Genomic DNA, 57671 nt, shown 5'->3' with positions numbered 1-57671 from the left:
TGACTATGAAAATATTCATAGTCGATATGGAATTGAGCAGTCCCTTCGTTGACATAAATAATCTCAATATCAGTGTGCCAATGAAATAAAATATCCGGTTGGCCATTTTGGGTGCGAATCTGTTTGATTGAAAAAGGGAAATCGCTATTGGTAAAGGATGTTTGGCGGTATAAGGTCTTTGTGTTCATGCCTACCTCTTAGATCTTTTTCGGGAGTAGCAGACGCTTTGGCTAGGTGTGAGAGAGGGTCTGCTAGTTACTTCATACAGGGAAAATCTATTATCTATATTATAATAAAATTGGACCGAAAATTAAAGAGGATTCGGTGGAATTTCTAAAATTTTAAGGATGGGGAGAAGGGAGCGTTTGTGGCAAAGAAGGCCCAAAATGACTAGGAAATGGTGTATAATAGGGACAAGATAGAAAGAGGTGGCTGGTATGATACAAATGATTGCGACAGACATGGACGGTACTCTGATGGATGCGCAAGGAGAGGTTGACCGTGAGCGTCTGAGCCGCATCTTGGATCAGCTAGACCAAAGAGGGATTCCCTTTGTTATTGCGACGGGGAATGGCTATAGCCGTATGGCTCATGTCTTGGGAGAGCTGAAAGATCGTGTCACCTTGGTTCTAGCCAATGGTGCACGGATATTAGAGAAGGGAAAGCTCATCCGAGAGTGTAGCTGGCCTGAAGAGCTGGTGCAGGAGGTCTTGCGTTATCTAGAAGGTCGAGAAGAAGAACTTCATCTGGTCGTCAGTAGCCTATCTGGAGCCTATGCCAAGAAAGGAACAGAGTTTCCTCTTTTAGAGCAATTGATGACGCCTGAGTTAGCTACAGCTTTTTACAGACGGATGCGCTTTGTGGATGATTTGGTCCAAGAGCATGGTGAGCAGGTTCTGAAGATAAGTGTCGTCACTGACACTGAAAAAGTCGAAGTCTTTGTGCAAGAGTTGCGAGAAGAGTTTGGGGAGCGACTGCTTCCAGCAGCTAGTGGCTATGGAGCCATCGATATTCTGCAACCGGAGGTCAATAAGGCTACAGCCATTCAATTCTTGGAAGAACACTGGGGCGTTGATGGTGGGCATTTAATGGCATTTGGCGATAGCCAAAACGATGTGGAAATGCTGGAGTTAGCGACCTATTCCTATGCGATGGAAAATGCGGACGTCCATGCTCGACAAGCAGCCCGCTACACAGCGTCATCTCACCAAGAAGGTGGGGTTTATGAAATGATTGAAGCCTATTTGGATGGAAGACTAAGTTTCGACTAGGCGAATATTCTACCGCACATAGTTTCTACCATACGAATCGAAAGGAGTCTTTATGGCTGTACAATTATTGGAGACCTGGCTCTTGAAAGAACAGGCAAAAATACAACAGAACTACCGAGAGCTGAATCAAAAACCTTTGAAGGAACCCGATATACTTTTTATAGGAGACTCTATCATCGAATACTATCCTCTTCAGGAGTTACTTTTGACGGATCAGTATATGGTGAATCGGGGAATCAGAGGCTACAAGACAGACCTCTTAAGAGAGAATCTAGATGCCCATATTTTTGGTCAAGCAGTGGATAAGATTTTCCTACTAATCGGAACCAATGACATTGGCAAGGAAATGCCCCTGTCAGAAACCATCGATAACATGTCCATAATCTTACAGGAGATGGTACGACTCTTGCCCTTGGCGCAAATCAAACTTGTTTCGGTTCTCCCTGTGAATGAGGGAGAAACCTACAAGGGGACAGTCTATATCCGGACCAATCAAAAGATTCAGACCCTGAATCAGGCTTATCATGAGCTGGCTCAAGGAATGATGAATGTCGAATTTATCAATGTTTTTGAGAGCTTGCTCGGTGAAGATGGTCAGCTCAAACCAGCTTATACAACAGATGGTCTTCATTTAACAATTGAAGGATACAGGGTCTTAAGTAAGGCTCTTCAAAAGGAAATTTAACCAATCCTAGCAGGGAAAAACTATTTTCCGCTAGGATTTTTTGATACCTTCTGTGAAACAGTTTGGGAACATGCTCTATTTTGTACTAATTTTATACGATCTAAAAACCTTGCTGTCATGCGGTTTATCCCTTCTGTTATAAAATAGTTAGCGGAAACAGAACAGTTTTCTCTATTGTGTTATGTAATAGTTCCAGGTGTTCAGTGAGCATATTCTTATACAAGGACAATAAAACGTGATAAATTGATATAGTAAAGTTGTTTGAAACGTTTTCACTCTTTGTCGAATTCAGTTCAAAGACTGACAATTATTTTTATTGAAGGAGAGTTATCATTATGACTCAAGGGAAAATTACTGCATCTGCAGCAATGCTCAACGTATTGAAAACATGGGGCGTAGACACTATCTACGGTATCCCATCAGGAACACTTAGCTCACTTATGGACGCTTTGGCTGAAGACAAAGATATCCGTTTCTTGCAAGTTCGCCACGAAGAAACAGGTGCTCTTGCAGCGGTTATGCAAGCTAAATTTGGCGGATCTATCGGTGTTGCAGTTGGTTCAGGTGGACCTGGTGCCACTCACTTGATCAACGGTGTTTACGATGCAGCGATGGATAACACTCCATTCCTTGCGATCCTTGGATCACGTCCAAACAACGAGCTCAACATGGATGCCTTCCAAGAATTGAACCAAAACCCAATGTACAACGGTATCGCTGTTTACAACAAACGTGTCGCTTACGCAGAGCAATTGCCAAAAGTCATTGACGAAGCTTGCCGTGCTGCCGTTTCTAAAAAAGGTCCAGCTGTCGTTGAAATTCCAGTAAACTTTGGTTTCCAAGAAATCGACGAAAACTCATACTACGGTTCAGGTTCTTACGAGCGTTCATTCATCGCTCCTGCTTTGAACGAAGTTGAAATCGACAAAGCTGTTGAAATCTTGAACAACGCTGAACGTCCAGTTATCTATGCTGGTTACGGTGGTGTTAAAGCTGGTGAAGTGATTACTGAATTGTCACGTAAAATCAAAGCACCAATCATCACAACTGGTAAAAACTTTGAAGCTTTCGAATGGAACTATGAAGGTTTGACAGGTTCTGCTTACCGTGTTGGTTGGAAACCAGCCAACGAAGTTGTCTTTGAAGCAGACACAGTTCTTTTCCTTGGTTCAAACTTCCCATTTGCTGAAGTTTACGAAGCATTCAAGAACACTGAAAAATTCATCCAAGTTGATATTGACCCTTACAAACTTGGTAAACGTCACGCCCTTGACGCTTCAATCCTTGGAGATGCAGGTCAAGCAGCTAAAGCGATCCTTGACAAAGTAAACCCAGTTGAGTCTACTCCATGGTGGCGTGCAAACGTGAAGAACAACCAAAACTGGCGTGATTACATGAACAAACTCGAAGGTAAAACTGAGGGTGAATTGCAATTGTACCAAGTCTACAATGCCATCAACAAATACGCTGATGAAGATGCGATCTACTCAATCGACGTCGGTAACTCAACTCAAACATCTACTCGTCACCTTCACATGACACCTAAGAATATGTGGCGTACATCTCCACTCTTTGCAACAATGGGTATCGCTATCCCTGGTGGTATCGCTGCTAAGAAAGACAATCCAGACCGCCAAGTATGGAATATCATGGGTGACGGAGCCTTCAACATGGTTTACCCAGACGTGATCACGAACGTTCAATACAACCTTCCAGTTATCAACGTTGTCTTCACAAACGATGAGTATGCCTTCATCAAGAACAAATACGAAGATACAAACAAACACTTGTTTGGTGTAGACTTTACAAATGCTGACTACGCGAAAATTGCTGAAGCACAAGGTGCAGTTGGATTTACCGTTAACCGTATTGAAGATATCGATGCTGTGGTTGCTGAAGCTGTTAAACTCAACAAAGAAGGTAAAACTGTTGTTATTGATGCCCGCATCACACAACACCGTCCACTTCCAGTAGAGGTACTTGAGTTGGATCCAAAACTTCACTCAGAAGAAGCGATCAAAGCCTTCAAGGAAAAATACGAAGCAGAAGAACTCGTACCATTCCGCCTCTTCTTGGAAGAAGAAGGGTTGCAATCACGCGCAATCAAATAATTCCTCTCGTCGAATTTATTCTTTGATTTTCATAGAGTGGGACTTAAAAAGATCGGAGTCATCCGGTCTTTTTATGGAGAATAGTAAATGAATTTAAATCAATTAGATATTATCGTTTCAAATGTTCCCAAAGTCTGTTCTGACTTGGAGCGTCTTTTGGATAAAAAGGCTGATTATGTTGATGACGGTTTTGCTCAGTTTACAATTGGCAGTCATTGTCTCATGTTATCACAAAATCACCTGATTCCTTTGGAAGATTTTCAGTCAGGAATCATTCTTCACATTGAGGTTGAGGATGTAGACCAGAACTACAAACGGTTGAAAGAGCTTGGCGCTGAAATATTACATGGCCCATCTGCAACTGATTGGGGAACAGAATCTTTGCTAGTTAAAGGCCCTGCTGGTCTAGTCATTGATTTTTATCGTATGAAATAGGACGCTTAGTCATTTGAAGTCAACCTTAATTATTCTTAAAACAGAATGTGAAAATATGAACTATTGAAAGATCGGAGTCATCCGGTCTTTTTATGTTGCGCTTGAATAGAAACAATCTTAGAATAGTATCAGTTTTTCCTAGGATGCTGTAAGACTTTCGGATTAGACAGGGATATAATAGATTTAAGGATGAAAGCGAGGTAGGAATATGACTGACAAACTACAATTTCCAGATGGTTTCCTTTGGGGTGGGGCGACGGCTGCCAACCAATGTGAAGGAGCTTATAATGAAGATGGCCGCGGCTTGGCCAATGTGGATGTGGTACCGATTGGGCCTGATCGTCACGCGATTATTACGGGTCAGAAAAAGATGTTCGACTTTGAAGAGGGCTATTTTTACCCGGCTAAAGATGGTATTGATATGTACCATCGCTACAAGGAAGACATTGCCCTCTTTGGGGAAATGGGCTTTAAAACTTATCGACTTTCTATTGCTTGGTCACGGATCTTCCCACAAGGGGATGAACTGGAGCCAAACGAAGCGGGACTACAGTTCTATGAAGACCTCTTTAAGGAATGTCACAAGTATGGCATTGAGCCCTTGGTGACCATTACTCACTTTGACTGTCCCATGCATTTGATTACCGAGTACGGTGGTTGGCGCAACCGCAAGATGTTGGGCTTTTATGAACGTCTCTGTCGGACCCTCTTTACTCGTTACAAGGGCTTGGTCAACTACTGGCTGACCTTTAATGAAATCAATATGATCCTCCATGCGCCATTTATGGGAGCGGGTCTCTGCTTCGAGGAAGGAGAGAATGAGGAGCAGGTCAAATACCAGGCAGCCCACCATGAGTTGGTCGCTTCAGCCATTGCCACTAAGCTTGCCCATGAGATTGATCCGAACAACAAGGTCGGCTGTATGCTGGCAGCAGGGCAAAATTACCCGCATACTTGTGCTCCGCGTGATGTTTGGGCGGGTCTAGAAGAAGACCGCAAGAACTACTTCTTCATCGATGTGCAGGCGCGTGGGGAATACCCTAACTATGCTAAGAAAGAGTGGGAACGTCAGGGCATCACGGTTGAGATGACCGAGCAGGACCTTCAATTGTTGAAAGACTATACGGTGGACTTTATTTCCTTCTCCTACTATGCCAGTCGGGTCGCTTCAGGTGATCCAGCTGAAAGGGAGAAAACAGCGGGCAATATCTTTGCCTCTTTGAAGAATCCCTACCTAGAAAGTTCAGAATGGGGTTGGCAGATTGACCCTCTTGGTCTCCGCATTACCCTCAATACCATCTGGGATCGTTATCAAAAGCCTATGTTTATCGTGGAAAATGGATTAGGGGCAGTGGATACACCTAATGAAGCGGGGGAAATCGAGGATGATTATCGGATTGACTACCTGGCTGCCCACATCAAGGCTATGCGAGATGCCATCCATGAAGACGGCGTCGTCCTCTGGGGCTATACGACTTGGGGTTGTATTGACCTGGTCTCTGCTGGGACAGGAGAAATGAAGAAGCGCTACGGTTTTATCTATGTTGACCGGGACAACGAAGGCAAGGGAACCTTAGCCCGTTCGCGTAAGAAATCCTTCTATTGGTACAAAGAGGTCATTGCGACCAATGGAGCTTTTGTTAAATAAAAGTCTCCTTTAGAGCTTCACCATCTTCTGGATGACTCTGTGACAGCAAACTAAAAAGCTTAGAATCCCAACCAAAGCTGGGGTTCTAAGCTTTTTGTATGTCGTTAAGGCAAGTCCTTATTGATTTACTGGTCGTAGTCTAAGACATTGTTTTCGATGACAAACTTAGATTCAGCGGAAATGCTAGCTTCTCCTAGTTGCAACTGTGAACTTCCGTCTGGTTTCATGATGTGCCACTGACCGTCCTTGTGAGCAAAGATAGCCTGAAATGTTACGTTATCACTCTTGTCTCGAATCGGCAGAACAAATGCTTGATCTGTATTCTCTAAGAGAATCTCTTCTTTTTTTTCAAAGTTATAGATATAAAATTGCCCAGTTCTTTGTCCCAAACCATGAAGATCATCGACTTTTTGCCAATTTTCAAAATTTTTCTGAACTAGGGATTCATTAAAAATCTTGTTGAAGGTTTCGTTCCGTTTCTTGGTTTCTTCCTCGTCTAGTGTCTTCTGAAACTCTGCAACCTTTTTAGTCGTTTGGACGGTTTGTCTGTTTTGCTCCCTGATTTGCTGGCGGTGGATGACTCGCATCATTCTTGCACCAACGCCCAGGATGACGAGAATGGATACAAGGCTGATTTGAGTTTTGGCATTTTTTTTCATAGATGATTCTCCCTATTGTGTCATTGGTCCTATTATACCCTTTGAAAGAAAGGATAGTCAAGTTCATCTTGTGATGACCTACCATGCAGCTCTACCTGGGGACTATAGGATTTTATCAGATTTTCATTGACGAAGGTCCCTTTATTTGATAGGCTAGGGGAATAGAAATGATTTCGTAAGCATAGAAAAGAGGAGTGAGGCAAGTGGCACGCATCTTATTAATTGAAGATAATAATGATATCCAAGAAATTTTGTATAGTCTCTTAAGCGAAGACCATGAGGTGCTTCAGGCTTTTTCAGGTACAGAAGGGCTACGACTCTTCCAGCAAGAAAGCATTGATTTGGTCCTTCTCGATATCATGCTTCCTGGGAAAAATGGGGATCAGGTCCTTGAGGAAATCCGTTTGCAGAGTCAGGTACCGGTCATCATGATGACAGCTCTTGGTGACAAACACCTCATTAGCCAGTATCTCCTTGCAGGTGCCAATGATTATATCGTCAAGCCCTTTAATCTGGATGAGGTGGCTGCTCGGGTGACAGTGCAACTGAGAAATAACCTCACTCCGGCACAGGAAGCTCCATCATCGAAAAAGCTGACTGTTAAAAATCTGGTCCTGAACCCAGAAAGCTTTGAACTGGAGTCTGGAGAAAAAACGCTTCGCTTAGGTAAAAAGGAATTTCAAATTTTTGAAACTTTATTGGCGCATCCAAAGAAGATTTTCACCAAAGAAGAATTGTATGAGGCAGTCTGGGAAGAGGTCTATCTGCCTGGAGACAATACGCTCAATGCCCAATTGAGCAATCTCCGAAAGAAAATTGCCCAACTCGATCCTAATGAGGATTACATTGAAACCGTCTGGGGCTTGGGTGTTCGCTTGAAAGGAGACAAGTAATGTGGGGATTGGTTCTAGTTCTAGTCTTCCTTGTCCTTCTCTTGGGACTGGGCTATGTTCGCTTGCTTTCAGCTTTAAAGGATTTGCAGGAGCAGATTCAAAAGAAGCTCCAAAATGGGAGTGGGGTACGGTTGACGTCACGTGTTTCAAATAAAGAATTGGTCGCCTTGACCAAACAGGTCAGTGAGCTCTTTGACCAGATCGAGCGGACCAATCGGATTGCCTTCCAAGAGAAGAAAACCTTGGATATGGCCATCAGTAATATTGCTCACGATATTCGGACGCCTTTGACCATTGCGTCTGGTTATACCCAACAAATCATCAAGAGTGGGACGCAAGAAGAGGAAAAACTGAAAAAAATTTCTTCCAATCTTCAAGTCGTCTCAAAACGCTTGGAATCACTCTTGGAATACAGACGCTTGATGGAGGGTGCCATTCAGCCTCGGCTTTCAGACGTTAATCTCAGCCAAGTCCTAACCCAGCAGTTATTCCAGTATTATGATAGCTTGTCTGAGGCGGGGATTGCACTAGAGGTAGAGTTAGAAGAGCATCTCCATTATGCTACTGATCCTGAGCTTTGGGAGCGCCTCTTGCAAAATATGCTCAGCAATGTCCTCAAGCATGGGAAGGAAGAGGCCCGTTTGACCCTGACTTCTGATGTGGAGACAATTCGGGTCGAACTGCGAAATATTGTGCAACAGCCGATTCAACACTTAGACCAATTAGCTAGTCGCTTCTACTCCGAAAATCTATCGGATACAGAGGAGTCTTCTGGCTTGGGTCTCTACATCATTCAAAATTTTGTAGAGATTTTAGGGGGAGATTTGCAACTGGCAACGGAGGCAGACTGGTTTATCTTGACCATTACATTAAAAAAGTAGGACTTGACCAATCGTCAAGTCCTACTTTTTATAAATCTTTGTGTTTGAAAGTAGCGAGTCCCAGGAAGCCGAAAACAAGGATGAATCCAAGGGCGATAGAGAGGGTATTGTTGGTTGCTGTCGTACTTTGGACCATGGAATATTGGAATTCCAAGTTTAGATAGTGCAAAATGTCGATGTCTTTAAAGAAGAGCGCAGGAAGGCTTAAGAAGATATTTCCAACAAAGTAGCCAACGAAAGCCAAGGTGATAGATTGGCTGGCGTAAAGGAGGAAGGAAATAATGCTGACCCAAGCCAAGGTGGAGAGGAACTGAATCAGAAGGGTCAAGCCAAAATGAGAGAAGAAGTGGTCAGGCATGGTGCCAAGTCCATTGTAGAGGGTCGCGATCGAGAAGACAAGACCATAAGAAACGAGAAATTGGAAAAGAGCAATGGTCAAGACAACAGCACTTTTAGCAAAGTAGTAGCTAGTGCGAGAGACACCATAGGCTAGACTATTCTTGTATAAATTTTGTGTTAAATCTGTTCCCAGGACCAGGGTGATGACAATAATAGTAAAGAGAATGGTCATACTGATGCTGGCGGAGTAGTTGATCAAGGCTTTAAAACCCGTCCAAACTTCTGTCGTTAGGGGGATTTTTGATTCCGTATTGACACCGGCGTGTCCAGCAACTCCAAAGATGACTCCAGACAGGATGTTGAGAACGAGAATGGCTTCTGTAATCCAAAAACCTTTGGAGCGAAAAAGTCTATAAAAATCTGCTTGAATGGTATGCAACATGATAAATCTCCTAAATGAAATGTGTGGGATAAGTAATACAAGACGGTGGGTTGACTAGTCTACCAGGTCCGTAAAGAATTTTTCCAGATCTTGGCGGGCATAGTAGATTTCGTCTACATCAATATCTGCTTGAACGAGAGCTTTGACAATGACTTTAATATCGTGAGTCTGGCCAAAGATATGGATTTCTCCATCCTTATCGATGACCTTGATGCGATGATGGAGTTGATCCTGGATCAGTTGACTCGCAAGGGCTAGTTGATTGGTCTTGAGGATGATGTAATCTTCTCCCTGTTCTTCGAATTCGGCCTTGCTAATTTCTTTGATCAGGCGTCCTTGGTCGACAATGCCAAAGCGATTAGCAACCAGATAGAGTTCAGAGAGGATATGACTGGAAATGAGGATGGTCATGCCGAGTTCATCATTGAGGCGCTTGATCATCTGACGAAATTCCTTGATTCCGACCGGATCAAGACCATTGATGGGTTCGTCCAGAATGAGGAAGTCGGGTTTGGCAATGAGCGCAATGGCAATTCCCAACCGTTGTTTCATTCCCAGTGAAAAATCACGAAATTTTTTCTTGCCTGTATTACTCAGGCCGACATAGTTCAGAGTTTCTTTGATGACCTGGTCGGGGTTTGGGATATGGCGAGCCTTGCAATAGTAGACTAAGTTTTGATAGGCAGTCATATGTTTGTGTGCCACGGGACTCTCAATGACGGATCCGACACGTTTCAGGGCTTGGGTCCACTGGGAGCGATTTGTAGAAGCAAAGAGGGAGACGCTTCCGTCAGTTTCTTGAATTAGCTGGGTAATGACCTTGATGAGGGTGGTTTTCCCAGCTCCGTTCTTACCGATCAGGCCGTAGACATCACCTTTGCGAATGCTCAGATTCACATCGTTTAAGGCGTATTGTTGACCAAATTTTTTACTCAAATGGGAAATTTCTAATACTTTTTCCATGGTTTTCTCCTTCGTCCAAATGACTAGTTGTTTTCTTTACACTCTTAGTATACAGCTTGCTTTTCAAATAACTATCAAGCAATTCTAAAATATTTCTAAAATTTTAAAAAGTAAAAAAGAACAGTTAGCCTATCTTGATTCAAGAAGACTTCTGTCCTTTTTTACTAGATGTTCTTCAAAAACTCCTTGATGACTTGTGCCAGTTCATTGGGTTTCTGAGTATTGAGTAGATGGCCTCCATCTGCGATTTCTTGATAGTGCCCTTTAGGCAGGAGATTCGCCAACTTTTTCGAAGAAGCCTGATTGGCCCTATCTTTGCTGCCACAAATCACTAAGCTAGGGAGAGGACAAGTTTTAGCAGTATCGGTTAGATTAAGACTTTTTAACTCGGTCAAGATTTGCAACATGTGCTGTTTGTTGGCACCCTGCTTTTCAAAGACCTGTTTGGGAAGCAGACGAAAGAGGAGGATCTGGAGCCGATAGAGGAAATTGGTCTTGAGTTTGTATTGTGTCCCTGAGAGCACCAAGCCCTTGAGGTGTGGTAAGTCTTGGCTGGAGAGTTCAAGAGCGAGAACGCCACCCAGTGAGAGTCCAACCAGAATAAAGGGCTCGCTTTCTTGTTGGAGACACTCCGTCAGTCTTTCTTTGGCCTCCTGGTAGCTTTCGCTTGGAGAAGAGAAAATAGCGAAAGAGTCAGAAGGCAAGGGGGAAAGTGCATCTTGAACACTTTGCCAAGAATGAGCATCCTGGCCTAGGCCATGTAAAAAAACAAGTTTCATTATGGGTTCTTTCTTGTAAAATCGAGTGGATAAAGTCCACGAAGGGCATTGCAGGCATAGACTCTGTCAGCAACTTCTAAATCCTTCAGGGTCAAGAGTTTTTCCTCTACTTGTCCAGTTTCCAATAGATGGCGACGGTAGATCCCATCTAATAAAGGGAGGTGAGCTGGAGGAGTATAGAGTTGGCCCTTGATCTCTAGGATGAGATTGCCAATGGTCGTCTCTAGTAAGGTTCCGTCTTCTAAATAGTAGATCTGCTCCCGATCTAACTGGATGAGGTGGTCTCTCTGGCTCGTTTTAAAATAGGTAAAAGGTCGGTTTAATGGTGCAGTTTGTTCTCGTAATTGAGCCTGTAGATAGCTAGCTGGCAAGTCTGTTAGCTCCGTAATCGTCAGTTGGAAGTTTCCGTTTTTCTGCAAGGCTATCCGACAACGATAGTCAAGGCTAGAATCAACATGAGTGAGCTCTTCTTGAAGTTTGTTCAAGAGCTTTTGCTCATTATAAGGATAGGCAAAGTAGCGGCTGGCCTCTCTCAAACGGGTTAGATGTTGCTTCAGGAAGGTCAACTCTCCTTGGTGGATACGACCAGTTGTCAAGAGGTCAAATCGAGGCTCTTGACGGTAGAGAACAGCAGACTTTTGCTTAGTTTCCTGGTATTCGGATTTCCATTTGCTGTCCCAAGTGATGCCCCCTCCTACGCCATAGATGGCTTTGGTGCCTTGCATTTGAAGGGTTCGGATAGCCACATTGAAGATCCGTTTCCCTTTTGGAAGAAGGATACCGATCGTTCCACAGTAGACTCCGCGAGGAGCAGCCTCTGTCTTTTGAATAATTTCCATAGTAGAGATTTTCGGTGCCCCTGTAATCGAACCACAAGGAAAGAGGGCCTGGAAGGTTTGAACCAGGTCGATCTCTGGGCGCAAGCGACTTTTAATGGTCGACGTCATCTGCCAAACGGTAGAGTATTGCTCAACTTGGCAGAGACGGGTCACCTGCTCACTTCCAATTTCCGAAATCCGGTTCATATCATTGCGGAGGAGATCTACAATCATCATATTTTCCGCTCGATTTTTGGGGTCTGCTTCTAACCAAGCTGCCTCTTCAAGATCAGCTTGGTTGGTGAGGCCACGACGAGTAGTCCCCTTCATGGGGCGCGTGGTCAATAGCCGATCTTCTTGTTCAAAAAAGAGTTCAGGGCTGATAGAGAGGATGGACACATCATCGTGCTGGATAAAGGCATTGTAATGGGCCTTTTGCTCTACCACTAAGCGATTATAGATGGCCAAAGGATCAGCCTCTAGCTCTTGAGAAAGCTGGATGGTATAGTTGACCTGGTAGGTATCTCCTTGACGGATGTGGTGCTGGATGGTCTCAATGGCTTCTTGATAGGCAGGCGCCTCGACCTCTTCCTTCCAATTGGCAGGTAGGTCCACAACCTCATAGTCCTCTGGGAAAGGAAGGGTTTCTACTTTCTCGTGAATGGTGAAGTAGAGGAGATACTCTCCCATGAGAGGTGCAGGATGGACAGCTAATTTTTTCTCAAAAGCAGGAGCAGCCTCATAGCTGACATAGCCTACGGCATAAAAACCAGCTTCTTGGTAAGTTTCCACTTCTTTAAGAAGGCCCTCAACTTGATCTATGTCTCTGGTTTTTAATTCCCTTATGGGCTTGGTGAAAAGCTGTCGCAATCCAAGCTCTTTAAAATCAATAATCGTTTGTTTGTGCATGCTTTGAGTATATCAAAAATAAAGGGAAAAAGGTAGATAAGGATCCAAAGATTCCTTGCTTGCCCTTACCTTTCATGCTAAAATAACCATAGAATCTGCATTTGGCAAGGAGTCGGACATGAAAAAGAATCCCCTTTATAACACCTCCACGATAAGTCTCTTTCAATACCTTTTTGCGATTGCAGTGATTATGGTTCATAGTGGTCGCTTAACTTCCTATGAGCCGGTGCATTTTGCTCTTAAGAGCATCCTGGGAAGGATGGCGGTACCATTTTTTATCGTCTGTGCTAGCTTTTTCCTCAAGCAATCACTAAGGGATTCGAGGAAAATGAAGGCCTATCTGGTCAAAATCATAAAAACTTATTTATTTTGGAGTTGTGTCTATCTTCCATATGCCTGGTTCTTTTTTTTCTAGTCTCAACCTCCCAGTATCTCTCTTTCTAGCTGGCGTCCTCATCGCTCTGGTCTATTTGGGGATGTGTTACCAACTCTGGTATATCCCAGCTTTTTTGCTAGGTTTGTTTTTGGTCAATCAACTGGTCAAACGCTTGGGCATGGTTTGGGAGGGGGTGATCAGCTTGCTCCTCTATTGCTGGGGCTTGGTTGAGACCTATTCGGCTTATCTGGATACCACGAGTCTTCTCAAGGGATACCAGCTCTACAGCAACTTATTTTTCACTGCTCGAAATGGATTCTTTTACACGCCTATTTTTATCTATATGGGTTACTATCTGTTTGATCATTTTCATTCACAAAATTTTAGGGTTCACCGTTGGCAAAAGGTTGCTCTGACTTTTGGTTTCCTCTGTTTAGAAGGCGTAGTTATTTTTCAACATGAAGGAATGGATAAGAACTTTTTCTTGCTCCTTCCTTTTGTGACGGTCTATTTGGTCAATGCTTGCCTAAAATCGTCCTTTTTAAAATCTTATGACTTACAGTATTTAAAACAGATGAGTATGGCACTTTACTTTTCGCATCCGATCTTCATCGAGTGGGCTCGCTATGGTTTTAGCAATCTCCCGCTTTCTTATCCAGACAGAGGCAAGCTGATTTTTGTGGTGCCCTTGTTTGGAAGCCATCTCTTTGGATTGGCCATGCTCTCTTATCACAATTGGCAAAATGAAAAGAGGGTGAGAAGGATAAAAAAGGAGGTCTTCTAAAGTGACTTCTTTTTTTTATTTTAAAGGAGACTGATAGATCCACTAAGAGTTGCAATTCCTTTCAAGTTTGGTTATGATGAAAGGGATTACAAGTGAAATCAAAAAGGAGAAGTACATGAAGAAAAAATAGTGGCATGATGCTGTGATTTATCAAATCTATCCCAAGAGTTTTTTAGATAGCAATGGGGATGGAATTGGTGACCTCAAGGGGATCATCAGTAAGCTGGATTATTTGGAGAAATTAGGCATTATGGCCATTTGGCTGTCTCCTGTTTAGCAAAGTCCTATGGATGATAATGGCTATGACATATCTGATTATGAGGATATTGCTTCTATCTTTGGGACCATGGAGGATATGGAGAAGCTGATTGCGGAAGGGCAAAAGCGCGATATTAAGATTATTATGGATTTGGTGGTCAACCATACATCGGATGAGCATGATTGGTTTATCGAAGCGAAAGAAAATCCAAACAGTCCAGAGCGGGACTACTATATTTGGAGGGACCAACCCAATGATCTTCTCTCGAACTTCAGTGGTTCAGCTTGGGAATTTGATCCAGCTTCCCAGCAGTATTATTTGCACTTCTTTAGTAAGAAGCAACCGGACCTGAATTGGGAAAATGAGAGCCTTCGGCAGAAGATTTACGACATGATGAATTTTTGGATTGACAAGGGGATCGGTGGTTTTCGGATGGATGTCATCGACATGATTGGGAAAATTCCGGATCAGAAGATCGTAGCCAATGGTCCTATGCTCCACCCCTATCTGAAAGAAATGAATCGAGCAACCTTCGGAGATAAGGATTTGTTGACGGTTGGGGAGACTTGGGGAGCTACACCTGAGATTGCCAAGCAATACTCTGGTCCTGACAATGAGGAATTGTCAATGGTCTTTCAATTTGAACACATCGGGCTTCTATTCCAAGAAGGTCAGCCCAAATGGCGCTATGCAAAGAAGCTCAATGTTCCTAAGCTGAAAGACATATTCAATAAGTGGCAGACAGAACTGGGCATGGACGAAGGCTGGAACTCCCTCTTTTGGAACAACCATGACCTTCCTCGTGTTGTTTCTGCCTGGGGAGCTGACCAAGCCTACCGGGTGAAGTCCGCTAAGGCTTTAGCCATTCTTCTTCATTTGATGAGAGGGACGCCTTATATCTACCAGGGAGAAGAGATTGGCATGACCAACTATCCTTTTAAGAGCCTAGACGAAATCGAGGATATTGAGTCTATTAACTATGCCAAGGAAAGTCTAGAAAAGGGAGTAGACCTCGACACCATTATGGACCAGATCCGGCATATTGGCCGTGACAATGCTCGGACTCTTATGCAGTGGTCCAATCAGTCACAGGCTGGATTTACGACCGGTCACCCTTGGCTAGTCGTCAATCCAAACTATCAGGAAATCAATGTAGAAGCGGCTTTGGCCGACCCTTCATCCATTTTTTATACCTATCAGCAATTGATTGCTCTCCGTAAGGAACAAGACTGGTTGATTTCTGCAGATTTTGAGCTACTTGATACAGCAGATCAAGTCTTTGCCTACCAACGTGTAGACGGGGACCAGCGCTATTTGATTGTGGTCAATCTGTCTAGCCAAATCCAGAGTTTTGAACTGGAGGAAGACTACCAGTCTGTCCTCATTAGCAATACAGAAGTAGAGCAGGTCAAAGAGAAGAAGGTATTGGAGCCTTGGGATGCTTTCTGTGTGCAACAAACTAGAGCATAAGTTCCTAATAAAAAGAAGCGGATAGCTTCTTTTTTTGTTTTTGAGAAGACTAGGACTGACGAATGGGAGGGGTCTGGGCCTGTCTGGTAGAAAGCTTATAGTTATTTTTTATAAGGACTATTAGTTCTGGTGAATGACAAGAGGGGAAAACCCTTGATCTATAAGGTTATAGTTTCTGGCTATATCGTAAACCATTGAAAAGCAATTATACAGAAGGTGCTTCTTCTGATAAGATAGACTCAACTTGAATTTTTGGAGGACAAAACATGTCAACTACAATTATTGGATTCCCTCGTTTGGGTGAATTCCGCGAACTAAAATTTACAACTGAGAAATATTTTAGAAACGAAATTACAGCTGAAGATTTGTTGGGTGCTGCAAAAGAATTGCGTGCCAAACACTGGAACATTGTCAAAGAAAAAGGCATCACTGAAATCCCATCAAATGACTTTTCACATTATGACAACTTCCTAGATGCAGCCTTCCTTTTCAACGTGGTTCCTGAGTCGGTTCAAAATTTGGACTTGTCTGACCTTGAACGCTACTTTGCTTTGGCGCGTGGTTACCAAGGTGAAAAAGGGGATGTGCGTGCTCTTCCAATGAAGAAATGGTTCAACACCAACTACCACTATATCGTTCCAAAATTTGAAAAAACAACAGAAGTCAAATTGGCTGGTCACAAGATTTTTGATGAGTACCAAGAAGCCAAAGAATTGGGTCTTGACACTCGCCCAGTTGTGGTTGGACCATTCACTTTCCTTCAATTGTCAGACTTTGAAGAAGGCGTGAAAGCAGAAGACTTCGTAGATAGCTTAGTGGCTGCTTACCAAGATGTTTTTGCTAAATTGGCAGAGCTTGGTGCAACTCGTATTCAACTGGATGAAGCAGCTCTTGTCAAAGACTTGACAGCTGAAGAAAAAGCACTCTTCTTAAACCTCTACAACAAACTCTTGGCTGACAAAAAAGGTCTTGAGGTCTTGATCCAAACTTACTTTGGTGACGTGCGTGACATCTACGCTGACCTTGTGAAATTGCCAGTAGATGCTATCGGTCTTGACTTTGTTGAAGGGAAGAAAACTCTTGAACTTGTGAAAGGTGGCTTCCCAGCTGATAAGACTCTTTATGCAGGTATTGTCAATGGTAAGAACATCTGGCGTAATAACTACGAAGCAAGCTTGGAAATTTTGAAACAAGTTCCAGCTGAAAATGTTGTCTTGACAACTTCTTGCTCACTGCTTCATGTACCATTTACGACTGCTAACGAAGACTTTGAACCAGCTATCTTGAATCATTTTGCTTTTGCAGTTGAAAAATTGGAAGAACTCCGTGACTTGGATGCTATCCGCAACGGTCAAGGTGAACAAGCTCTTGCAGCCAACAAAGAACTCTTTGCAACAGAACGTGTCGGGGCAAATGCGGAACTTCGCGCGCGTATCGCTGGATTGACAGACGCAGACTACACTCGTTTGCCGGCCTTTGCTGAACGTGAAGCCATCCAAGAAGAAGCCTTCAAGCTTCCAGCCCTTCCAACAACAACCATCGGTTCATTCCCTCAAACCAAGGAAGTGCGTGCTAAACGTTTGGCCTTCCGTAAGGGTGAATTGACGCAAGAAGAATACGATGCCTTCCTTGCTGAAACCATCGACGAATGGATCAAATGGCAAGAAGAAGTTGGATTTGATGTGCTTGTACACGGTGAATTCGAGCGGAACGACATGGTTGAGTACTTCGGTCAAAACTTGTCAGGTTACCTCTTCTCTAAGAATGGTTGGGTACAATCATACGGTATGCGTGGGGTGAAACCACCAATCATCTGGGGTGATGTCACTCGTCTCAACCCTATTACTGTTAAATGGTCTAGCTATGCACAAAGCCGTACGGACAAACCTGTCAAAGGGATGTTGACTGGACCTGTTACTATCCTTAACTGGTCATTCCCACGTGAAGACATCTCTATCAAAGATTCGACTCTTCAAATCGCTCTTGCTATCAAGGAAGAAGTTCTTGACCTTGAAGCTGCAGGTGTGAAGATTATCCAAATCGACGAGGCTGCTCTTCGTGAAAAATTGCCACTCCGTCGTAGCGACTGGTACGAAGACTACCTTGACTGGGCTATTCCAGCCTTCCGCTTGGTACACTCAACAGTAGCGCCTGATACTCAAATCCACACTCACATGTGTTACTCAGAATTTACAGATATCATCCCAGCTATCGACAACATGGATGCGGACGTGATCTCATTTGAAGCGAGCCGTTCAAACCTTGAAATCTTGGATGAACTCAAAGCTCAAAACTTCCAGACAGAAGTGGGGCCTGGAGTATATGATATCCACTCACCTCGTGTGCCTAACGAAGGCGAAATCGACCACACCATCGAAGCCATCCTTGCGAAAGTACCAAGTAAGAAAGTATGGATCAACCCAGACTGTGGTTTGAAAACACGTGGTATCAAAGAAACGAGAGAAAGCTTGATCCGTCTTGTAGAAGCGGCAAAAGCTGCTCGTAAAGCGCTATAAGGCAAGTAGAAATTCCTAAGCTTGCTCGATAGCAAAGAAAAAAATGCTCAATCAAGAAAGGAATACATTTGATGACTAAGCAAACACCGTCGCTCTCCTTTGAGGTTTTCCCTCCAAATCCTGAAGTAGGCAATGCCAAGCTCTTACGTGCCTTGGAAAATATGCAGGAATTAGCTCCTCACTTTATCAGTGTGACAGCTAGTAATAACAAATACAATATCAAAGAGACGACGGTTGCCTTAGCCAATCATATTCAAAATGAATTGTCTATTCCGACCATTGCCCACTTGCCTGCCATCTATCTGAGTAAGGAAAAAGTGGCAGATACCCTTCATGACTTAGATCAAGTGGGAGTTCATCGGATCTTGGCCCTTCGTGGAGATATTATTCCAGGTGTGGAGCCTCTGAAAGACTTTCGTTATGCAACGGATTTGATTGAATTTATTAAAACAGAAGCTCCTCATTTTGATGTAATCGGTGCTTGTTACCCAGAAGGGCACCCAGATTCTCCAAATCAAATTTCAGATATTCAAAATCTGAAAAAGAAAGTGGATGCTGGATGTTCAAGCCTAGTGACTCAGCTTTTCTTTGACAATGAGCGTTTCTACGATTTTCAAGATAAGTGTATCTTAGCGGGAATTGATGTTCCCATTCATGCAGGGGTGATGCCAATTCTTAACAGAAACCAGGCCCTTCGCTTGTTGAAAACTTGTGAAAATGTTCATATCCCACGGAAGTTCAAAGCCATCCTTGATAAGTATGAGCATGATCCAGAATCCCTTCGTGCAGCTGGTTTAGCTTATGCGGTAGATCAAATCGTAGATTTGGTCACACAAGATGTTGCAGGTGTCCATCTCTATACCATGAACAATGAAGATGTAGCCTATCATGTCCATCATGCAACAAAAGCTTTATTTGATCATCAACCAAACTTAGAGGTGATCTAATCAACAGTCTAAGAAGGAATTGTAGAGATTGAGAAAAATTTTTCTCAGTCTCTTTTTTCTTGGGCCAATTGCTTGCTAAAAGACAACTTTTTTTTTATAGTATTAATATGAAGATTTTGGAGGCGCTTGCAATGAAGAGAGAACTCACGTTGAAGTTATTTGGACCCCCTAAGGTTGTTTTCCAACAGAAAGACATCCGTTTTTCTTTCTCGAAGATGGAGGCTTTATTTTATTACTTAGCCGTATCGGGCGAGGTCAATCGTGATGAAATTGCTGGTATTTTATGGGGAGACAAGGAAAATCAAGTCGCCCGGAAAAATCTGCGGAATACTGTTTACCAAGCCAATAAAATCTTTGAAGGGGATGTCATCGTCTCTCCCAGTAGGAGTAGTCTAGCTCTGAATCCTGAGCTAAGTTTTTCTTTGGATGTTCAACTCTTTGAAAGAGATCCGATAAGAAATTTACATCTTTATCAGGGAGATTTTCTAGAAGGCTTCTACGTCAAGGATGATGAGGACTTTGATCAGTGGGCTTCTCGCAAACGGAGCGCTTATAAGCAACTCTATATTGAAAGCTGTTATCAAAAGATTGACAAAGAGGGGCTGGGGGATCCTGGTATAGAGTCCTTACTCCACCATTTAGTAGAGCTGGATGAATTTGAAGAAAAGAACTACCAACTCTTGATGGAGTATTATAGAGTCCATCACCAGCTGGGGAAATTTTTTGAGACCTATTACAAGCTGGTTGATTTATTGGATCGTGAGCTGAATGTTCGTCCCAGTCGAGTGATAGAAGAACTGTATCATTCTGTTTTGGAAGCTAAACGCACCCATAAACAGAGCAATCGTGTGAATGTCCGAGAACTCCCTTTCTTTGGTCGCAAACAAGAACTGTCCCAACTAGAAGAATACCTCTCCTTAGTAGAGAAGGGGGAAGCGATTGGCCCTCTCTTAGTCATGGGGCAATCGGGAACAGGCAAGAAACGTTTGATGCGTCAATTGGTCTTGATGTCCAATCGCAGTTTTAGCTTTGTTAAGGTGGAAGGCAAAGTCGGCAGTCGCAAAGAAGAAGGAGGAATCTGGGGTGACCTCAAAGCTTCCCTAGAGAAAGTGAGTGAAGAGCTAGAAGTCTCTCCTCTAGGAAAAGCGGACGATCTCCCTGCTGTCCGGAAGCACCTTCAAAGACTCAGCCAAGAAAAACCTCTCCTGATTCTGCTTGAAAATGCTCAGTGGATGGATGCGGCCTCATTCAATAAAGTAAAGCAATTGGAGGAGAAAAGTAGCGGGGAAAGATGGCAACTGATTGTTACAGCAGAAGGGCCCTTGCCGGAATTCTTGGTCACCTTCTTTGGGAGTTTAAAAGTCGAGAGACGGTTGTCCCAGCTCGAGTTGACCAATTTTGATCCGACGGAAAGTCGATTACTCTTGCAAGGGCAACTGGGGCAGATAGAACCAGCCCTGATCGAGCAAATGATGGAGTGGAGTGAAGGAAGTCCCTTCTTGCTGTCCAGCTATATAGAAGAGTGGAAAGAGAAGGAAAGTTTAGAGCCCTTACCTGATATCATTCAAGCCTATCTGTCTCAAGAGCTGGGTGACTTGAGCAGTGAAGAGGAGTCCCTTCTTCATTATTTGTCTTGTTTTCATAAGCCGATCTCCATGTCTATCTTGGCCGATTTGACAGCTACAGATCTTTCTGTTTTAACTGCATTATTAGATCCTTTAGCTCAAAGAGGAATCATCTCAATAGTGGAGGAAGGGGAGGATCTCTTAATCCAATTTTGCAAGCAATTGGTAGCTATGTACTTCTACCAACTCCTGTCACCAGCTAGACGGCGTCTCTTCCACCAACAAATCGCGCAAAAACTGGAAGAAACCTTAGAAGATTCGACAGACCTGCTTTTCTATAAGGAAATAGCTTACCAATATAAGCAGTCCCAAAATCTCTTGCATTCCTTGTCTTTTGAGCTGACCTACTTGGAAGAAATCCTCCAGCTAGAACATGAACTATTCCCAATATACTCCAAGGGAGAAGAAGGGGGAGTATCCGATGGGAAAAATAGCCATTTGGACATTTTTGGGGAACTCTCTCGTCTTCGTCGAGAACTGGATCAGCTTTTTTCACGACACCAAAAAGATAGAGACTACAAGTATTTGCAACTGCGCTACTTGTATCTAGAGGGGCGCTACTTCATTCGAAGTGGTGAGTACCAAAAGGGGATTCATGATATTCAAAAGGTCATCTCCTATGCGCGGGAACTCAAACGGCTCGACTTTCTTTTAGAAGGGTACCGGCAAATCATTTATTATTGTATTCAAACAGAAAATATTTCTGAAATGGCCTATTACACAGATTTGGCTTTAGAAGATGCGATTCAGGCCAACAACCATGAAGCGATTGCGATTCAGTTACGCTTGAAGGGGTTGTACCATTTGATGGTAGGGGATGAGGAGCAGGCGACCCGACACCTCTATCGCTCCATTGATTGCTTTAGTCTGACCAATAGCATGCAGGCCAAGTATGCCATTCAAATTGCAGCATCTTTAGCCTACCTGGCTGAAATAGAGCAAGTGAGAGGGCATTTTCAAGTAGCTGTCACCCATTTGGAAGAGGTCCTACGCTTGGTGGGAGATCAATCTGTTGATTCAGTCCGAGTGGTGTTTGAAATTGATCTTGGGATTGCCTACTATTGGAAGAGAGATTTGGTCCAAGCCCGCTTCTATTTTGACAGGGCTCAAAAGGTTTTGTCCGGGGTTCGCTTCCCTTGGAAGGAAGAATTGCTCGAATTTTATCAATCCTTAATCGCCTGTCATTTTGGAGAGCAAGAGAAGGTGGCAACTTATCTGGCTCGTAAAGAAGGAACCATGAAGCAAACGACGAATGCGCGAGACAAGGGGATGGTTTGTTATCTCTTAGCCTTCTTGGCGGCCCAGAAGGAGCAAGGAGAGCAATTGCTTCCTGCTTTGAGCGCTTTCTTGAAAGAAGATAAGGACTACTACAAGAAACTGGCAGAGCAACATCTGACTCCGTATAGAGACCGTCCCTTCCTCAAAAGATTAAAAGACCTCTAGTGTATTCTCTCCAGCTTATCAATTTTGCTTCCCTTCGTCATAAAGGAAGAATGAAAAAAGGCTTAGCAACGCCCTAGGGATGGATGTTGCTAAGCCTTTTGTATTGTTAGAGAGGTTTTGTTTTCTATTTTTGTTGAGCCAAGATTTGGGTCAAGTAAAAGATGAAGGTCGCAGCAAGGTTGGAGGTGTGGTTGTCAATATCATGAGGAGGGGAGACTTCCACGATATCAAAGCCAACTAATTTACCACTGGCTGCAATGTGTTGGAGTAGCATCAGGGCTAGTTTTGGATCCACCCCAAGTGACTGGATGGCGCTGACGCCAGGGGCAGATCCGACGGCAAAGCAGTCCATATCAATAGAGAGGTAGACTGCTGTTTGTTTTTCTAAGAAGCGATCAATCCGATCAAGGATTGCTTGATGAGTCATCCGGAAGAGGTCTTGTCCTGTTAAGAAATCAATACTTGGTGTCTTAGCCACATAGTTAAATAGGAAAAGGTTGTTGCTATGTTCCTGAATGCCCAAGATTAAATAAGGGAAATCTTGGCTCTCTTTTTTTGCATGGTCTGCCATTTGGCGAAATCCTGTTCCAGAGTTGGGACCTGTTTGGTCATAGGGACGCAGGTCAAAGTGAGCATCTAGATTGATGACAGCCAATTGTTCATCTGGTTGCAAGGAGGATTTGAGGCCCAGATAGTGGCCGTAAGCTGTTTCGTGACCTCCCCCAAGGACGATTGGTTGAATATTTAACTCCAACATTCGTTTGATGGTTTGAGAGAGACTCTCTTGCAAATCTTCAAGAGAGCGATTGGGGCCATCGATATTCCCGACATCAAAAACTGTGACATTGGTCCCCCAGTGCCAAGGAAGTTTGGCAAGTTGGGTTCGAATAGCGTTTGGGCTTTCGACAGCACCGACGCGACCGTTATTGATATAGACTCCTTTATCGCTTTTAAAGCCAAGGATTCCAAAGGTGACTTCTTCAAAAGGAGTCAAGCTTTCATCATTCAAATCCAAAAACTTCGTCAGCATTCCCCATTTGGCTGTATAGGGATTGTCTTCAATACTGCCTTGGTAATAACTGTAAGTCATTGGGTAATAATCTCTAAGCACGTTACATGCCTCCGTTTGTTTGTATTTGGCTAGAAAGGCAAAGGCTGAGAAAATTTCTCAGCCTTTTTTTGCTGTATCCTTACTGTATCAGTATTGAATGCTTAAGTCAACTGCTTTTTCGATGGTTGCTAAGAATTCTTCACTTTCAACGACAGCAGATGCCTTATTGAGTTCTTCAAAGATTTCGATGTCCTTGTCAAATTCAATGAAGGCCACCTTGCTGCGAATCATGTCATAGGCTGGTTTTGTACCTTTACCAAGTTCATGATTTTCTGGTTTGAGATCCAAGGCTTGGCAAGCTGCCATGATTTCAGTAGCAACGATGCGGCGTGAATTCTTAAGAATCTCAGCCGCTTTACGAGCTGCTGTAGTTCCCATGCTGACGAAGTCCTCTTGGTTTTCACAAGATGGGATAGAGTCTACGCTAGCTGGGTGAGACAAGATTTTGTTTTCAGATGCAAGGGATGCACAAGCATACTGCGTAATCATGAAGCCTGAGTTAAGGCCAGGGTGTTTGACCAAGAAGGATGGCAATTTGCTGAGTTGGCTGTTGACCAATCGTTCTACCCGACGTTCAGATACGTTACCAATCTCAGAAAGGGCAATACCCAAAAAGTCAAATGGTTGAGCCATTGGTTCACCGTGGAAGTTACCTCCTGAAATGACGTGACCTTCCTTGGTGATGATTGGGTTATCCGTCACAGAGTTGATTTCGATTTCAACTTTTGTTTTCACATAAGCAATAGAGTCCTTGCTGGCTCCGTGGATTTGAGGGATACAACGGAGTGTATAAGGATCTTGTACCCGTTGTTGAGTCGCAACAGTGGTATTTTTGCTTCCTTCAAGGAGGTTACGGATGTTACGAGCAGTCGCCAATTGTCCACTTTGAGGACGGATGGTATGAAGGTCTTCTTCAAATGGACTGGTAATACCATTGTGAACTTCCATTGAGAGAGCACCTGCAATATCAGAGAGTTTGAGCAATTGAATACCGTCGTAAGTTGCAAGAGCTCCAATACCGGTTAGGACCGTTGTACCATTAATCAAGGCAAGTCCTTCTTTGGCAGCCAATTGGATCTTTTCGATACCAGCTTGGTCGAGAGCTTCTTGACCGCTCAAAAGTTGACCTTTGTAGTAGGCATGTCCAAGTCCCAACATTGGGAGAACCATGTGAGAAAGAGGGGCGAGGTCACCAGATGCTCCAAGAGAACCTTTTTCTGGAATATAAGGAGTCACTCCTTTGTTGAGCAATTCTAACAGTTTTTCAACGGTTGATAGACGAATGCCAGAATAACCTTTTAAGAGTGAGTTAATACGGATTAACATAATAGCACGAACGGCATCTTCAGGAAGTGGATCGCCAAAACCAGATGCGTGAGTACGAATCAAGTTTTCTTGAAGTTGGACAGTATCTTCAGGAGAAATGCTGACATTACAGAGGGAACCAAATCCAGTGGTCACACCATAGACAACACGTTTTTCACGGACGATATCATCGACAATTTTACGAGATGCGATGACAGCTTCTTTTGCTCCTTCGTCTAACTCACATTGGGCACCGTGCCGAGCGACGGCGATGACCTCTTCCAGTGTTAAGCTGTTACCATCTAAATGAATCAATTGAGTCATATAAAACCTCCGATTATGAATTGTTCTGTAGAAGTAGATTTGTTTACTTCGGTTTGAATACCAAACGTGGGCCCATTGTCTATGATTCTTAGAAGGATTGAAAGAAGTCTTAGAGAAAAGAGCTCAGGTTTGATATTCGTGGCTTCTTAGATGGGCTAGGGAGCAAAGGAATGCTTTGCTCCTGCCTAAGTTCCCATCTAATGTGTAAATAGAATTGGTGAGGACTGTTTTATTTTTTAGCTAGTTTGTCACCGTGGAAAACAAAGTAAAGTCCACTAGCGATTACTAGACCGATAGCTCCCCATACAAAGTTCATTAGATTGTCCCCTGCAATCATCAAGATACTGATGACAACAGCCAAGATTGGGATAACAGGACCAAATGGCACTCGGAAAGTAACCTTTTTGTCTGGGTACATTTTTCTGAGTTTGAGCGCTGCCAAAGCAGTCGGAATATATTGGAAGAAACGGAAAACAACACTGAAAGTTGCTAAGGATTCGAAAGATCCAGATAACAAGAGTAAGAATGCAAAGAAACCGGAAATGATAATGGCAATGACAGGAGCATTCTTAGAGTTTGTTTTTCCAAGTTCTGCTGGCAAGAGTTTTTCGTCTGCTAGGGCAGCACCGAAACGAGGAACCATAATGGATTCACCGATGTTGAGACCGGCGATTGAAATGAGAGCACCATAGGAGACAAGAGGGGCACCGATAGGGCCAATCATTTTAACAAATGCGTCTTGTACTGGTGCCTCGGTTCCCATAATGCCTCCACCAAGCATAGCGATTGTTCCAGCGATGATCAACATGTAGAGAACTGAGACGATACTGATGGATCCCAAGATAGCACGAGGAACGTTCTTTTCAGGGTTACGCATTTCCCCTGCAACGATGGACATGGTTTCGAATCCGATAAATCCATAGAAGATGTAAACAGCGGTACTAGAAATAGCACTAAAGAGATTTGATCCACTTTCCAGTTGAAGGAAAGGTGTGAAGTTGCCCTTGCTTACTCCACCAGGAATAAAGAAGATGGCGAAGAGTGAGAAGAGGACAATTGGGATTAATTTTGCAACAGTAGCTGTCAGTGTGAACATTTTCGATGTTTTCAGACCGGCGATGTTCATAAGACTCAAGAGAACCAACATAACGATACTAATCTGTAGGTTGTAGCCTTCGAATGCTGGGAAGGTAATGATGAAGATCTTAGCAAAACCAGCCAGCATAGCAGCCCAAGCGATAACGGTAACGGCCCATCCGAGGATCCCGACGTTAAAGCCTACAAAGTCTCCGAAAGCTGCTTTTGAGTACTGCATGGCTCCACCGTTTTTATCGAAGTAGCCAGCCGTTTCAGCCAGACAGGCTGATAGTAGCATGACAAGAATAGCTACTCCAAACATGACGGCTAGGGAAGCTGGTCCTAAACCGGCATAAATTTTTTGAGGCAAGAGGAAGATACCAGACCCAATCACGGCATTGATACCGTATAGAGTGGCACCGCTAAAGCTGAATTTCGCTTTTTCTTGTTCCTCAATCGACTGTTTATGTGCTCCGTTCATAATGTCTCTCCTTTAAAACATTATCTTAGCGCAGTCCAGATAGCAATCGGTTGCTTCCCAGACTGAAGGGGTGAAAACGTAATTGTCATCTCTTGAAGAGGAGATGCTTGTTCGATAAACAGGAGCTCGTGAGTTTTGAGGGTTTGGGATTGCCCTGTTTCCAATTGGAGTGTGAGAGGACAGAGAGCATAGATCAATTGATAGCGACTCTGACTCGTGACACTCTCTTTTGGGGATATAGCACTCATATGCCCCTGATAGGAAGGTTTGTAGATCAGATTAAAATCTTGGCAGGTCCCTTGGCTAGATACGGGATCTCCCCCGTCAAAGAAGTAGCTTTGAAATGGCTTCAAAAGCACTTCTTTCTGTTGATGGGTGAGTGTAATCGATGATGTCAGGGGCATCAAGATTCGGTGGTAGCCAGTGAGATCGGTAAAATCACTTTTTTCAACCTCCACCGTTGCAGTAGAGAGGCGAAAGTCAAAGTTCCGATCTGGATAACTTCCCTCTTTTGGAGAGAGGAAGAGTTGGGTGGTTTGGCCACCGGACCAGGTAGAAATCTGATAATCTGCGGGGGTAAGATGAAGGATGGTCACCATAGGACGTCTTCTTTCTTAAAAGAGACCAGTGATATTGCCTTGAGCATCGATATCAATCTTTTCACTGGCAGGTACTTTTGGTAGGCCAGGCATGGTCATGATGGTACCAGTGAGAGCCACGATAAAGCCAGCTCCTGCAGCCACCTTAAGGTTGCTGATTTTGACAGTGAAATCTTTCGGTGCACCGATCTTTTTCGCATCATCTGAGAAGGAGTATTGCGTCTTGGCCATACAGATTGGGTAGTTTGAGAAACCAAGTGCTTCTAATTCTTTTAGTTCGCGTTTGGCAGCTGGTGTTAGGCTAATGCCTTTTCCACCATAAACTTTGGTAACAATCTTGGTCAATTTTGTTTCAATGCTGTCTTCTTCGTCATAGACATAAGAGAAGTGATTTTCTTCTTGAGCCAGTTGAATGACTTTTTCAGCTAGGTCACGGCCGCCAGCTCCACCATGTGCCCAGACATCAGAGATGACCACGTCTATATTGCGTTTCTTACAAGATTCATAGACAGCTTCAAGTTCCGCTTCTGTATCCAGCGGGAATTTGTTAATGGCAACGACTACAGGCAGGCCATAGACTTCTTGGATGTTGGCCAAGTGTTTGTCAAGGTTTGGTAGCCCATCGATAACAGCTTGGACATTTTCTGTAGCTAAGTCCGCTTTGGCAACTCCACCATGCATCTTGAGAGCCCGGATGGTTGCGACGAGCACAACCTCAGAAGGTTTGAGTCCTGCCATGCGGCACTTGATGTCGATGAATTTTTCAGCGCCTAAGTCTGCTCCGAAGCCAGCTTCTGTAACAACATAGTCTGCATATTTGAGAGCCAACTTGGTAGCGAGCACACTGTTACAGCCATGGGCGATATTGGCAAATGGACCACCGTGGATGATAGCAGGAGTATGTTCTAACGTTTGTACCAAGTTCGGATGAATGGCATCTTTGAGAACAGCTGCCATAGCACCACCAGCTTTGAGGTCTTTGGCTGTCACCGGCTGTCCTTGGTAGTTGTAACCGATAATGATGCGATCGAGACGTTCTTTTAAGTCAAGGATATTTTCTGAGAGACAGAGAATAGCCATGATTTCAGACGCCACCGTGATGTCGAAACCATCTTCACGAGGCACTCCGTTTGTTTTTCCTTGAAGGCCATCGACAATATGGCGGAGTTGACGGTCGTTCATGTCGACCACTCGTTTCCAGGTGATGCGACGAGAATCGATGCCCAACTCATTACCGTGGTGAATATGATTGTCAATCAAGGCTGCAAGTAAGTTGTTGGCAATCCCAATGGCATGGAAGTCTCCGGTAAAGTGAAGGTTGATATCTTCCATTGGAACCACTTGAGCGTACCCACCACCGGCAGCACCACCCTTGATCCCAAAGACAGGGCCAAGTGAAGGTTCGCGGAGGGCAATGACCGCTTTCTCACCGATAGCAGAGAGGGCATCCACTAGTCCAACAGAGGTGGTTGTCTTTCCTTCTCCAGCAGGAGTAGGAGAGATAGCTGTCACGAGGATCAGCTTGCCATCTTCCTTATCCTTTAGTTGTTCCAGTTGATTGCTATCAATTTTTGCCTTGTACTTTCCGTAGAGTGAGATATCTTCTTCGGTCAATCCAAGTTCAGCAGCGATTTCCATGATGGGCTTCATTTGGACAGAATTGGCAATTTCAATATCCGATAAAACCATAGAATCCCTTCTTTCTTTGTAGGTATTAAAGTTATAACGTTAATTGGTAGGTTTAAGATAGGCTTTCTAAAATGCTTTGGTAAATGTTATCTGCAAGCTCAGAGCCTGTTTGGAGGAGTTCGAGTCCCTTGCTATGGTATTCTTGGACGAAGTCTTGGTCCTTGATTCCTGAAATGTTGATCAGGACATTGAGCCAAGCCCCCTGAAGTCCAGCCTTGAGATTGAGAGCAGCCACTCCTAGGTCACTCGCCGCATTGGTGTTGGACTTACCAACAGCTTCTTTTGTTGTTTCAAGCGCCTCAACGATGAGCTCCATCATAGAGAAAGGAGATACTGTCGCATGTTTCAAAGCTTTTTGCATGGCTTCACGACGAGCGACTTTCTCTTCTTCCGTTTCCTTTGGAAGATCAAAGACTGCTGATACCACGTTGAAAGCTTCTGTATCTTTGTCGATGGCTTCTAGTAATTGGTCTTGGAGGTGGGCACTTTTTTCGTGAACCCCTTTGATGTGGTCTTCAAATTCAGCGTATTTTTTCTTACCGATGGTCAGTTCACAGACCATTTTTGTAAGTGAAATCCCGTTTGCAGCAGATAGGGCAGCAGCAGAACCGCCACCTGGAGCTGGGGCATCTGAACCAAGAACCTTGGCAAACTCTGTAATACTTAAGTCAACTAGTTTCATAGAACTCCCTTTCTAACCCAACAAGTGATTTTCCAAGACTTGTTTGCTATAGTCAAAGTCTTCTAATTGCAAGTAGTATTCAGCAGAGTCAATCAAAGCCTTAGCAGGAGCCAGTCCAATGAGTTCTGTTCCAGTGATGCGAACCCCGTAGCGTTGTGCTTCGAAACGAACGGTTTCAACGACGCGATACAATGGGAATTTTTCCAAGTTGACCATGTTGATAGAGACTTGGGCGATGTTGCGATCTTCTAGCATGACACCGATTGCTTTACAGTATTTGTATCCACCGCTAGATCCACGAATGATTTTAGAAATGTTGTTGGCAATTTCTAGATCATCTGTGTCAAGGTTGATATTGAAAGCAACGAGTGGCATACGGACACCAACAGCCGTAACCCCTGCAGTTGGGTGAATCTTGCGTTCACCGTAGTCTGGCTTCCAGTCTTCTTCCAACAGTTTTTCTGGCATTCCTTCAAATTGTCCTTTGCGAACCTTCGCCAAGTTTTTTCGTTCTGGGCGAGTTGCAGCATCTTCATAAAGGAAGATTGGAATACCTAATTCACGATTGATGCGTTCGGCTACTTTATTGGCGATTTCGACACATTCATCTGTTGTGATATCTTTGACTGGAACGAAAGGACAAACGTCTGTTGCCCCCATACGAGGGTGTTCGCCTTCGTGCTTGGTCATATCGATGTTTTCAGATGCGTATTTTACCAATTGGAAAGCAACTTCTTGAATGCTTTCTTCATCCCCAACGAGTGTAAAGACGCTCCGGTTGTGACTGGCGTCAGACGAGTAGTCCAGCAGCGTAACACCTGGAATACTTTTTGCTGTGGCTGCTAATCCGTCGATCACAGCTTGATTGCGTCCTTCAGAGAAGTTTGGAATACACTCAACAATTTTTGCCATATGATTACCTCTTTTTATAGGAGAAGTTGGGGAGGAGGAGTCTTTGTATTTCCTCCCCTTTCTCAATTTTTATTTTTTGATGTTAAAACAATTTTTGAACCGCATCTTTGACCAAATCTTCATCTGCCAGATACGGAATGGTGATGTGGTCTGTTCCTGCATGGAGGCGGTTGTATTCGATGGCTGTTTCGATGGCATGGTTATTTCTTGCCCAGTTCCGACGAGCAACCCCACCCATGGTATCCCATGCAATCGCAGATTTGATGATTTCGTCGATCCGGTGGCTACCGTCTAGAACGAGACCAAATCCTCCGTTGATGGCCTTACCGATACCAGTACCACCACCATTGTGGAGAGCCACGAGACTCATACCGCGAGCGGCGTTACCGGCGTAACATTGAACCGCCATATCGCAGGTAACGTTTGAACCATCTTTGATATTGGAGGTTTCACGGAATGGAGCATCTGTACCAGATACGTCATGGTGGTCACGTCCAATCATGACCGGTCCAATCTTGCCTTGGCGAATGAGTTCATTAAATTTCAAAGCGATATTGACACGTCCCATACAATCTTGATAGAGGATACGAGCCTGTGTACCAACGACTAATTGGTTCTTTTCAGCATCGCGAATCCAGTTGTAGTTATCGCGGTCTTGGTAGCGACGAGTTGGATCGATCGCTTCCATAGCAGCGTGGTCAGTTGCAATCAAGTCTTCGTGTTTACCGCTTAGGCAGACCCAACGGAATGGACCATAACCATAGTCAAAGAGCATAGGTCCCATGATATCTTCTACATAAGATGGCCAAATGAAACCGTCCTTGTCATCGAGACCATTCTTAGAAATTTCCTTGATGCCAGAGTCGTAAACAGATTTCATAAAGGCATTACCGTAGTCGAAGAAGTAGGTACCTTTAGCCGTCAAAGCTTTAATCACTGCAAAGTGACGAGCTAAGGTTTCATCGACCAAGCGATGGAAGGTTTCTTTGTCTTCTGCCAACAAACGTGTCCGTTCTTCAAAGCTGATCCCAACTGGGCAATAGCCACCATCATAGACGTTGTGGCAAGAGGTTTGGTCAGACAAGAGGTGAACGTGGACTTGGTGTTCGTTGACATATTCGAGCAAGTCTACGATATTACCATGGTAGGCAATAGAAGTTGATTCACCAGCTTCCAGTGCTGCTTGAGCCAATTTCACAGCTTCTTCGGCACTGTCGGTTACTTGGCTAATCCAACCTTGCGAGTGACGGGTTTCAATACGAGAGCGATCCACTTCTGCAACGATCGCAACAGCTTTTGCAATTTCAGCTGCTTTTCCTTGAGCACCACTCATCCCACCGAGACCAGATGAAATAAAGAGTTTACCAGTTAAGTCGCCATTGTCAGCAACGCCGAGTTTAAGACGTCCAGCGTTGAGAAGGGTATTGAAAGTACCATGGACGATTCCTTGAGGGCCGATATACATCCAGCCACCAGCAGTCATCTGACCATAGTTAGTAACGCCCATCTCTTCAGCAATTTCCCAATCCTGCATGTTGTCATACTCACCAATCAAAAGACCGTTGGTAATGATAACGCGAGGAGCTTCTGGTTTAGACTTGAAGAGTCCGAGTGGGTGACCAGATTCAACGACCAAGGTTTGGTCTTCTGTCATCACTTCCAAGTATTTCTTGATCAAGTTGTATTGCATCCAGTTGGCACAGACAGAACCTGTTTCTCCGTAAGTGACCAATTCATATGGATAAAGGGCAATTTCAAAGCTCAAGTTGTTGTCAATCATAACCTGCATGGCCTTAGCAGCAGTGCATTTTCCTTTGTACTCATCAATTGGTTTTCCATAGATCCGATCTTTTGGACGGAAGCGGTAGCCATAGATCCGTCCGCGAGTTTTTAGTTCTTCTAAAAATTCTGGGATCAACTCTTGGTGGAATTTTTTAGGGATATAACGCAGAGCGTTTTTAAGGGCAATCTCAGTCTGAGCTTGCGTTAAGCGGAAGCCTCTATCAGGTGCACGACGGATGCCCTCTTGAAAAGTTGCTTTTTCAGGTAGGACATCAAAGTCAAGTTTGACAGACATAGCAGCTGCAATTTCTTTATCGTCTATAAATGACATAGTAGGAACCTCCTTATGTATAAACTATGAATTTATATTTTCTTTATTGTATCCAAGAAACGTCAATAAAGAGTCAAAAATAAATTTAATTTTTAATAAAGCAAAAAAAAATGAGGGGAAAACTTTTTGACTTTTTTTTGACGCTTTTTCTTTAGAATTGTAAAATGAATAACAATGGAAATAGAAAGGAATGTTTTCATATGTCTGCTGATGTACTATTAACCCATTTTAACCAGTTGTTTTGTCCAAATGATTTAGGCCATCCTCTTTATGGCAAGGAGATGGCAGAGGCAAAAATTCTTTCAGATGCTTATATCGCCATTAAAGATGGAAAGATTCTTGCAGTTGGGACAGGTCAACCAGATCCAGAATTGATTGACGACCATACGGAAGTGAAGTCTTGTGAAGGAAAAGTTGCGACCCCTGGTCTGATTGATTGCCATACCCACTTGGTTTATGGTGGCAGTCGTGAACATGAATTTGCTAAAAAATTAGCGGGAGTTTCCTATTTAGATATTCTCGCTCAAGGCGGAGGAATTCTGAGCACTGTTCGGGCGACACGGGAAGCTTCATTTGAGAATCTTTACGACAAGTCTAAACGTCTTTTGGACTATATGTTGCGCCATGGGGTGACAACCGTTGAAGCTAAAAGTGGCTACGGTTTGGATTGGGAAACAGAAAAACGTCAATTAGATGTAGTTGCCGCCTTGGATCATGACCATGACATTGATCTGGTTTCGACCTTTATGGCAGCTCACGCGATTCCAACAGAGTACAAGGGTCGTTCTCAAGAGTATTTAGATCTCATCGTTGAGCAAATGCTTCCGAAGGTGAAAGAAGGCAATCTAGCTGAATTCTGTGACATCTTCTGTGAAAAAGGTGTCTTTACAGCGGATGAATCTCGCTATCTTCTGTCGAAAGCCAAGGAAATGGGCTTCAAGTTACGGATTCATGCAGATGAAATTGAGTCCATCGGTGGCGTAGATGTAGCAGCTGAATTGGAATCCACCAGTGCAGAACACTTGATGGTCATTACGGATGAAGGCATTCAGAAACTAGCAGCAGCTAAGGTCATCGGAAATCTTTTGCCGGCAACAACCTTCAGCCTGATGGAAGATACCTATGCACCGGCTCGGAAGATGTTGGACGCTGGTATGGCCATTACGCTAACGACTGACAGCAATCCAGGCTCTTGTCCAACAGCCAACCTCCAGTTTGCCATGCATCTAGGTTGCTTCATGATGCGCTTGACTCCAGTGGAAATTCTTAATGCCGTGACCATTAATGCGGCTTATTCAGTAGATCGTGCCAAAACGATTGGCTCTTTCGATGTTGGAAAACAGGCTGATATCACGATTTACGACGCACCAAATCTAGAATATCTCTTCTATTTCTTTGCAACGAATCTGGTGACAGATGTCTATAAGAATGGTAAGAAAGTGATTTAATCCTCTTAAATGCGGCCTAAAAAGAAAAATCCCCTCATCAGAATGAGTTGATGAGGGGATTTTAGTGCTTAGAAAAGTAATTCAAAAGTGGGGCTGGGAAGTTTTAAATCCCAACCTTGATATCTGGAAATCGCTCAGATACCTGTGCAAAGAGAGTGTAGAGTTGCTCTTCTGCGTTCTTCTTATTTTTAATTGCTAAACGGTACTTTTTCTTTGGTTTGTCCTTGCGGGTGTAGCACAATTGGAAGATAGAGCGGGCTATGCCGGATTGACGAACGCGAGTTACATGTAAGTATAGTTGTTGCACATCTCGCAAATCGATCGTTTGTGTTCCTCTGAAATAGGTGATCAAATGATTTTTGTATAAGATAACTTTTAAATCTTGATTGTAGTAACTGGCCTCGTCAGCCAAACGGCTAAGATCTCCTTGGAGTTCGGGATAGTTTTGGTGGAGTTCCTGATAGGAAGCAATGGTCCGTTTCCGAACGGAGAAGCTAGCTACAACCATTGTAATGGCAAGGCCAGCTAAAGCAACTGAACCTAGTAAGAGGAATAAGGAGTCTTTGTTATATTCCGTAAGGCTCAAGTAATAGCTAGTCGTCATATTGAGTGATACGATAGAAGTAGGGTCAAGGAGGGAATGAATGTACTCACTGTAGCCAACAATGCGACCGTTACGAGATGTATTTTTGCTATCCTTTGCCAAAGGAGCTAATTGTGTTCCTTTTAGTTGATAAGGATCAGACTGCAGTTCTCCTTTTTGAGCTTTATCGACAATTGCTTTAATCGTCGCATCGTCTTTTTTTGCTTCGATCCCTGCATATTTACCATCATTTTGGTTATCGTATTGGACAATATAGAGGACATGTCTTTTGCCCACAGTACCGACAGGTTCTGGGGTAATATCATAGATCAGCATCGTTACAGGGTCCCCAGACTTTTCTGCCTTCGCAAAGCTAGTGGCAGGATTTTGGTGACGCATCCATAATGAAAATACTAAACCTGAAAATACTAGGAAGAAAAGGGCAAGTACTAGACCTGAAACAAATCCTTTATTGCGTTTTTCCTTCAACATAACGATCTCCTTTAGTTTGATATTTAAAGTATATCATGAAAAATTTTAGGTGACAAGGAGATTTATAACTAGCTGATTCCCCAGGGAGTTTTAGGCAGTTTAGCCCCAAAGATAATTGTAAAAAGATGGGAAAATGGTTTGGTTTTAGAAGAATTTTGCAACTTTTTATAATAAACTATATTTTTTTTATTTTTTTCTATATACAAAAAGATAAATTATTGATAGAATAGAAAAGAATTGAATTAAATTTGGTTCGCGCTCGTTCTGTTTTCATTTAGTGAGACAGAATGTTTATAACCTAAATACTTGCACTGGATTCTAATTCATCAGAATCATAGCTAGAATTTGAGAGGAGACAATATGACTGTTGATTTTAACAGCAAAGCTTACTTGGATAAAGTGGATGCTTGGTGGCGTGCAGCGAACTACATTTCAGCTGCTCAAATGTACTTGAAAGACAACCCACTTTTGAAACGTGAAGTAGTAGAGAATGACTTGAAAGCTCACCCAATCGGACACTGGGGAACTGTTCCAGGACAAAACTTTATCTACGCACACTTGAACCGTGCAATCAACAAGTATGACTTGGATATGTTCTACATTGAAGGACCAGGTCATGGTGGACAAGTTATGGTGTCCAACTCTTACTTAGATGGTTCTTACACAGAATTGAATCCAAATATCCCACAAAATGAAGAAGGTTTCAAACACCTATGTAAAATCTTCTCATTCCCAGGAGGGATTGCATCTCACGCGGCGCCTGAAACTCCAGGATCTATCCACGAAGGTGGAGAACTTGGTTATGCATTGTCACACGCAGCTGGAGCTGTTTTGGATAATCCAGATGTGATTGCTGCAACTGTTATCGGTGATGGTGAAGGGGAAACTGGTCCATTGATGGCTGGATGGTTAGCCAATACCTTCTTGAACCCAGTCAACGATGGTGCTGTTCTTCCAATCTTCTACCTCAACGGTGGGAAGATCCACAACCCAACAATCTTCGAACGTAAAACAGACGAAGAATTGGCCCTCTTCTTTGAAGGTCTTGGTTGGAAACCAATCTTTGCTGACGTAACAGCTATTTCTGACGACCATGCAGCAGCTCATGCTCTGTTTGCAGAAAAATTGGATGAAGCAATTGAAGAAATCAAGAAAGTTCAAGCAGAAGCGCGCAAAGGATCTGCAGAAGAAGCTACTCAACCAGTATATCCTGTCTTGATTGCTCGTATTCCTAAAGGCTGGACTGGACCAAAAGCTTGGGAAGGAACACCAATCGAAGGTGGATTCCGTGCCCACCAAGTTCCAATCCCAGTAGATGCTCACCACATGGAGCATGTAGATGCCCTTCTTTCATGGTTGGAATCATACCGTCCAGCTGAGTTGTTTGACGAAACTGGTAAATTACTTCCTGAGATTGCTGAAATCGCACCAAAAGGTGACCGTCGTATGGCCATGAACCCAATCACTAATGCTGGTGTGATCAAGCCAATGAACACTGCTGATTGGAAGAAACACGCCTTCAAGATTGAAACACCAGGCGCGATCATGGCACAAGATATGATCGAATTTGGTAAGTATGCAGCAGACCTTGTGGATGCAAACCCAGACAACTTCCGTATCTTTGGACCAGATGAAACCAAATCAAACCGTCTTCAAGAAGTCTTCACACGTACAAGCCGTCAATGGTTAGGACGTATGAAACCTGACTATGATGAAGCTTTGAGCCCTGTTGGACGTGTAATTGACTCTCAATTGTCAGAGCACCAAGCAGAAGGAATGCTTGAAGGATATGTCTTGACAGGTCGTCATGGATTCTTCGCTTCTTACGAATCATTCCTTCGTGTTGTAGATTCTATGATCACTCAACACTTCAAATGGTTGCGTAAATCTAAGACACACACGACATGGCGTAAAAACTACCCAGCCTTGAACTTGATTGCAACTTCAACTGTCTTCCAACAAGACCACAATGGATACACTCACCAAGATCCAGGTATCTTGACTCACTTGGCTGAGAAAACTCCAGAATACATCCGTGAATACTTGCCAGCAGATACCAATAGCTTGCTTGCAGTGATGGACCAAGCCTTCAAGGCAGAAGATGTGATCAATTTGGTCGTTACTTCTAAACACCCACGTCCTCAATTCTACTCAGCAGATGAAGCTGAAGAATTGGTACGCGAAGGCTACAAAGTGATTGATTGGGCTTCAACTGTTTCAGCAGATGAAGAACCAGATCTTGTCATTGCAGCTGCAGGTACAGAGCCGAACTTAGAAGCTCTTGCAGCCATCACAATCTTGCACAAGGCATTCCCAGAATTGAAGATCCGTTTTGTCAATGTTGTAGATATCTTGAAATTGCGTCACCCTTCAGTAGATGCGCGTGGACTTTCAGATGAAGAGTTCGACAAAGTCTTCACAACTGATAAACCAGTCATCTTTGCCTTCCACGGTTACGAAGGCATGATCCGTGACATCTTCTTCAACCGTCACAACCACAACTTGCGTGTGCATGGATACCGTGAAAACGGAGACATCACAACACCATTCGACATGCGTGTCATGTCTGAATTGGATCGCTTCCACTTGGCACAAGATGCAGCCAATGCAGCTCTTGGAGAAGCAGCAAGTGAATTTGCAGCTCAAATGGATGAGACAATTGCCTTCCATAATGCCTACATTCGTGAACACGGTGATGATATCCCAGAAGTACACAACTGGAAATGGGAAAATGTAAATAAATAAGTTTATTTCAAAAGAAATCAGAAATTATTCTGATTTCTTTTTTTTATAGATAGTATTGTAAAAGATCCAAAAGCTCTTATCCAATTATTATGAATAAGAGCTTTTAATTTTAAGTAGTCAATTTTGTTTCTTCCACCCAAACGCTACGGACAAAGAAGAGGCTGATAAGGGCGAGAATTAGGAAGATCCCTGCGACATAATAGTAGGGTTGGTCCAGAGTTGTCGAACGACCCGATAGATTGACAATGCCTCGGTAGAGGGCCCCCGTAGTTGCCGTAGCAACCGCTGAGTTCCAAAGGTTGAGAGTGATTCGAGAAAGACCTTTAATCACTAACTGGATAGCCACTAGTAGGGCACCACCAATCAAAGGAATCAAGAAGAGGTAGTGCATGAAAGCAGAGGTCTCCCCAAAACTAAAGTGTTCGTAGATGCGACTTCCGACAAAGAAGAAAGCTGAGATCAGAGTGTAGCAGAGGATGGTTTTTTTCAACCGTTGTTTGATAGGATTAGTAACCGATGTAGACAATGTCACTCACCGCCCTTTCTGAGATAGTACCATTTGTTGTTGGTTTGTTCATAACTTGGCCGTTGAAGTAAAGGGTAGAAGAACCACCACCGTCCAGGTTATAGGCTGTTTTAACGCCATAAGATTTCATCACTTCAGCTAATTGGTAGAGAGAAAGACCTTCACTCTCTGAAGTACGTCCATCTGAGACGACAATGATGTAGCGGTTTTCATCGATGATCCCGATGGCTGTTCGTGGGTTAGAAGACATGGATTGACCTACTTCCGAATTAGTATCAACGACAATTTCCCCATCTTCAACCAAGGAAGGTCCGAAGGCAAGGAGATTGACGACCCCATCTTTGACCAATTGCTCAGCTGAGATTTCATCTTCGTAAATAATCTTGAAGGAACCATCCTTATAAATGGCTAGGTCGCCATTGCTAGAGTCTTCACGAACCGTATCGCGATAAACCACTCCGTTTCGGATGACATAGCCGGTACTATTGGCTCCGTAGTAGTCACCATTGACGGCTAGAATAGCATTATTCTCAGCTGCCGTGACAGATGTCTTAGCTGTCACGTTTGTTCCATAGGTATTTTGGGCTAGAGCCGTCTTGAGATAGTCTGAGGAGCTAACCGTAATATCTGCAATGTAAACCTGGGTATTTTCAACTGTTTTTTCTGTCAAGTTTACCTGGATATTGTCATCGGAGTAACTGCTATCTGTAGTTGTCGCAGAAGCCACAGCTTGTTTAGCAGCTTTAGTATCAGTAGTCGTTGCTTTGACGGTTTGGATAGCATCCGATAAGACGAAGGTCTTGAGCATAGAATAGCTGAAGGAGCTTGTTAGCAGGATACCAAAACAAGCAGCGTAAGTATAAGATTTTTTAAAGAATTTCATGAGTAGGTGCAGTCCTTTCCTTGAAAATGATTTTTTTCTGAATCAGCCATGAGACGACGAAAAGCAAGAGTCCGACGATCACCTTGCTGAGGAGCAAATGGAGACCGAAGCTTGTATAGAAAAGTCGAATCAAGAGGGTATCGAGAATAAAGAGTCCAATAGCAAGTCCCAAGTAACCACTTCCGGTTCGGGCCACGCTGTCTTTGTTCTTAAAGACGAGACGTTTATTGGTCGAGTAGTTAAAGATAGAGCTCGTCACACGAGCAATCCCGTTTGCCAGGAGAATCCGAAGACTAATCGGCACCGCCATCATCACGAAAAGGAAAAAGGCATAGACCAGATAGTCAACGATAAAGCTACTTAGAGAGGAGAGAGCGAACTTGAACATGTCCTTGTAAATCATGAGGCCATCTCGAACAGGGCGGAAGTGGGACCCTTCATTGTCATTGATATAGACTGTTTCAATTGGAACTTCTAAGATGGGAAATGTCTTGCTCGCTGCAAGGAGCACATTCATTTCGTACTCATACCGTTGTCCCTCAATTTCTAACATAAAAGGAATCATGTTAGTTGTAAAGGCTCTAAGGCCAGTCTGCGTATCCGTCACAGGGACCCCTGTTTGTTGCTTGAACAAGAAGCGGGTCAACTTATTTCCAAAAGCAGAACGCAAAGGAACCTTGCCTGAAAAGGCGCGTGCCCCTAGAATCAATTGGTTCGGATTTTCTTGCGATTGATTGGCCACACGGAAGATATCCCATACCTTATGTTGGCCATCGGCATCGGCAGTGATGACTGTCCCGTATTGCCCTTGCTCTTGAATGTAGGTGTAGGCTGTTTTGAGAGCTCCTCCTTTACCAAGGTTCACTTCGTGGTGAAGAACGGTAGCTAGCCCGTCTAATTTTTCAAAAATAGCTTGGCACTCCTCAGAACTACCATCGTCCACAACGATAATGGAGAAGTCACATTTTTCTCTCAATTTTTGAACCAGTTTGAGAAGTTTTTGATCGGGTTGATAAGCGGGGATGACTAAATAATTCATAAGCGTTCCTCGTTTCTTGTTTGTGATGAAGGTATTATAACGGCCCTTTCTTAAAGCTAACTGATATCAGTTTTCTTTAAGGAAAGGGAGAGATTCCCTTGCTGTAAAAAATCATAGAGAGCAATAGTAGGAAAAGAAATCTTTTTAAAAAGAATGAAGAGAACGTGTTTTTACTTGCCTTCTATCCTAAAGTCTGGTATAATAGTTTCTTGTGAGCAAACCTCACTTACCCCTTGCGAAGACTTGGGGTCATTAGACCAAAAGGAGGAACATATCAATGGCTAAATACGAAATTCTTTATATTATTCGTCCAAACATTGAAGAAGAAGCTAAAAACGCTTTGGTAGCACGCTTTGACTCTATCTTGACTGACAACGGTGCAACTGTTGTTGAATCAAAAGATTGGGAAAAACGTCGTCTTGCATACGAAATCCAAGATTTCCGTGAAGGACTTTACCACATCGTAAACGTTGAAGCGAACGACGATGTAGCTCTTAACGAGTTCGACCGTCTTTCAAAAATCAACGGTGACATTCTTCGTCACATGATCGTAAAAGTTGACGCGTAAGCCCTAACGAATAAAGAAGGTGACTAATGATTAACAATGTTGTACTTGTAGGTCGTATGACTCGAGATGCTGAACTTCGTTATACCCCTCAAAATCAGGCTGTTGCGACATTCTCACTTGCTGTTAACCGTAATTTTAAAAACCAAAATGGTGAACGAGATGCGGACTTTATCAACTGTGTGATTTGGCGTCAACAAGCTGAAAATTTAGCAAATTGGGCTAAAAAGGGTGCCTTAGTTGGGATTACAGGTCGTATCCAGACTCGTAATTATGAGAATCAGCAAGGTCAACGTGTTTATGTCACTGAAGTCGTAGCGGACAGCTTCCAATTATTGGAAAGCCGCGCGAATCGTGAAGGACAAGCAGGTGGTGGTTATGCCTCTGCTGGAGGATTTGCAGGAAATGCAGCTCCAAGCTTTGGAGGATCTGAACCATCTAATGCAACACCAAACTTTGGACGTGATGACAATCCATTCGGAGCTAATCCAATGGACATCTCGGATGACGATCTACCATTCTAAGAATGGGTTTAACGAATTAAAACTATAAAGGAGAAATAAACATGGCTCAACAACGTCGTGGCGGATTCAAACGCCGTAAAAAAGTTGATTACATCGCAGCAAACAAAATTGAATATGTTGATTACAAAGATACTGAGCTTCTTAGCCGTTTCGTTTCAGAACGTGGGAAAATCCTTCCTCGTCGTGTAACTGGAACTTCAGCGAAGAACCAACGTAAAGTAACAACAGCTATCAAACGCGCTCGCGTAATGGCTTTGATGCCTTTCGTAAACGAAGATTAAAGAAAAGACCCTTACGGGTCTTTTTTTCACGAGCCTGGGAATGTGAGAGCGAGTTGAGGTCCGGTGGACCTCTTTTTCATGAGCTTGAAAACAGGAAAGAGAATTAAGACCCTTACGGGTCTTTTTTTCACGAGCCTGGGAATGTGAGAGCGAGTTGAGGTCCAGTGGACCTCTTTTTCATGAGCTTGAAAACAAGAGAGCGAGTGAGAACCTTACAGGTCTTTTTTTTTCAGGTCCGAGGGACCTCTTTGACCTTTCCCAAGCTCTAATCATGCTATAATGAAGGGAGAAATGTATCAAGGAGCGCAACATGAAGGAAAGTACGATCATCAGAAGGATGATGAAATCTGATATTGAAGAGATCTCTCAAGCCTTTATCCATCAAGGGTGGCCGGGTAGAGAGGATATCTTGACCAGCTATTTGCAGGATCAGGAGAATGGAGAGAGGGACGTATTAGTAGCTGAGTCGGATGGATTTGTGGCAGGTTATATCACTATATTGCCTGATGCCAAGCACGGTCCTTTCGTGGGAGTCTATCCTGAACTAACTGATTTTAATGTTTTTGAGCCATTTAGAAATCGAGGAATTGGGAATCAACTCCTAGAGGAGGCGGAAAAAAGAGTCGGGCTACTGTCAGAGATTGTTACTTTAGGGGTTGGTTTACACTCGGGTTATGGCCCAGCTCAAAGGCTTTATGTTAAACGGGGGTATATCCCAGATGGATCTGGAATTTGGTTTAGGGATCAGCCCTTGGCCCCTTACAGTTCTTGTGAAAACGATGATGACTTAGTTCTCTATTTTTCAAAAAGGTTGAACACGGAAATGTAGTAAAACAAAAACGGATGAAAACTTCATCCGTTTTTGTTTAGCGTCGTTGAGGTGCTGTATTGGCGCTCTTGATATTGTATTTTTTCTTCAAGTAGTAGCGGAGAAGAAGTGCTCCACCACCGAGTAAGAGCATGAACCAGTTTGGTACACGCGGGTTGAGAAATTGTGGGAGCAAAGCAGTAACCATGAGAATCACCACCCAAAGGATCATCGCTAACATTAAGATGGGAAGTGACTTGGTTAGAGCCGGACGTTTCATTCCACGTTTTGAAACATCGTAGTACTGATAGAAGTAGTAATACATCAAATAGAGCACCACCCCACCAGCCAAGCTACCAAGAGTCAAGGTGAGAAGTCCATAAGTAGTTCCCTGAGGTGCAAATAAGTTCATGAAGGCTGAAATCGCAGCAAAGAGGCCAAAGACGAGCAGGAAGGAATCCGTAATCATGAGAAGAGGAGTATCATTTTCTTTTGGATGCTCTTTTTCGTAGCGTTCCTTATCACTAAATGCATTGGCCCAAACAGTTGGCGCTCCAAAGAGAGTTCGCGCCGTTACTCCTTTTGGTTGGTTTTCAAAGATAGCTGGAAGAATCTCTTCAATTAGGCTGGTAGCCTCTTCTTCCGTTTTGCCATTTTCAATCAATTGGTGTTTAGCGATACGAACGAATTCTTGGTTTTTCTTACTTAATTGGGTCAGATCAAATTGAGACATACATACTCCTTAGTTATATTTGTAGGTGTTAGAACCATTTTTTATGGATGAGGTAAACGACGAGGGAGCCGGTCATGGCGAAGGCGATAAAGATAATGAGCCAAAAGGCATTGGGTTCCCCGTTGAGCGGAAGATCATTGTTCTTGAAGTTCATCCCGTAGGCTGAGAAAATCATGGTTGGGATGGACATGACGATGGTCACCATGGCCAAGGTCTTCATGATATTATTCTGGTTGTTGGAGATAATTGATGCGAAGGTATCGGTCATGGAGTGGAGGATGTTTCCATAAATATCCGCCATCTCGATGGCCTGTTGGGTCTCGATCAAGGTATCTTCCAACAGATCCTCATCTTCCAGGTATTTCTTGATGTTACTAGTGGCACTGGTCAATTTCTTGATCACGCGCTCATTGGTTTTCAAAGAGGCCTTGAAGTAGACAATGGTCTTTTCCAGCTCCATCAACTCAATCAGCTCTTCATTACGCGTCGATTTGTGCAATTGGCTTTCAATCTGCTCGCTTTTACGATCCAAGGTACGAAGCGCAGACAAATAAAGCTCAGCATTGCGATAAAGGATCTGGAAGATAAAGCGGGACCGCATGAAGGTATAGAAATTCCGCAAGCGACGATTGATAAAGGTGTCTAGGAGAGGCAACTCTTCCAAGCAAGTGGTGATGATAGCCTCTTCTGTTAGGATGATTCCCAAAGGGATGGTGACATAGTAGGTCTGATTGTTCCGTTCTTCCTTGATGGGAACGTCCACGATGATCAAGGTATACTCATCTTCGATGGTCATACGGGACATTTCTTCCGCATCGAGTGGTGCCCGTAAGTCGGCAATATCGATGTTAAAAGCAGAGGCGATTTCCATCGATTCACTTTGGGAAGGATTGACAAGGTTGATCCAGCTACCGGGTTCCAGTGTCTCTATTTCTTTAAATTCAGTCGTTGTTGATAAAAAGACCCGTTTCATGGTGCCTCCCCTTGTTTTTTTACACCTTAACATTATAACAGAAAAAGCACGCTTTTGGATAAAAGAATGCTGAAAAATTTGATATAATGAAGGATAAATAAATTGATGAAAAGTGGAAGAAATGCTCGATAAAATTGTCATTCATGGAGCGCGTGCTCATAATTTAAAAAATATTGATGTTGAAATCCCTCGAGACAAGCTGGTTGTGGTCACTGGTTTATCGGGTTCTGGGAAATCGAGCTTAGCCTTTGACACTCTCTATGCAGAAGGACAAAGACGTTACGTAGAGAGTTTATCAGCCTATGCTCGCCAGTTTTTAGGAAATATGGAAAAACCTGATGTGGACTCGATTGATGGCTTAAGCCCCGCCATTTCCATTGACCAAAAAACAACCAGCAAAAATCCGCGGTCAACGGTTGGTACGACAACGGAAATCAACGATTACTTACGTCTTTTATATGCTCGTGTGGGGACTCCCTACTGTATCAATGGCCATGGGGCGATCACCGCTTCTTCGGTCGAGCAGATTGTAGACCAAGTTTTGGAACTGCCAGATCGCCAACGCCTGCAAATCTTAGCTCCCATTGTTCGCAAGAAAAAAGGCCAGCATAAGAATATCATCGAAAAGGTTCAAAAAGATGGCTATGTCCGGGTGCGTGTGGATGGTGAGATCTTTGATGTGACAGAGATCCCAGAGTTGTCAAAAAGCCAGCAGCACACCATCGAGGTTGTCGTAGACCGGATTGTCATCAAAGACGGCATTCGTTCTCGTCTCTTTGACTCTGTAGAAGCAGCTCTCCGGATCGCAGATGGCTACGTGGTCATTGATACTATGGACGACAATGAACTGCTCTTTTCAGAGCATTATGCTTGCCCGGTATGTGGCTTTACCGTCCCTGAATTGGAACCCCGCCTCTTTTCATTTAATGCCCCCTTTGGCTCTTGTCCAGATTGTGATGGACTAGGGATCAAGCTAGAAGTGGACTTGGATTTGGTTGTTCCAGATTCTAGCAAGACTCTCCGTGAAGGAGCGCTTGCACCATGGAACCCGATTTCCTCTAATTACTATCCTCAGATGTTGGAACAGGCTATGATCCAGTTTGGGATTGATATGGACAAGCCCTTTGAAGACTTATCTCCAGAAGACCGCCACTTAATTTTTTATGGGTCTGATGGCAAGGAGTTCCATTTCCATTATGAGAATGAATTTGGTGGGGTTCGCGATATTGACATTCCTTTTGAAGGAGTCGTCACCAACATCAATCGCCGCTACCACGAAACTTCTAGTGACTTCACCCGCAATCAGATGTTGTCCTACATGAATGAATTGACTTGTGCCACCTGCCATGGTTATCGCTTGAATGACCAGGCCTTGTCTGTCCGAGTAGGAGGAGAGAAGGGGCTACATATCGGGCAAATCTCTGACTTGTCCATTGAGGACCATCTGAAGGTGATAGCTGATCTCCAATTAACCAAGAATGAAGAGACCATTGCTCGTCCGATTCTCAAAGAAGTCAAGGATCGCTTGAGCTTCTTGAACAATGTTGGCTTGAGTTATCTGACCCTTTCTCGCTCGGCCGGGACTCTATCTGGGGGGGAGAGTCAGCGGATTCGCTTGGCAACTCAGATTGGTTCCAATCTCTCAGGAGTCCTCTATATCCTAGATGAGCCGTCAATCGGTCTCCATCAAAGGGACAATGACCGCTTGATTGCTAGTCTTAAGAAGATGCGTGATTTGGGAAATACCTTGATCGTCGTCGAACACGATGAGGATACCATGAGAGAAGCTGATTATCTGATCGACGTCGGTCCAGGAGCCGGAGTCTTTGGAGGCGAGATTGTTGCGGCTGGAACGCCTAAGCAGGTAGCCCGCAATAGCAAATCCATCACTGGTCAGTATCTTTCTGGTAAACGGGCCATTCCAGTACCAACTGAACGGCGGGTAGGCAACGGACGCTTTATCGAGCTGACAGGTGCCGCTGAAAATAACTTAAAAGAGGTGACAGCACGCTTCCCGCTTGGCAAGTTCATTGCTGTAACTGGCGTTTCTGGCTCAGGGAAGTCAACCTTAGTCAACAGTATTTTGAAAAAGGTTCTGGCTCAAAAATTGAATCGCAATTCGGAGAAACCAGGGAAATACAAAACCATTTCAGGTGTCGAGCACATTGATCGACTGATCGATATCGATCAAAGTCCGATTGGGCGCACTCCACGCTCAAATCCAGCTACCTATACAGGAGTATTTGACGATATTCGCGATCTCTTTGCCCAAACCAATGAAGCCAAGATTAGAGGCTACAAAAAAGGCCGCTTTAGTTTCAATGTCAAAGGGGGCCGGTGTGAGGCTTGCTCGGGAGATGGTATTATCAAGATTGAGATGCATTTCCTACCGGATGTCTATGTCCCGTGTGAAGTCTGCCATGGGCGCCGCTACAACAGTGAAACCTTAGAAGTTCACTATAAAGAAAAGAATATCTCCCAGATTTTGGACATGACCGTCAATGATGCGGTGGATTTCTTTAAACACATTCCAAAGATTAATCGCAAATTACAAACCATCAAGGATGTCGGCTTGGGCTATGTGACCTTGGGACAGCCGGCAACGACACTTTCAGGAGGAGAAGCCCAGCGGATGAAGTTGGCTTCCGAGCTTCATAAGCGCTCAACTGGTAAGTCCTTCTATATTTTGGATGAACCAACAACGGGTCTTCATACAGAGGATATCTCTCGTTTGCTCAAGGTCTTGGAACGCTTTGTAGACGATGGCAATACCGTTTTGGTCATTGAGCACAACTTGGATGTGATTAAGACAGCGGACCATATCATCGACTTAGGACCAGAAGGTGGTGTCGGTGGTGGTACCATTATTGCGACAGGGACACCAGAAGAAGTAGCCAGCAACCCAGCTAGCTTTACAGGACAGTATTTGAAAGGGAAATTACAATGAACCAACGAATTACAAATCTACGAACTAAAATGAAGGCACAGGATCTAAAAGCTGTCCTCATTAACAACTTGAAAAATGTTTACTATTTGACAGGTTTCTGGGGATCAAATGGGACTGTTTTGGTAACAGAAGAGCGCGTAGTCCTCTTTACGGATTCTCGCTATACCATTCATGCCCATGCGACTTGTTTCCCCTTTGTTGAGATTGTTGAAACCCGCAATGAATTGGAAGAAGCAGCAAAAATTGTCAAAGATGCAGCTATCCATGAACTTGGCTTTGAGGATGAGATTACAGTTGCCTATCAGACCCGTCTGGCAACGGCTTTCTCAGGAGTCTCTCTAAGGGCCTTGTCTGATTTTGTGATGGAATTTCGTTTGATTAAAGATGAGACAGAAGTGGCAACCATCCGTAAGGCCTGCAGTATTTCAGATCAAGCCTTCCTAGATGTGCTCGAATTTATCAAGGTTGGTCAAACAACAGAGTTAGAAGCTGCGACCTTCCTGGATTTCAGAATGCGGGAATTGGGAGCTTCAGGTGTATCCTTTGATATCATCTCCGCTGCGGGAGAGCGCTCTGCCATGCCTCATGCGACTCCAAGTGATCGTATTATCTCTGCGGGGGATGCCTTGACCTTGGACTTTGGCTGTCTTTACAACCATTACGTGAGTGATATGACCCGGACCATTTATGCAGGTCATGTCAGCGATAAGGAAAGAGAAATCTACGAAACGGTCTTGAAAGCCAACCAAGCTCTCATTGCTGAAGCCAAGGCTGGACTAGGTTTCCGTGAGTTTGATAAAATTCCTCGAGACATTATCGAGGCGGCAGGATACGGCCAGTACTTTACTCATGGCATTGGTCATGGAATTGGCTTGGACATCCATGAAGAGCCTTATTTCAGCCAAACTTCCAAAGAAGTCATCAAGGCGGGGATGGTCTTGACAGATGAGCCAGGAATCTACATTGAAGGTCTATCAGGGGTCCGGATTGAAGATGATCTCCTGATTACGGAAACTGGCTGTGAAGTCTTGACCCTTGCGCCAAAAGAATTGATTGTGATCTAAGGAATTTTGGAGAGACAGATTTGAGAAATCTGAGCATTTGTGATAGAATAAAGAGTAATATATTTTTTAAAAAGAGGTATGAAAACATGATTGAAGCAAGTAAGTTGAAAGCTGGTATGACCTTTGAAACAGCTGATGGGAAATTGATCCGCGTTTTGGAAGCTAGCCACCACAAACCAGGTAAAGGAAATACTATCATGCGTATGAAATTGCGTGATGTTCGTACTGGTTCAACTTTTGATACAAGCTACCGTCCAGAAGAAAAATTTGAGCAAGCTATTATTGAAACAGTACCAGCTCAATATTTGTATAAAATGGATGACACAGCTTACTTCATGAATACTGAAACATACGACCAATATGAAATTCCTGTTGCCAATATTGAGAACGAATTGCTTTACATCCTTGAAAACTCAGAAGTAAAAATCCAATTCTATGGAAACGAAGTGATTGGGGTGACTGTTCCTACAACTGTTGAATTGACAGTTGCTGAAACTCAACCATCTATTAAAGGTGCTACAGTTACAGGTTCTGGTAAACCAGCTACAATGGAAACAGGTCTTGTGGTTAACGTTCCAGACTTCATCGAAGCAGGACAAAAATTGATTATCAATACAGCTGAAGGAACTTACGTTTCTCGTGCCTAATCAGCTCTAAAATAGGTCTGATAGAAAGGAACTTCTATGGCAACTGAACAATACGGCGAAATCGTCATTGCACCTCGTGTGCTAGAAAAAATTATTGCGATTGCGACTGCAAAAGTAGATGGTGTTCATTCTCTTGAAAACAAGAGTGTATCGGATAGCCTTTCAAAACGTGCTCTTGGTCGTGGGGTTTACCTTCGTACACAAGAAGATGGTCAAATCTCTGTTGATATTTACCTCTATCTAGAGTATGGTGTGGCAGTCCCTAAAGTAGCGGTTGCAATCCAAAAAGCAGTAAAAACAGCTGTCTACAATATGGCAGATGTCACCTTGGATGATGTCAACATCCATGTAGTCGGAATCGTGACTGAAAAAGCAGCGAAACCTGATTTGAAAGATTTGTTTAATGAGGATTTCCTCAATGACTGATATTTTATTTGAATCACGTCGTGATCTACGGGAGCGTGCCTTTCAAGCTCTGATGAGTTTAGAGTATGAAGGGGATGTTGTAGAAGCGTGTCGATTTGCTTTTACTCATGACAAAGAGGAAACAGACCAGGAAGTGGAAATTCCAGCTTTTCTCCTCAATTTGGTATCGGGTGTTCGTCAATCAAAGGATGAATTGGATCAACAGATTGCCCAACACTTGAAAACTGGCTGGACCGTAGAACGCTTGACTCTAGTGGAGAAAAACATTCTTCGTTTGGGTGTGTTTGAAATGACTTCCTTTGATACACCTCAATTGGTTGCGGTGAATGAAGCAATTGAATTAGCAAAAACTTTTTCAGATGAGAAATCTGCTAGGTTTGTGAATGGTGTCTTAAGCCAATTTGTGACGGAAGCAGAATAAAAAGAAGCTACCTAAAAGGTGGCTTCTTTTTTGTGGATATTTTCTTACTCATTTACACACTTTTTCCGGGTAAAACACTAACAGGGAGAAAATAGCCTGTAGTCTTTACCTCTTTCCCTTCGATTTTCTGTAGAAGAAGATCGACCGTCAGGTGAGCAATCTCTTGTAAAGGTTGCTTGATGGTGGTTAGACGGGGGAAAAATTTTTCAATAAAGTAGGTCCCGTCGTAGCCAATGACTTTGAGGTCTTCTGGAATTGAAATGCCGAGTTCATCAGCAATTTTCATCACCAAAATCGCCGTTAGATCGTCAGATGCAAAGATAGCATCAGGTTTTTGCTGGGTCAAGATAGACTTGATTTCCATTTCTTTGCGAATGGGGGAATAATCACTAGAAACATTAATGATTTGTGCTCCTGGCAGTACCGAAGCAAACCCTGCATGGCGAAGACCTGTTGGGGAATTGGAGTTATCATTCCCCGTAATCATGATAATTTTCTTTGCACCTGTCTTGGCAAGGGTTTCCGCAGCAAGGACGCCACCGGCGTAGTTATCTGAGGAGACGACAGGGATCTCAGGTGATAGGTTTCGGTCAAAAGCGATGATAGGAGCTGTAACTCGGTTATAATCTTCAATTCCCAGATTATGACTACCAGAAATAATACCATCTACTTGATTGGCTTCTAGCATTTCAATGTATTCACGTTCTTTTTCAGAATCATGCTCGCTATTACAAATAATGGTTTTATACCCATGTTTGAACAGTTCTTCTTCCAATTTATCGATTAATTCTGCATAGAAGACATGACTGATTTTTGGGAAGATTAAGCCGATTAATTTGGCTGATTTTCCTTGTAGGCTCCGAGCGATTGTATTAGGCTTGTAGCCCAACTCCCTCATGGCCTCTTTGACTTTTGAGATAGTTTTTTCAGATAAATAGCCCTTTTTATTGATGACTCGTGAAACTGTCGTAGGGCTGACGCCAGCTAATTTGGCGACATCAGTGAGCTTTGCGACCATAGTCTAGTTCGTAGTATGTTCCAGTAGGTGTTCCAGATTTAATCAAAATACCAGTTTGATTAGCATGCGGGAAGACGCGACCAGAGAATACTTTTTCTCCTTTGTTGATAAAAATTTCAAAAATAGAATGATCGATGAAAATAGTAGCAGTTGTAGCTTGGTTTTCGATCGGGCAAGTACGAGTAGTCCCAAACTCTTGGGCATATTGTTCACCAGCTTGGCTACGATCGACAATGACTTGACCATTTGCAATATCGAAAGTAATAGAAAGACCTTTTCCTTCTTTATCTGCTAGGAGAACAATCTCACTTTTGCTATTCGCTTCAAAGGCTAATTCTAACTCGTAACAATTGTTGGTAACCTCTTTGTTACGAAACTCGGATGAAGAGGAGCGGAGCTCTTTTATAGCTTCAACTGGATATTGATAAAGTTTACCGTCCTTAATACTTAGCTCTTTGACCAAAGAGAAAGCTCCTTGGTGGTCATAACGATCAGATGGATAAGCGACATCTGGTAGACCTAACCAGCTAACAGTTAAGGCTCTTCCATCAGGAGCATTGAAGCCTTGAGTTGCATAGGCTTCGAAGCCATAGTCTAAGTTTTGCAATTCAGATACATCAACTAAACGAGCCTGTTCAGGATCAAAAGAAGCCCCAATCTTATACATATTTGGGTAGATATTGTCGTAATCGAGGACCGCTTTGTCCAAACCTTGAGGGCAATAAAGAAGGATAGGTTGCTCGCCGACGAAGACCAAGTTAGGACATTCCATCATATAAGCTGTACGATCATTGTTGAAATCAAGATCTCCTACTTCAACCCAGTTTGTATAATCGTTATTCACTGCTTTGTAAAGACGAACGAATCCTTTTTTCTCAAGGTCTTGACCACCGACAATGGCGTAGTATTGGCCTTTGAAATTAAAAATCTGTGGGTCACGGAAGTGATCAGTAGAATCAGCAGGTTGATCAATCAAGATTTTGTTGATTTTTTCAATCTTTCCTTCTTTGTCCATCAAAGCCCCGATTTGGTAGGGATGGCGGATCCAGTTCTCATCTCGTACATTTCCTGTATAGAATAAGAAAAGTTTGTCATCGAATTGCATAGCTGATCCAGAATAGGCTCCATGGCTATCTAAAGGTGTGTCTGGAAAGACCTTCACTCCGGTTTCGTTAAAATGGACTAAATCGTCACTTTCGAGTTGTACCCAAGACTTCAATCCATGTGCGGCTCCAAACGGAAAGTTTTGGTAAAAGAGGATCCATTTGCCGTCAAAATAAGAGAAACCATTTGGATCATTTAAGAGACCAGATGTTGGTTCAACATGGTAGTGAGTATGCCAAGGGGATTTGGCCATATTTTCTTTAATTTGTTTCTTTTCTTCTTCGGTCCAGTCTTCATACCGTTTGTACCGAAGTTCGGTTGTCCATTCCATTTGACTCCTCCAAAATTTTTCTTACTTCCATAGTACCGATTTCTAAAAAAAAAAGCAAGAATTTGGCCAAATAATTGAGAAAAAATGTCAAACGTTTATCATAAAATATCGAAGTCAAGCCTAGTTTTGATTTATGAAAATAAATGAAAGTATGAAAGTTTTTGAAAATTCAAAAACAAGATAGAGGTTTTTATATAGAGCATACGGGCTTTTTAGTGAATGAAAATAAGAAATCCATCTTTCAAACAATCAAAAATCGCAAATAAACACCAAAAACATTCTGCAAAACGGTTGACATATTCTTAATACGTGGTACAATTAAGAGCGTAGAGATGGTTTAACCGTTTTCAAAACAATAAAAAATAAGGAGATTTTTGCAAATGTCAAATACAGAAATTGCAAAAAAAGTCATCGATGCAATCGGTGGAGTTGAGAACGTTAGCAGTGTTGCTCACTGTGCGACTCGTCTTCGCGTGATGGTTAAAGATGAATCAAAAATCAACAAAGATGTTGTTGAGAACATTGAAAAAGTACAGGGAGCTTTCTTTAACTCAGGTCAATACCAAATCATCTTTGGTACTGGTACTGTAAATAAGATCTACGATGAAGTAGTAGCTCTAGGCTTGCCAACTTCTTCAAAAGATGAAATGAAAGCTGAAGCAGCGAAACAAGGAAATTGGTTCCAACGTGCAATCCGTACCTTCGGAGATGTTTTTGTCCCAATTTTGCCAGCAATCGTTGCAACTGGTTTGTTTATGGGAATTCGTGGTGCTATTGCTCAAGATCAAGTGCTGGCTTTGTTTGGTACTACAGCAGACGCATTTAAATCTACAGATTTCTATACCTATTCAACAATTTTGACAGATACTGCGTTTGCTTTCTTCCCAGCCTTGATTTCATGGTCTGCGTTCCGAGTGTTTGGAGGAAATCCTGTTCTTGGAATTGTAATTGGTTTGATGATGGTTAGTCCGACACTTCCTAATGCGTGGGTTGTAGCGGAAGATCCTTCTAAAGCAGCAACATTCTTTGGTATCTTCCATCATGTAGTTGGATTCCAGAACTCAGTTCTTCCCGCTTTCTTCGTTGGTCTAATTGGTGCAAAACTTGAAAAATGGCTCCATAAGAAAATTCCAGATGTCTTAGATTTGTTATTGGTTCCATTATTTACATTAACAATCATGTCATTCCTCGCTTTGTTTATTATTGGACCATTCTTCCACAGCATCGAGGAACATGTACTGAATGCAACTAAGTTTATTTTAAATTTACCATTCGGCCTTGCAGGTCTTCTTATCGGTGGGGTTCATCAGTTGATTGTCGTTACTGGTGTCCATCATATTTTTAACCTTCTTGAATCGCAATTAATTACTTCGGATAAAAAAGATCCATTTAATGCAATTATTACAGCTGCTATGACTGCACAAGCTGGTGCGACTTTAGCGGTGGCAGTGAAATCAAAATCTCAAAAAGTGAAAGCTTTAGCATTTCCTGCAACTATTTCTGCCTTATTAGGTATTACTGAGCCTGCAATCTTTGGTGTGAACTTGCGTTATGTGAAACCATTCGTTATTGCTTTGGGAGCAGGTGCTGTAGGTGGTTGGATTGCATCTATGTTAAACCTTGCTGGTACAGGATTTGGTATTACAATTATTCCAGGAACACTTCTCTATCTAAACGGTCAATTATTGAAATATGTATTTATGGTTGTATTTACAACTGCACTAAGTTTTGGTTTGACATATATGTTCGGTTACGAAGATGAAGCTTCATCAGTTCCTGCAGAAGACGAAGAAGCTGGTGCAATTATTGAAGAAGAAACAACTGGAACTGTTCCAGCATCTCTTCAAGATGAAACCATCATCTCTCCAATCGTTGGTCAAGCGGTTGCTTTAGAAAACGTAAATGACCCTGTATTCTCAAGTGGTGCTATGGGACAAGGGATTGCCATCAAACCAACTGAAGGTGTTGTATATGCTCCGGCGGATGCTGAAGTAACCATTGCTTTTGCAACTGGACATGCTTTTGGCTTGAAGACAGCCAATGGTGCTGAAGTTTTGATCCACGTTGGGATTGATACAGTTTCAATGAACGGTGAAGGATTTGATCAGAAAGTTGCTCAAGGTGACAAGGTCAAAGCTGGCGATGTTCTTGGAACATTTGATTCTGCTAAAATTGCAGCAGCTGGTCTTGATGATACAACAATGGTCATCGTCACAAACACAGCTGATTATGCTTCAGTAACTCCAGTAGCTAATGGTGCAGTTGCTAAAGGCGATGCGATTATTGAAGTAAAAGCATAATCTAAAATAGGATTACTCAAGGACTGGTTAGGGCTTCCTCCAGTCCTTGAATTTTTTTTGGAGGTGAGGCTTGGAATAAAAAAGCCGCTCACCTAATGTTTAAACATAAATAAGAGTAGTTTTTTCTATAAGGAATAGAAGTGAACCGTTTCCCTTTGTGATATAATAGAAAAAAAGAGAATTGAAAAAGAGGTTTGATATGACTAAATTATATGGAAGTCTTGAAGCTGGTGGAACAAAGTTTGTTTGTGCTGTAGGTGACGAAAATAATAACGTCATTGAAAAGACACAGTTTCCGACAACAACCCCAATTGAAACCCTTGATAAATGTATTGAGTTTTTCTCTAAATTTGAAAGTCTTGCTGGTTTAGCCATTGGTTCATTTGGACCGATTGATATTGATAAGAATTCAAAGACCTATGGTTTTATTACAACAACTCCCAAACCACATTGGGCAAATGTAGATGTGGTGGGATCTTTCCGTCGATCCTTAAATGTACCGATTTACTTTACAACTGACGTAAATAGCTCAGCTTATGGTGAGGTTGTTGCTCGTAATAATGCGGGTGGTCGTATTGAGAACTTAGTTTACTACACAATTGGTACAGGGATTGGTGCAGGTGTCATCCAGCGTGGTGAATTCATTGGTGGAGTGGGACATCCTGAGATGGGCCATTATTATGTTGCCAAACACCCGATGGATGTTGAAAAAGAATTTAATGGTGTGTGTCCATTCCACAGAGGCTGTTTAGAAGGTCTTGCGGCTGGCCCAAGCTTGGAAGCTCGTAGCGGTATTCGTGGGGAAAATATTGAACTGAATAGCTCTGTATGGGATATCCAAGCCTACTATATTGCCCAAGCTGCTGTCAATGCAACTGTAACCTTCCGCCCAGATGTGATTGTATTTGGTGGAGGAGTGATGGCACAACAACACATGTTGGATCGCGTTCGTGAAAAATTCACCGTCTTATTGAACGGCTATTTACCAGTGCCAGATGTTCGTGACTATATCGTAACACCAGCAGTAGCAGGAAATGGTTCAGCGACCTTGGGTAACTTTGTCTTAGCAAAACAAGTCAGCAAAAAAGACTAATAAGTTAAGGTTGAAATAACATAAAGCATCAAAATGCTAGGGGGAGGGAGTTCTTCGTCGGGAAGATGGATGAATGACCTTCTCTTTTTTAGCAAGAGAGGAGAAATGATGGAAAAAGCCATTATGAAGGATCCCTTCTTTTTGAGTCAAGTGTCTGAAGAAGCGACAAAAGAGGATTTGTATTTGGCGCAAGATTTACAAGATACCCTACGAGCTCACCAGGAAGCCTGTGTTGGCATGGCTGCTAATATGATTGGTGTACGTAAGCGAGTCATCATCATCCAACTAGGTTTGATGCCCTTGGTTCTCTTTAATCCTGTTCTAGTTAAGAAAGAAGGGATTTATGAGACAGAAGAAGGCTGTCTTTCTTTGCCAGGAAGTCGAAAGACAAGTCGCTTTGAAAAGATTCAAGTCTCCTACCGTGATACCAATTGGAAACCTCAGCTCATAAGCTTAGAAGGTTTTGCGGCCCAGATTTGCCAGCATGAGCTCGATCACCTGGAAGGGATTTTGATCTAGCTGAGCTGTTGCTTGTTAAATGACTGATTGAAGAGAGAATCCTTATGAAAAAAGAATATTTGTTCTATGAACGGGTTAGACCATTTTTTGTGACCCATCCCTATTATCTTTCTTTATTAAAGTGGACCAATCGGCTCGTCACCTTGTTGATGCCTCTCCTTTATTTCTATGTTCTTTGGGCAGCCTATCTAAAGGCTAGCAAGACTTGGATTGTGCTTGCTTATCTTTTGGTACCAGCAACTGGTTTTATTGTATTAAGTGTCATTCGAAAACGAATGAATTGGCCGCGTCCCTATGAGCTGGGGACTTTCCCTCCGTTACTGAATCGAGAGGGGAAGGGGAGTTCTATGCCAAGTCGGCACGTCTTTTCTGCGGCGATCATTTCTACAGTAGCCTGGGGAGTGCATCCTCTTCTATCGGTCCTTGGTCTGTCCTTGGCTCTTCTATTGTCGGGGGTTCGTGTTCTGGCTGGAGTCCATTTTGTTCGTGATGTTGTGGTTGGTTTTTTATCTGCTATTCTTTGGGGGTTCTTTTGGTTTTATCCCTTGGGGCTTTTTTAAGAATAAGGTCAGGAAGAAGGATGAGGTGAACTATAAAAGAGGCTGGGACCAAAGTCCTAGCCTCTCAATTGTCTTTGGATAGTCGAGCAAGACGCAGTGGTTGAGTGGGCTCTACTACGCTGATTTCATCAGCTTTTATAGCCCTACTCAACTGTGCGGAGGTGGGACGACGAAATCGAATTCTAACGAATGACCGATTTCTGTCCCACTCTCTATTTTTGTATCGTTATTTCATCTAGATGGAATTTTTGGAAAAACCGTTCGCGTTCTTCTATAATAGCAGGACTTGGGTTTTTGAGGGAAGTTAATAAATCAACCAAGTCAGGTGTGACTTCTCGAATCAGCTCCCCCAGAGACCAAATGGCTGTTGCAATATGAATCTGGTTTTGCGAAGTTTCGATAATTTCTAGAAGTTTAGGGATGGCAGACCGGTCATTAGCATTGGCCAAGGCAATGATGGCATTTCGCTGAAGGATATTTTTCCCCCGCCAACTACCAGCGACCATTCCGAATTTTTCTTTGAATTGACCATTGGATAGCTCGATAAAGGGGATTAATTCTGGGTGAGCGAGTTCTGGATCAATGTCAGTGGCTAGTGGGTTATCCAGACCACGATTGTAGGGACAACAGATTTGACAGATATCACAGCCGTAGATGACCGTTTTAATCTTTTTACGGAATTCCATATCCATCATGCCCTTGTCTTGGGTCTGAAAGGACAGACAACGTCGGGCATTCATGGTGCCATCTCCAATTAAGCAAGATGTCGGGCAGGCTTCTACACAGCGGTTACAATTTCCACAACCATAGTCGACTGCTTGGTCAGGTTCAATTTCTAGGTTAGTGATAAGTTCTCCTAAAAACATATAAGAACCATATTCTTTTGAGATGACAAGGCCATTCTTGCCGATAAATCCAATGCCGGCCCGTTGAGCAACGGCAGTATCCACCAAGGCTCCGGTATCCACCATGCCCTTGTATTCGAAGTTAGCCGTCAATTCTTCAATCCCTTTAGCCAGGCGGTCCAACTTATCCTGTAGGACATAGTGGTAGTCTATGCCCCAACTGTTGGGAGTAAATTTTCCGCGTTTATAG

Annotated in this window: 49 protein-coding genes and 1 pseudogene (2 of these 50 running past the window's edge); 27 read left to right on the top strand and 23 right to left on the bottom strand. The window is 43.2% G+C overall.

Annotated elements, in window-relative coordinates:
• Positions 1 to 188: the 5' end (the start) of an AraC family transcriptional regulator gene (locus tag N596_RS05495; protein ID WP_023027230.1), read on the bottom strand. Its footprint begins 688 nt before the window's first position; the window shows 188 of its 876 coding nt (coding positions 1–188); its start codon is at positions 186 to 188; its stop codon lies beyond the left edge, outside the window.
• Positions 189 to 437: 249 nt separating this feature from the next.
• Between N596_RS05495 and N596_RS05490 the strand changes: the two genes are divergently transcribed.
• The 5 genes from N596_RS05490 (at position 438) to N596_RS05470 (ending at position 6150) form a co-directional block, all read left to right on the top strand.
• A complete protein-coding gene (locus tag N596_RS05490) occupies positions 438 to 1271 on the top strand; it encodes a Cof-type HAD-IIB family hydrolase (protein ID WP_042361230.1) in 834 nt (277 codons plus the stop codon).
• 52 nt (positions 1272 to 1323) lie between these two features.
• Positions 1324 to 1956, top strand: a complete 633-nt coding sequence (locus tag N596_RS05485; RefSeq protein WP_023027229.1) for an SGNH/GDSL hydrolase family protein — start codon at positions 1324 to 1326, stop codon at positions 1954 to 1956.
• Positions 1957 to 2291: 335 nt separating this feature from the next.
• Positions 2292 to 4067, top strand: coding sequence for a pyruvate oxidase (gene spxB, locus N596_RS05480; protein WP_023024318.1), 1776 nt, complete (start codon positions 2292 to 2294; stop codon positions 4065 to 4067).
• An 87-nt stretch (positions 4068 to 4154) separates the two neighbouring features.
• Entirely contained in the window at positions 4155 to 4502 is a 348-nt protein-coding gene (locus N596_RS05475) for a VOC family protein (protein ID WP_023024316.1), read from the top strand.
• 208 nt (positions 4503 to 4710) lie between these two features.
• Complete coding sequence (locus N596_RS05470) at positions 4711 to 6150, top strand: 6-phospho-beta-glucosidase (RefSeq protein WP_023024314.1); 1440 nt, start codon at positions 4711 to 4713, stop codon at positions 6148 to 6150.
• 125 nt (positions 6151 to 6275) lie between these two features.
• Here N596_RS05470 and N596_RS05465 read toward each other — a convergent pair whose 3' ends face one another.
• Entirely contained in the window at positions 6276 to 6809 is a 534-nt protein-coding gene (locus tag N596_RS05465; protein ID WP_023024312.1) for a hypothetical protein, read from the bottom strand.
• A 203-nt stretch (positions 6810 to 7012) separates the two neighbouring features.
• Between N596_RS05465 and N596_RS05460 the strand changes: the two genes are divergently transcribed.
• Both N596_RS05460 and N596_RS05455 read left to right on the top strand, forming a co-directional pair.
• A complete protein-coding gene (locus N596_RS05460; protein ID WP_023027228.1) occupies positions 7013 to 7702 on the top strand; it encodes a response regulator transcription factor in 690 nt (229 codons plus the stop codon).
• Complete coding sequence (locus tag N596_RS05455; RefSeq protein WP_023027227.1) at positions 7702 to 8583, top strand: sensor histidine kinase; 882 nt, start codon at positions 7702 to 7704, stop codon at positions 8581 to 8583. The genes N596_RS05460 and N596_RS05455 overlap by 1 nt, the downstream gene beginning before the upstream one ends.
• 28 nt (positions 8584 to 8611) lie before the next feature.
• Here the strand turns inward: N596_RS05455 and N596_RS05450 are convergent, their stop codons facing one another.
• The 4 genes from N596_RS05450 to pabB form a co-directional block, all read right to left on the bottom strand.
• Positions 8612 to 9364, bottom strand: coding sequence for an ABC transporter permease (locus N596_RS05450; protein WP_023027226.1), 753 nt, complete (start codon positions 9362 to 9364; stop codon positions 8612 to 8614).
• A gap of 54 nt (positions 9365 to 9418) precedes the next feature.
• Complete coding sequence (locus N596_RS05445; protein WP_023027225.1) at positions 9419 to 10327, bottom strand: ABC transporter ATP-binding protein; 909 nt, start codon at positions 10325 to 10327, stop codon at positions 9419 to 9421.
• 164 nt (positions 10328 to 10491) lie between these two features.
• Positions 10492 to 11106, bottom strand: a complete 615-nt coding sequence (locus N596_RS05440; RefSeq protein ID WP_023027224.1) for an alpha/beta fold hydrolase — start codon at positions 11104 to 11106, stop codon at positions 10492 to 10494.
• Positions 11106 to 12833 (bottom strand): aminodeoxychorismate synthase component I, encoded by a 1728-nt coding sequence (gene pabB, locus N596_RS05435; protein WP_023027223.1) that lies wholly within the window; start codon positions 12831 to 12833, stop codon positions 11106 to 11108. Before pabB ends, N596_RS05440 begins: the two co-directional genes overlap by 1 nt.
• 392 nt (positions 12834 to 13225) lie before the next feature.
• On the opposite strand from pabB, the gene N596_RS05430 reads away from it, so the two are divergent.
• From N596_RS05430 to N596_RS05410, 5 genes and pseudogenes are all read left to right on the top strand, one after another.
• Positions 13226 to 13993 (top strand): acyltransferase, encoded by a 768-nt coding sequence (locus tag N596_RS05430; protein ID WP_258025861.1) that lies wholly within the window; start codon positions 13226 to 13228, stop codon positions 13991 to 13993.
• A gap of 142 nt (positions 13994 to 14135) precedes the next feature.
• A pseudogene (locus N596_RS05425) lies at positions 14136 to 15722 on the top strand (glycoside hydrolase family 13 protein).
• A gap of 266 nt (positions 15723 to 15988) precedes the next feature.
• On the top strand, positions 15989 to 18238 hold the full coding sequence (gene metE, locus N596_RS05420) for a 5-methyltetrahydropteroyltriglutamate--homocysteine S-methyltransferase (protein WP_023027222.1): 2250 nt from the start codon (positions 15989 to 15991) through the stop codon (positions 18236 to 18238).
• A 71-nt stretch (positions 18239 to 18309) separates the two neighbouring features.
• Positions 18310 to 19185, top strand: coding sequence for a methylenetetrahydrofolate reductase [NAD(P)H] (gene metF / locus N596_RS05415; protein ID WP_023027221.1), 876 nt, complete (start codon positions 18310 to 18312; stop codon positions 19183 to 19185).
• A 131-nt stretch (positions 19186 to 19316) separates the two neighbouring features.
• Positions 19317 to 22253: an ATP-binding protein gene (locus N596_RS05410; RefSeq protein ID WP_042361222.1), complete on the top strand. Its 2937-nt coding sequence runs from the start codon at positions 19317 to 19319 to the stop codon at positions 22251 to 22253.
• 124 nt (positions 22254 to 22377) lie between these two features.
• Here the strand turns inward: N596_RS05410 and hutG are convergent, their stop codons facing one another.
• From hutG to hutU, 8 genes are all read right to left on the bottom strand, one after another.
• Positions 22378 to 23364, bottom strand: coding sequence for a formimidoylglutamase (hutG, locus tag N596_RS05405; protein ID WP_042361220.1), 987 nt, complete (start codon positions 23362 to 23364; stop codon positions 22378 to 22380).
• An 87-nt stretch (positions 23365 to 23451) separates the two neighbouring features.
• Positions 23452 to 24993 (bottom strand): histidine ammonia-lyase, encoded by a 1542-nt coding sequence (hutH, locus tag N596_RS05400; RefSeq protein ID WP_023027218.1) that lies wholly within the window; start codon positions 24991 to 24993, stop codon positions 23452 to 23454.
• A gap of 229 nt (positions 24994 to 25222) precedes the next feature.
• Positions 25223 to 26551, bottom strand: coding sequence for an APC family permease (locus N596_RS05395; RefSeq protein ID WP_023027217.1), 1329 nt, complete (start codon positions 26549 to 26551; stop codon positions 25223 to 25225).
• Positions 26552 to 26571: 20 nt separating this feature from the next.
• Entirely contained in the window at positions 26572 to 27150 is a 579-nt protein-coding gene (locus tag N596_RS05390; RefSeq protein ID WP_023027216.1) for a HutD/Ves family protein, read from the bottom strand.
• Positions 27151 to 27165: 15 nt separating this feature from the next.
• Positions 27166 to 28839, bottom strand: a complete 1674-nt coding sequence (locus N596_RS05385; RefSeq protein WP_023027215.1) for a formate--tetrahydrofolate ligase — start codon at positions 28837 to 28839, stop codon at positions 27166 to 27168.
• Positions 28840 to 28891: 52 nt separating this feature from the next.
• Positions 28892 to 29521, bottom strand: coding sequence for a cyclodeaminase/cyclohydrolase family protein (locus N596_RS05380; RefSeq protein WP_023027214.1), 630 nt, complete (start codon positions 29519 to 29521; stop codon positions 28892 to 28894).
• Between the two features lie 12 nt (positions 29522 to 29533).
• Positions 29534 to 30433 carry a glutamate formimidoyltransferase gene (gene ftcD / locus N596_RS05375; RefSeq protein ID WP_023027213.1) on the bottom strand — a complete coding sequence of 300 codons (900 nt, stop codon included), beginning with the start codon at positions 30431 to 30433 and terminating at the stop codon, positions 29534 to 29536.
• An 82-nt stretch (positions 30434 to 30515) separates the two neighbouring features.
• Positions 30516 to 32546 (bottom strand): urocanate hydratase, encoded by a 2031-nt coding sequence (gene hutU, locus N596_RS05370; RefSeq protein WP_023027212.1) that lies wholly within the window; start codon positions 32544 to 32546, stop codon positions 30516 to 30518.
• A 200-nt stretch (positions 32547 to 32746) separates the two neighbouring features.
• Between hutU and hutI the strand changes: the two genes are divergently transcribed.
• The gene (gene hutI / locus N596_RS05365) at positions 32747 to 33994 is read left to right on the top strand and encodes an imidazolonepropionase (RefSeq protein WP_023027211.1); all 1248 of its coding nucleotides are present in this window, start codon (positions 32747 to 32749) and stop codon (positions 33992 to 33994) included.
• Positions 33995 to 34097: 103 nt separating this feature from the next.
• Here the strand turns inward: hutI and N596_RS05360 are convergent, their stop codons facing one another.
• On the bottom strand, positions 34098 to 35069 hold the full coding sequence (locus N596_RS05360; protein WP_023027210.1) for a hypothetical protein: 972 nt from the start codon (positions 35067 to 35069) through the stop codon (positions 34098 to 34100).
• Positions 35070 to 35429: 360 nt separating this feature from the next.
• Here N596_RS05360 and N596_RS05355 point away from each other — a divergent pair, with 360 nt between their 5' ends.
• Entirely contained in the window at positions 35430 to 37814 is a 2385-nt protein-coding gene (locus tag N596_RS05355) for a phosphoketolase family protein (protein ID WP_023027209.1), read from the top strand.
• Positions 37815 to 37923: 109 nt separating this feature from the next.
• On the opposite strand, the gene N596_RS05350 is transcribed toward N596_RS05355, so the two are convergent.
• Genes N596_RS05350 through N596_RS05340 form a run of 3 tightly spaced genes read right to left on the bottom strand, consistent with a single transcriptional unit; the run spans position 37924 to position 40262 of the window.
• Positions 37924 to 38340 carry a hypothetical protein gene (locus N596_RS05350; protein WP_081697810.1) on the bottom strand — a complete coding sequence of 139 codons (417 nt, stop codon included), beginning with the start codon at positions 38338 to 38340 and terminating at the stop codon, positions 37924 to 37926.
• Complete coding sequence (locus N596_RS05345; protein ID WP_023024271.1) at positions 38321 to 39223, bottom strand: phosphodiester glycosidase family protein; 903 nt, start codon at positions 39221 to 39223, stop codon at positions 38321 to 38323. The genes N596_RS05350 and N596_RS05345 overlap by 20 nt, the downstream gene beginning before the upstream one ends.
• Entirely contained in the window at positions 39210 to 40262 is a 1053-nt protein-coding gene (locus N596_RS05340; protein ID WP_023024269.1) for a bifunctional glycosyltransferase family 2/GtrA family protein, read from the bottom strand. The genes N596_RS05345 and N596_RS05340 overlap by 14 nt, the downstream gene beginning before the upstream one ends.
• Positions 40263 to 40539: 277 nt before the next feature.
• On the opposite strand from N596_RS05340, the gene rpsF reads away from it, so the two are divergent.
• The 4 genes from rpsF to N596_RS05320 all read left to right on the top strand — a co-directional run bounded on the left by rpsF (position 40540) and on the right by N596_RS05320 (position 42461).
• Positions 40540 to 40830: a 30S ribosomal protein S6 gene (gene rpsF, locus N596_RS05335; RefSeq protein WP_023024266.1), complete on the top strand. Its 291-nt coding sequence runs from the start codon at positions 40540 to 40542 to the stop codon at positions 40828 to 40830.
• Positions 40831 to 40856: 26 nt separating this feature from the next.
• Entirely contained in the window at positions 40857 to 41351 is a 495-nt protein-coding gene (locus N596_RS05330; RefSeq protein ID WP_006595680.1) for a single-stranded DNA-binding protein, read from the top strand.
• Positions 41352 to 41392: 41 nt separating this feature from the next.
• Positions 41393 to 41632, top strand: a complete 240-nt coding sequence (gene rpsR / locus N596_RS05325) for a 30S ribosomal protein S18 (RefSeq protein WP_000068664.1) — start codon at positions 41393 to 41395, stop codon at positions 41630 to 41632.
• 310 nt (positions 41633 to 41942) lie between these two features.
• Positions 41943 to 42461, top strand: coding sequence for a GNAT family N-acetyltransferase (locus N596_RS05320; protein ID WP_023027208.1), 519 nt, complete (start codon positions 41943 to 41945; stop codon positions 42459 to 42461).
• A gap of 37 nt (positions 42462 to 42498) precedes the next feature.
• Here N596_RS05320 and N596_RS05315 read toward each other — a convergent pair whose 3' ends face one another.
• A complete protein-coding gene (locus N596_RS05315; protein WP_023027207.1) occupies positions 42499 to 43173 on the bottom strand; it encodes a DUF1129 family protein in 675 nt (224 codons plus the stop codon).
• A gap of 28 nt (positions 43174 to 43201) precedes the next feature.
• Positions 43202 to 44146, bottom strand: coding sequence for a magnesium transporter CorA family protein (locus tag N596_RS05310; RefSeq protein ID WP_042361217.1), 945 nt, complete (start codon positions 44144 to 44146; stop codon positions 43202 to 43204).
• 121 nt (positions 44147 to 44267) lie between these two features.
• Here N596_RS05310 and uvrA point away from each other — a divergent pair, with 121 nt between their 5' ends.
• From uvrA to nusB, 5 genes are all read left to right on the top strand, one after another.
• Positions 44268 to 47093 carry an excinuclease ABC subunit UvrA gene (gene uvrA, locus N596_RS05305; RefSeq protein ID WP_023027204.1) on the top strand — a complete coding sequence of 942 codons (2826 nt, stop codon included), beginning with the start codon at positions 44268 to 44270 and terminating at the stop codon, positions 47091 to 47093.
• Positions 47090 to 48157, top strand: a complete 1068-nt coding sequence (locus N596_RS05300) for a M24 family metallopeptidase (protein ID WP_023027203.1) — start codon at positions 47090 to 47092, stop codon at positions 48155 to 48157. The genes uvrA and N596_RS05300 overlap by 4 nt, the downstream gene beginning before the upstream one ends.
• An 86-nt stretch (positions 48158 to 48243) precedes the next feature.
• A complete protein-coding gene (efp, locus tag N596_RS05295; protein WP_023027202.1) occupies positions 48244 to 48804 on the top strand; it encodes an elongation factor P in 561 nt (186 codons plus the stop codon).
• A 36-nt stretch (positions 48805 to 48840) separates the two neighbouring features.
• Positions 48841 to 49230, top strand: coding sequence for an Asp23/Gls24 family envelope stress response protein (locus N596_RS05290; RefSeq protein WP_006595687.1), 390 nt, complete (start codon positions 48841 to 48843; stop codon positions 49228 to 49230).
• On the top strand, positions 49223 to 49651 hold the full coding sequence (gene nusB / locus N596_RS05285; protein ID WP_023024252.1) for a transcription antitermination factor NusB: 429 nt from the start codon (positions 49223 to 49225) through the stop codon (positions 49649 to 49651). Before N596_RS05290 ends, nusB begins: the two co-directional genes overlap by 8 nt.
• A gap of 52 nt (positions 49652 to 49703) precedes the next feature.
• Here nusB and N596_RS05280 read toward each other — a convergent pair whose 3' ends face one another.
• Positions 49704 to 50669, bottom strand: a complete 966-nt coding sequence (locus tag N596_RS05280; protein ID WP_023024250.1) for a LacI family DNA-binding transcriptional regulator — start codon at positions 50667 to 50669, stop codon at positions 49704 to 49706.
• Positions 50650 to 52104 (bottom strand): sucrose-6-phosphate hydrolase, encoded by a 1455-nt coding sequence (locus tag N596_RS05275; protein ID WP_023027201.1) that lies wholly within the window; start codon positions 52102 to 52104, stop codon positions 50650 to 50652. The genes N596_RS05280 and N596_RS05275 overlap by 20 nt, the downstream gene beginning before the upstream one ends.
• 380 nt (positions 52105 to 52484) lie before the next feature.
• Here N596_RS05275 and N596_RS05270 point away from each other — a divergent pair, with 380 nt between their 5' ends.
• From N596_RS05270 to N596_RS05255, 4 genes are all read left to right on the top strand, one after another.
• Positions 52485 to 54404 (top strand): sucrose-specific PTS transporter subunit IIBC, encoded by a 1920-nt coding sequence (locus N596_RS05270; RefSeq protein WP_023024246.1) that lies wholly within the window; start codon positions 52485 to 52487, stop codon positions 54402 to 54404.
• A gap of 199 nt (positions 54405 to 54603) precedes the next feature.
• Positions 54604 to 55497 (top strand): fructokinase ScrK, encoded by an 894-nt coding sequence (gene scrK / locus N596_RS05265; protein ID WP_023027200.1) that lies wholly within the window; start codon positions 54604 to 54606, stop codon positions 55495 to 55497.
• Positions 55498 to 55605: 108 nt separating this feature from the next.
• The gene (locus N596_RS05260) at positions 55606 to 56016 is read left to right on the top strand and encodes a peptide deformylase (protein ID WP_023024242.1); all 411 of its coding nucleotides are present in this window, start codon (positions 55606 to 55608) and stop codon (positions 56014 to 56016) included.
• A 44-nt stretch (positions 56017 to 56060) separates the two neighbouring features.
• A complete protein-coding gene (locus N596_RS05255) occupies positions 56061 to 56576 on the top strand; it encodes a phosphatase PAP2 family protein (RefSeq protein ID WP_023024240.1) in 516 nt (171 codons plus the stop codon).
• A 212-nt stretch (positions 56577 to 56788) separates the two neighbouring features.
• Here N596_RS05255 and queG read toward each other — a convergent pair whose 3' ends face one another.
• Positions 56789 to 57671, bottom strand: partial view of a tRNA epoxyqueuosine(34) reductase QueG gene (queG, locus tag N596_RS05250; RefSeq protein ID WP_023024238.1) — the 3' portion only. It continues 257 nt past the right edge of the window; the window shows 883 of its 1140 coding nt (coding positions 258–1140); the start codon falls outside the window, past its right edge; the stop codon is at positions 56789 to 56791.

Source organism: Streptococcus ilei, assembly GCF_000479335.1.
In the GTDB taxonomy this organism is placed as follows: Bacteria; Bacillota; Bacilli; order Lactobacillales; family Streptococcaceae; genus Streptococcus; species Streptococcus ilei.
Note: the sequence above shows the minus strand (reverse complement) of the source record. Positions and strands in the feature narration are given on the sequence as shown.

Bases quoted from the DNA above. Each gene is read 5' to 3' on its own strand.
- N596_RS05490 (WP_042361230.1), top strand. From the start codon at position 438: ATGATACAAATGATTGCGACAGACATGGACGGTACTCTGATGGATGCG.
- N596_RS05485 (WP_023027229.1), top strand. From the start codon at position 1,324: ATGGCTGTACAATTATTGGAGACCTGGCTCTTGAAAGAACAGGCAAAA.
- spxB (WP_023024318.1), top strand. From the start codon at position 2,292: ATGACTCAAGGGAAAATTACTGCATCTGCAGCAATGCTCAACGTATTG.
- N596_RS05475 (WP_023024316.1), top strand. From the start codon at position 4,155: ATGAATTTAAATCAATTAGATATTATCGTTTCAAATGTTCCCAAAGTC.
- N596_RS05470 (WP_023024314.1), top strand. From the start codon at position 4,711: ATGACTGACAAACTACAATTTCCAGATGGTTTCCTTTGGGGTGGGGCG.
- N596_RS05465 (WP_023024312.1), bottom strand. From the start codon at position 6,809: ATGAAAAAAAATGCCAAAACTCAAATCAGCCTTGTATCCATTCTCGTC.
- N596_RS05455 (WP_023027227.1), top strand. From the start codon at position 7,702: ATGTGGGGATTGGTTCTAGTTCTAGTCTTCCTTGTCCTTCTCTTGGGA.
- N596_RS05450 (WP_023027226.1), bottom strand. From the start codon at position 9,364: ATGTTGCATACCATTCAAGCAGATTTTTATAGACTTTTTCGCTCCAAA.
- N596_RS05445 (WP_023027225.1), bottom strand. From the start codon at position 10,327: ATGGAAAAAGTATTAGAAATTTCCCATTTGAGTAAAAAATTTGGTCAA.
- N596_RS05440 (WP_023027224.1), bottom strand. From the start codon at position 11,106: ATGAAACTTGTTTTTTTACATGGCCTAGGCCAGGATGCTCATTCTTGG.
- pabB (WP_023027223.1), bottom strand. From the start codon at position 12,833: ATGCACAAACAAACGATTATTGATTTTAAAGAGCTTGGATTGCGACAG.
- N596_RS05430 (WP_258025861.1), top strand. From the start codon at position 13,226: ATGCCTGGTTCTTTTTTTTCTAGTCTCAACCTCCCAGTATCTCTCTTT.
- metE (WP_023027222.1), top strand. From the start codon at position 15,989: ATGTCAACTACAATTATTGGATTCCCTCGTTTGGGTGAATTCCGCGAA.
- metF (WP_023027221.1), top strand. From the start codon at position 18,310: ATGACTAAGCAAACACCGTCGCTCTCCTTTGAGGTTTTCCCTCCAAAT.
- N596_RS05410 (WP_042361222.1), top strand. From the start codon at position 19,317: ATGAAGAGAGAACTCACGTTGAAGTTATTTGGACCCCCTAAGGTTGTT.
- hutH (WP_023027218.1), bottom strand. From the start codon at position 24,993: ATGACTCAATTGATTCATTTAGATGGTAACAGCTTAACACTGGAAGAG.
- N596_RS05395 (WP_023027217.1), bottom strand. From the start codon at position 26,551: ATGAACGGAGCACATAAACAGTCGATTGAGGAACAAGAAAAAGCGAAA.
- N596_RS05390 (WP_023027216.1), bottom strand. From the start codon at position 27,150: ATGGTGACCATCCTTCATCTTACCCCCGCAGATTATCAGATTTCTACC.
- N596_RS05385 (WP_023027215.1), bottom strand. From the start codon at position 28,839: ATGGTTTTATCGGATATTGAAATTGCCAATTCTGTCCAAATGAAGCCC.
- N596_RS05380 (WP_023027214.1), bottom strand. From the start codon at position 29,521: ATGAAACTAGTTGACTTAAGTATTACAGAGTTTGCCAAGGTTCTTGGT.
- ftcD (WP_023027213.1), bottom strand. From the start codon at position 30,433: ATGGCAAAAATTGTTGAGTGTATTCCAAACTTCTCTGAAGGACGCAAT.
- hutU (WP_023027212.1), bottom strand. From the start codon at position 32,546: ATGTCATTTATAGACGATAAAGAAATTGCAGCTGCTATGTCTGTCAAA.
- hutI (WP_023027211.1), top strand. From the start codon at position 32,747: ATGTCTGCTGATGTACTATTAACCCATTTTAACCAGTTGTTTTGTCCA.
- N596_RS05360 (WP_023027210.1), bottom strand. From the start codon at position 35,069: ATGTTGAAGGAAAAACGCAATAAAGGATTTGTTTCAGGTCTAGTACTT.
- N596_RS05355 (WP_023027209.1), top strand. From the start codon at position 35,430: ATGACTGTTGATTTTAACAGCAAAGCTTACTTGGATAAAGTGGATGCT.
- N596_RS05345 (WP_023024271.1), bottom strand. From the start codon at position 39,223: ATGAAATTCTTTAAAAAATCTTATACTTACGCTGCTTGTTTTGGTATC.
- N596_RS05340 (WP_023024269.1), bottom strand. From the start codon at position 40,262: ATGAATTATTTAGTCATCCCCGCTTATCAACCCGATCAAAAACTTCTC.
- rpsF (WP_023024266.1), top strand. From the start codon at position 40,540: ATGGCTAAATACGAAATTCTTTATATTATTCGTCCAAACATTGAAGAA.
- N596_RS05330 (WP_006595680.1), top strand. From the start codon at position 40,857: ATGATTAACAATGTTGTACTTGTAGGTCGTATGACTCGAGATGCTGAA.
- rpsR (WP_000068664.1), top strand. From the start codon at position 41,393: ATGGCTCAACAACGTCGTGGCGGATTCAAACGCCGTAAAAAAGTTGAT.
- N596_RS05320 (WP_023027208.1), top strand. From the start codon at position 41,943: ATGAAGGAAAGTACGATCATCAGAAGGATGATGAAATCTGATATTGAA.
- N596_RS05315 (WP_023027207.1), bottom strand. From the start codon at position 43,173: ATGTCTCAATTTGATCTGACCCAATTAAGTAAGAAAAACCAAGAATTC.
- N596_RS05310 (WP_042361217.1), bottom strand. From the start codon at position 44,146: ATGAAACGGGTCTTTTTATCAACAACGACTGAATTTAAAGAAATAGAG.
- uvrA (WP_023027204.1), top strand. From the start codon at position 44,268: ATGCTCGATAAAATTGTCATTCATGGAGCGCGTGCTCATAATTTAAAA.
- N596_RS05300 (WP_023027203.1), top strand. From the start codon at position 47,090: ATGAACCAACGAATTACAAATCTACGAACTAAAATGAAGGCACAGGAT.
- efp (WP_023027202.1), top strand. From the start codon at position 48,244: ATGATTGAAGCAAGTAAGTTGAAAGCTGGTATGACCTTTGAAACAGCT.
- N596_RS05290 (WP_006595687.1), top strand. From the start codon at position 48,841: ATGGCAACTGAACAATACGGCGAAATCGTCATTGCACCTCGTGTGCTA.
- nusB (WP_023024252.1), top strand. From the start codon at position 49,223: ATGACTGATATTTTATTTGAATCACGTCGTGATCTACGGGAGCGTGCC.
- N596_RS05280 (WP_023024250.1), bottom strand. From the start codon at position 50,669: ATGGTCGCAAAGCTCACTGATGTCGCCAAATTAGCTGGCGTCAGCCCT.
- N596_RS05275 (WP_023027201.1), bottom strand. From the start codon at position 52,104: ATGGAATGGACAACCGAACTTCGGTACAAACGGTATGAAGACTGGACC.
- N596_RS05270 (WP_023024246.1), top strand. From the start codon at position 52,485: ATGTCAAATACAGAAATTGCAAAAAAAGTCATCGATGCAATCGGTGGA.
- scrK (WP_023027200.1), top strand. From the start codon at position 54,604: ATGACTAAATTATATGGAAGTCTTGAAGCTGGTGGAACAAAGTTTGTT.
- N596_RS05260 (WP_023024242.1), top strand. From the start codon at position 55,606: ATGGAAAAAGCCATTATGAAGGATCCCTTCTTTTTGAGTCAAGTGTCT.
- N596_RS05255 (WP_023024240.1), top strand. From the start codon at position 56,061: ATGAAAAAAGAATATTTGTTCTATGAACGGGTTAGACCATTTTTTGTG.